This window comes from Pseudomonas sp. 37 R 15, from assembly GCF_900004865.1.
Taxonomy (GTDB): domain Bacteria; phylum Pseudomonadota; class Gammaproteobacteria; order Pseudomonadales; family Pseudomonadaceae; genus Aquipseudomonas; species Aquipseudomonas fluorescens_AM.
In genome coordinates this window covers 72,063-128,220 of sequence record NZ_CVTV01000054.1, presented here as the reverse complement: position 1 = coordinate 128,220, position 56,158 = coordinate 72,063, and the positions used below count along the sequence as shown (strand labels likewise).

Here is a 56,158-nt window from a genome sequence, read left to right as displayed (position 1 = left end):
GGGTGTTGGCCGAGGCGATTGCCACCGTGGTCGGGTTGTTCACCGCGCCGCCAACAATGATCGAATTGGCCGGCGCCTGGTTGATGTTCACCGTCACCCGCGGCTCGCGATACACCGGCGCGAGCTTGTTGCTGAGCTCGTCCGCCACTTCCGTCGGCGTGCGCCGGGCGACCTGGATCGGGCCCAGGAACGGGTAGTTGATCTTGCCGTCGCTTTGCACCGTGTACAGCGTCAGCTCGTAGATCGTACTGACGTTGAACGCCGACAGCGTTGGCATTTCCCCGGCGTCGCGCACGATGCGCAACTGATCGCCGACGCGGATGCGTTCCACCGCCGGCGGCAGTTGGGCAAGCTGGTCGAGGGCGCGCTTGCCTTCCTCGACGGTCTTGTCATCAGGCGCGACGATGCGCGCGGGTGTATTGCAGGCGGCCAAGGCCATCATGGCCAGGACGAGCACGGTTCGTTTCATCAAATAGGATTTCCTGTAGGTCATGATGCTCACCTCCAATAACCGGGGAACATGCTGATGCGCCGCTTGAGGGCCAGAGGTAGCCGGCGTTCCTGATGACCCAGCCGATAGCCGAGTAACTTGAACGCGCTGCGCACCAGTACTTCAGGTACGCGATGCCAGGCACCGGCTGCGCGCAATGCCGCGAATTCAGCCAGTACATAGCGTTTACCTTCACCGCCGGCATCGCCAAAGGCCTGGCGTATCCACGGTTCGCGACCGTAGAACACGCCGATGTCGAAGTAGCGGTGAAACTCGTCCATGAGCCGGTAATCGTGGGAGTGGTACACCTGCGCGGAGGCGGCGTAGCGCACGGTGTAGCCTTCGATCAGCATGCGTGCCGCAACGTAGGCGTCTTCGCTGCCGATGACATCGGCGGGGAAGCCGCCTACGGCGTGCAGGGCGCTGCGCCGATAGACGGAAAACGAATCGGAGCTGAAACAGGTCTTGATCCCCAGTTCCGGCGCATCGGTCAGGCGCTTGCTGCGGCTTTGGGCCGGGTAATTGAAGTGTCGCGACTGCGCCCCCAGCACCCCGGCATCCGGGTGCGGCAACTGGCGCCCGTAGGCCACGCCGTTGAGCGGGTCCTGCTGCAATTCAACGAGCAGGTTGGCAAAGGTTTCCGGGGTGGCCGGAATGGCGTCCTGGGTCATCACGATCAGGGCGTCACCGTTCACCTGTTCACTGGCCCAGCGCCGCGTGCCGCCGTGGTTGAAGTCGCGGGCGTCGATCACCTCGACCCGCGCGCCGTAGTCGCGAAAGCGCGCTACGGTGTCATCGCTGGAGGCGCTGTCGACTACCAGCATCTCGTCCGGCTGCAGGGTCTGCATCTTCAGCGCGGGCAGCAGCCGCGCCAGGTGGCTGGAGGCGTTACGTGTCGGGATGATCAACGAGGTGCGCATGTCACTTCTTCACTTCGGCAGGCGCACGCCCGTAGATGTCATCGAAGCGCACGATATCGTCTTCGCCCAGGTATTCGCCGCTCTGCACTTCGATCATCACCAGATCGATGATGCCCGGGTTGGTCAGGCGGTGTTTGTGTCCGGCCGGTATATAAGTGGATTCGTTGGCGTTGATCAGGAATTCACGTTCGCCATTGGTGATCTGCGCAGCGCCGCTGACCACCACCCAGTGCTCGCTGCGGTGGTGGTGCATTTGCAGCGACAGCGACGCCTGGGGTTTGACCACGATGCGCTTGATCTTGAAGCGGCTGCTTTCCTCCAGCACGGTGTAGGTGCCCCACGGCCGGGTCACGGTGCGGTGCAGGCTGAAGGCCGGATGATTCTGGCGCTTGAGTTCGGCCACGATGTAGCGCACGTCCTGGCTGCGGTTGGCGTCGGCGATCAGCAGGGCGTCGGGGGTGTCGACGATGATCAGGTCACGCACGCCGACCGCACCGAGTACGCGCTTGGGCGAATCGATGTAGCAGTTGTGCACGTCATGCAGGATCGCTTCGCCATTGACCTGGTTGCCCTGGGCATCGCTGGGGGTGAGCTGGCGCAGGGCTTCCCAGGAACCGATATCGCTCCAGCCGATGTCGCACGGCACCACGGCCACTTGCTGGGACTTTTCCATCAGCGCCACGTCAATGGAGATGTCCGGCGCGCTGGCGAAGGCGTCGCTGTCCAGTTCGCGCTGGCGCGAGGTTTTGTTTTGCAGGTGCTGGCTGTGTTCGAGGGCGGCACGCGCAGCAATCAGAACGTCGGGGGCATGGGTGTTCAGTTCATCCACCAGAGTGCTGGCCTTGAAGCAGAACATGCCGGCGTTCCACAGGTGTTTGCCGCCGTCGAGGTAGGCTTGGGCGGTGGCCAGGTCGGGCTTTTCGACAAAGCGCTTGACCCGGTTGCCCAGGCTCAGCGCTTCGCCTTTTTCGATATAGCCGAAGCCGGTTTCCGGGTGGTCAGGCTGGATGCCGAAGGTCACCAGGTAGCCGGCTTCGGCCAGTTCGCGGGCCTGGGTCACTGCCTCGGCGAAGGCGCTTTCATCGAGCACCAAGTGGTCGGCGGGCATCACCAGCAGTTGCGCGTCACCGCCGAAATGTTCCTGCACATGCAGCGCCGCCACGGCGATGGCCGCTGCGGTGTTGCGTCCGAACGGTTCGAGCAGCAGGTCCAGGGGCAGGTGGGCCTTGTTGACGCCGCGGTAGTCGTCCAGGGTGCGAAACAGCAGGTCGCGGTTGGTCACCGTCAGCACGCTTTCCACACCGGGCAGGCGTGCGGCGCGCTGGAAGGTTTTCTGCAGCAGGCTCTGGCCGTCGCGCATGCGCATGAACGGCTTGGGCATGTTCTGCCGGGACACCGGCCACAAGCGTGTGCCCGAACCACCGGAAATAATGCAGGGAATCAATCCGTTGAGGGTATTCATCAATAGACTTCCTTGGTGGAAAGGACGGCCGGGACCGTCATGAAAACGATGTACAAGTCAAACCACACCGACCATTTGGAGATGTATTCCAGGTCGTACTCGACGCGTTTCTGGATTTTGAACAGGGTATCGGTTTCGCCCCGGTAGCCGTTGATTTGCGCCCAACCGGTGATGCCTGGCTTGACCCGATGCCGCGAGCTGTATTCGCTCACCGCCAGTTCAAAAGGAATGCCTGCAGCCTTGGTTGCGGTGGCGTGGGGGCGTGGGCCGACCATGGACATGTTGCCCAGCAGTACGTTGAACAACTGGGGCAGCTCGTCGATGCTGGTTTTGCGGATGATGCGGCCGACGCGTGTGACACGCGGGTCTTGGCGGGTGGTCTGGCGTTCGGCGGTGAAGTCGCTTTGGTCAGTGAACATCGAACGGAACTTGAACACGCGGATTTCATTGTCGTTGTAGCCGTAGCGGTTCTGGCGAAACAGCACCGGGCCCTTGGAATCGAGCTTGATCGCGATGGCCGTCAACAGCATCACCGGAGACAGCACCACCAGGGCAATGCTGGCCAGCAACAGGTCTTCGCAGCGCTTGATAAAGGGCGCCCAGCCGCGCAGCGGTAGCTGCGAGGTGTTGAACATCAAGATACCGCCCACGTCGGTAATGCGGCTGTGGCCGTAGCGCAGGGCGGCCATGTCCGGCACCAGCATCACGTTCACCGACATCTGTCGCAGGCGATTGACCAGCCCAAGGATACGCTGCTCGGCAGACCACGGCAGGCAGATCATCACTTGGTTGACCTGCTCGGCGCGGATCAGTTTTTCCAGGTCGCGGGTGTTGCCCAGCAGCGGCAGGTTGCTCAGCTCCTTGGGGATGCGTTCGGTGCGGTCGTCGATAAAACCAATCAGGCCGGAGCGGATATCGCCATTGCGTTGCAGGTGGTCGGCGATATGCACGGCGGTGTCGGTGAAGCCCAGAAGCACCGTGCGTTGCAGGTATTTGCCCCGGCGCATCAGGCTGCGGTACAGGCGCAGCATCATCATGCGTTCCAGGCAGAACAGCCCAAGGCTTGCGAAGTACCAGGCCACAAGATTGCGCGGGTTCAATTGCGGGAACACCTGCAGGATCTGGTACATGAACAGCAGGATGCAGAACGCCGACGACCAGGCCACGATTTTGGCGCGCAAGCGCAGGCGGTTGCTGAACAGCTCTTCGGAATAGATGCCCAGGGCCTGGAACAAAATAATCGTCAGGAACGCGAAGAACAGCAACAGACCCAGAAAGCGCGAGCGCATTTCAAGTTCCATCGGGTCGATGAAAAACGCCAGCACCAGCGGCGGCAAAATGGCAGTCAGGCCATGGATCAACTTGACAAAAATGACAAAAAATTCAACGAAACCTGCACGAGTCAAAAACAAACTGACAACTGATGACTTCTCTCGCATACGAACATCCCTCATTGCATACCAGGTTCGCTTTGCGACTGTTCAACTGAGCAGGCGGAGCGCTACAACTGGTTAAAACGCAACCATCATCCAAGTGGAACCATCCAAATGAAGGTAGTTTTGCGGGAAAAAGGTAAAAAAAAGATTCCTTATGCGAATTGGCCAATAAATTGACGTCGTGCTGGATTTAGCATTGCTGGGAGGTAGAACAGGCTTTTGCATGTCATATGCTTGACGTTCCTTGTACTGGCACTTGGCACGGGGGGGGGTGATTTTGAGTGTAGGAACAAATGTGAGAATTTTCCTGCCAGCTGTGAAAAGGTTTTTTCGCGTGGCAGGAAAAGGGGACGCGCAGGGGCGATTAAGTGAAGCAATCGCCCCTGGGAAGGGGGGTTAGAACGTGCCTTTCAAACTGACGGTGAAATTGCGCGGTTCGCCATAAAAATTACCCCAGGACGCCGTGCCTACGGTTTGATAATAATTTTTGTCGAAGAGGTTTTTGCCGTTCAGCGCGACGGTCCACGTGTCATCCACACGGTACGCCAGGCGCGCATCCCACAGGGCATAACCGGCTTGCTCCAGCTTGATGCCTTGCAGCCGGTAATTGCTGCTCTGTGCATTGACGCCAGCTCCCACGCTCCATTTGGACAACGCGCCATCAAGCTGGTAGTCGCCCCACATGCGCAGCATGTGCCGGGGCACGTAGGTATTGGACGCGCCACCTTCAAGGCTGCTGTCGATATTCTTCAACGATTTGGTCTGGGTGTAGGTGTAGCCGCCGGACACCTGCAGACGCTCGAGCAATTGGCCGCTGACTTCGGCTTCGATGCCCTGGGCGCGTACTTTGCCGGTGTCGGTATAGCAATAGCCATCGGCGGAGGTCGGGCAAAAACTCAGGAAGTCGGTCTCGGCGCCGTTTTTCTCGATCGCGCGGAACAGCGCCAGCGAGCTGTTGAGGCGCCCGTCGAACCATTCGCCCTTGATGCCCAGCTCGTAGTTGTTGCCGATTTTCGGTTTGAGCGCTGCGCCATCGGCCGTTGCATAGGCACTCTGCGGCTGGAAGATATCGGCGTAGCTGGCGTATACCGACAGGTGCTCATTGAGGTCATAGATCAGCGCGGCAAATGGAGTGACTTCGCCGCTTTCTTTGGTGTGTGCGTCTTGCACGCTCCATTCGCCCCAGCCCAGGTTGTTTGACTGGCGGCGGTTGTCGTACCAGCTTACTCGGCTGCCGACGATAAACATCAACGGCTCGGCCAGACGCAGGCGCAGCGTGGCGTAGGTGCCGTATTGCGTGGCGGTTTCCTTGACCGTGCCGCCGCGGTACATGTTCGGCCAGAAGGTGTCATTGGCCGGTTCCGGGAAATGGTGGTCGGGTTGATAAATGCTTTGGCGCCTGGGCAAGTTCTGGATCGCGTAGATGTCGTCCTGGGTGCCACGGCTGCCGTTGGCGCCGAGGATCAATTCGTGCTCCAGGCCGAACGCTTCGAACTTGCCGTCCACGTAGGCATCGAGGCCGAAGTCCTTGTGGTCGTAATCCATCAAGGCTGCATAGGAATTGGCGGTAGGCAGCGGGTTGCCGTAAGCGATGGTGCCTTCGCTGGCGGCATACTTGGTGTCTTGCAGGTTGCGGCTGTGCACGGCGGCGACTTTGAGTGTCCAGTCGTCGTTGAAGTGATGGGTAAGGTCGGCGAAGAACGTGGCACGCCGGCTTTGCCAGTCGTTCCAGGATTGGCCCAGGCACGTGGAGCGGCTGAGCTTGGCACTCTTGCCGTCGCTGTAGCGCGGCAAGCCACCCCAGCACGGGCTGGCATCGACGTCTTCATAACTGGCGCCCAGGCCCAGAGTGGTGTCGGGGTTGAGATCGATGTCCAGCGCGCCGTAGAACGCGCGATCCTTGCGCTTGGAAATATCCATATAGGAGCCGCGATCCTGCTGGCTGAACGCCGCGCGGCCACGCACGGTGCCGCTGTCATTGAGCGGGCCACCGGTGTCGACATCGGCGCGGTAGTTGTCCCAGGTGCCGGCGGACAGCGACAGGCTGGACGTGGGCCTGGCCTGCGGTCGCTTGCGCACGAAATTCACCGCGCCGCTGGCGGTGCCGGCGCCCTTGAGCATGCCGGCCGCGCCTTTGAGCACTTCCACACGGTCATAAATCGCCATATTGGCGCTGAAACTGTCGGCTTGTACGTAGTCCTTACCCATGTCCAGCGGCACGCCGTCGTACTGGTACTGGCCAAGCATCTTGAAACCACGGGAATAGAAATACTTGCCGCCCATGGGCGATTCATAAGTGGTGATTCCCGGCGTGCGCTCCATCACGTCGTCGATGGTGGTGACGTTCTGGTCGTCCATCAATTGGCGGGTCATCACGCTTACCGACTGCGGCGTTTCGCGCAGGCTGTGTTCGCCTTTGCCAATGGTGACCGCGCCAGTGGTGTAGGCGCCGGTGCCGTCGGTCATCGCCCCCAGGCGTTCACCACTGATCATCGTGGCGCCCAGGTTCAGCGCGCCGGTATCGGCTGTTTGCGGTAGCAGCAGCCAGGTGCTGTTGCCCTGGCGTTGGGCTTGCAGGCCCTGACCCCGCAGCAATTGGCCCAAGGCGTGTTCGGGTTCAAAGCTGCCGTTGAGCCCGCTGCTGTTCTTGCCGGCGACGCTGCTGGCGTCGTAGGACAGGCTGATCCCGGCCTGTCGGGCGAACTGGTCGAGTGCCGAGGCAAGCGGGCCGGGGGCGATCCGCCAATCGCGAACCTGGGTGTCGGCGGCACTCTCGGCCAGCGCCGTCAGGGGCAGGCTGGCCCCGCCCAGGCAGGCGCCGAGCAGGGCGGCCCGTACCGCGTGCTTGAGGGATGAACGTTTGGAGGGGAACGCTTGCATGACCGCGGGTGCTCCTGAAGAAGTGGATAAATCCGGCCTGTTGATCGGCCTTTCCTTACAGGTCGAGCGGCAATGAGAATTCACCTCATTTATTTTTCCGGTTAAGCCCGCGAGGACAGGGTCACCCAATAGCGACTGTGGTAGGTCAGGTTGACCGGCAACGATTGGGCCAGCAATTGGAGCACCTGATCGGTGTCGTCCAGTTGATACGTGCCCGACACCCGCAGCGCGGCCACGGCTTCGCTGCAACGCACCAGGCCGTGGCGGTAGCGGCCCAGTTCGGCCAGGAAGTCATCCAGGCGCATGTTGTGGGCGCTGATGACACCTTCGCTCCAGGCCCAGGGATCGAGACCGTTGACCGGGGCAGGGCGCACGCCGCTGCGGTCGAACAGCACCTGTTCGCCGGGCTTGATCACGTGGCGTGCGTGAGCGGCGTGGCGGTCGGCAAACACCGCCACCGCACCCTGTTGCACCACCAGCAGCGTGCCGTGGGATTCTTCACGCACCAGAAAGCGCGTGCCGAGTGCGCGCAGGTCACCGTCGCGGGTGTGTACCCAGAACGGGCGATTATCGGCGCCGGTATTGATCAACACCTCACCCTGGCGCAGGCTCACCAGGCGCCGCTCGGCATTCAGCGCGACGTCGATAGCACTGGCGCTGTTGAGCTGCAGCTTGCTGCCCTCGTTCAACGCCACCCAGCGCCGCTCACCGGTGGCGGTGCGGTAGTCGGCCATCAGCGCGGGCAGGGGCGTGTAGTCGCGGCCCAGCCAGGTCAAACCGGCGGCACCGGCCAACAGCCCGAGCAGCTTCAAGCCATCACGACGGCTGATGCGCTGGCGCGCGCCATCCAGTGCATGGCGACCGATATGCGCGGGCAATTGGCTGAAATCGTCATTCATCGTCGCCACTCGCTGCCACGCCAGTTGATGCGCGGCGCTGGTGTGCAGCCACTGTTCAAAGGCGGCGGTGGCGGCGTCGTCAGCGCTGTTGAAGCGCAGTTTGATCATCCACTGGATCGCCTGGTCCACCAGGCGCGCATCAACAGTCGGCATAACGCAAGCGATAACAGGCATGCAGCGCCTTGGACAGGTCGCGCTCCACCGTGGCCCTGGACACGCCCAGGCGCACGGCGATCTGCGGGCAGGTCAGGCCGTCCAGTTGCGCCAGCAGGAACGCCTCACGCACCCGCGGTTTGAGTTGATCGAGCAAACGGTCGATGCGCTCCAGGCTGTCGAGGATCAGCAAGCGGGTTTCCTCGCAAGGCACTTCGACCTGTGGGAAATGCGCAAGGCTTTCCAGGTAGGCGCGCTCCAGTTCGCGACGCCGGTATTGGTCGATCATCAGACTGCGCGCAATGCTGCTCAAGTAAGCGCGTGGTTGCTGCAAGGTCTGTTGCCGGCGCGCGTTGAGCAGGCGCACGAAGGTTTCCTGGGCCAGGTCGGCGGCGTGCTCGCGGCAGCCGGTACGCCGGCTCAACCAGCCGCGCAACCAGGCATGGTGGGTTTGGTACAGCTGGCCGATGGCGGCATGGTCCAGAGGGTGATCGCTCGACATGGGCATCCCGGCGCAGCCGTCTTAATTGATAATGTTTCGCATTCTAGTCGTTGAGTGTGGGAATGGGCAATGAGTGCAGTGAGCGTGGCTTGCACCCATCACCGATCGGACGTCGAGCGCAGTTCAAAGGGTGGGAGGGGGCTTGCCTCCGATAGCGGCCTCTGGGCCAACCAGGATGCTGGATTGTACCGAGTACATATCCGTTTCTGCGGTTACGGCTGCTATTGGTTCCGCTTTTACAGCGGGTCACTTTTGGAAAAGAGCCCGGAATGCCGGCCCAGCCAAAAGTAACCAAAAAGGCTCTTGCCCCACCACTCGGCACCTCGCTTAGGCTCGGTGTGCCCGAACGCAGGCTTGAATCCGTGGGCCGCCGCCACGCGCCATCCATGGCGCGGGGCGGCTAACCCGGCGTCCTGCCGGGTTGCCCACGGATTCAAGCCTGCGTTCGGCCAGCGTGGTTTAACGGGGCGCCTAAGATCAAGATCAAGAGCCAGATCAAGATCAAGATCAAGAGCGACTCGCTGCGCATCGTGGTTAGCGTTGGGCGCTACAGAGTTGTGTAGATACTTATGCTTATCGGGGGCGAGCCCCTCCCACATTTAGATCTGCATGCATCAGTGGGAATTCAGGCTCAACCCAGGCGCGCCGCCGCCCGCGCAACAATCTCCCCACGCACCCTGCGCGATTCTGCGGTGCGCTTGTGGGCTTCCTCCAGCACATGACTGGGCGCCGTATCCGGGCGGCCCGAGTCGAACGGTGGGGCCGGCGCATATTCGATTTGCAATTGCACCAGTTGCGCCGCCGCTTCGCTGTACAACTCCGCCGCCAGAGTCAGTGCAAAGTCGATACCCGCCGTGATCCCACCGCCGGTGAACAGGTTGCCGTCACGCACCACGCGCGCTTGCACCGGGATGGCGCCCAGTGGCGCGAGCAGGTCGTGGTAGGCCCAATGGGTGGTGGCTTTGCGACCGCGCAGCAGACCCGCCGCGCCCAGTACCAGCGAGCCGGTGCACACCGAGGTCATGTAGCGCACGGTTTGCGCCTGGGCCTTGAGGAAGTCCAGGGTGCCGGGGTCCTCCATCAATGCCCCAACGCCCGAGCCGCCGGGTACGCACAGTACGTCGAGTTTCGGGCAGTCGGCGTAGGTCATGGTCGGCGTAAACACCAGGCCGGTGCTGGAGGTGACGGGTGCCAGGTCCTGCCACACCAGGTGCAGCTTCACGTCCGGCAGCGAACCGAGCACGTCATAGGGGCCGGTCAGGTCCAGTTGCTGGATACCGGGAAATAGCAGAAAGCCGATGTGCAAGGTCATGATGCAGCTCCGTCAGGGGTGGACGGTTCCATTCTAGAGGCCTAGGCTTTGGCGAATACGCCATTGAGCCCACAGATCTCGCCAAATATGCCCAGAGTCATTCATGTTCTCGCGTTCGATAATGCCCAGGTACTCGATGTCACCGGGCCTCTGCAGGTATTCGCTTCGGCCAATGACTTGGCCCGCCAGCGCGGTTTGCCTCTGCCCTATGCGGTGAATGTGATCGCTGACCAGGCGAAACCGGTGGTGACTTCTGCGGGCCTTGGGCTGCTGGCCGATCCGCTGCCCGCCGTCGATCAGCCGTGCGACACGCTGGTGATTGCCGGCGGCTGGGGCGTATACGGCGCCGCCGAAGACCCGGCGCTGGTGCACTGGGTGCGGGAAAAGTCGCGGCACACCCGGCGCATGGCCTCGGTCTGTACCGGCGCTTTCCTGCTGGCCGCCAGTGGCCTGCTCGACGGTTGCCGCGTGGCCACTCACTGGACGCGTTGTGAAGAACTGGCGCGCAAGTTTCCTGCGCTGACGGTGGAGTCCAATCCGATTTTTATCCGGCAAGGCGCGCTGTGGACCTCAGCCGGCGTGACCGCCGGTATCGATCTGTGCCTGGCCCTGGTGGAGGAGGATCTGGGGCGTGCCGTAGCCCTGGAAGTGGCGCGGCATCTGGTGGTATTTCTCAAGCGCCCCGGCGGGCAGTCGCAATTCAGCGTTACTTTATCCCTGCAAAAGAGCGACAGCCGCTTTGCCGAGCTGCACGCCTGGATCGCCGAGAACCTGAGCCTGGACCTGAGTATTTCCACGCTGGCCGCCCAGGCCGGCATGAGCGAGCGCAGCTTCGTGCGCCACTACCGCGCCGAAACCGGCCAGACCCCGGCGCGGGCCGTGGAGCTGATACGTGTCGAAAGTGCGCGCCGGCAATTGGCCGACAGCACCACCTCGATCAAACGCATCGCCGTGCACTGCGGGTTTGGCTGTGAAGAGACCCTGCGGCGCAGTTTCCTGCGGGCCCTGTCGGTGACGCCCCAGGCTTACCGCGAGCGATTTTCACCGCTGTAGCAATTCCAACAGCGCCGCCAGGGTGGCCTGCGGCGCTTCCTGGGGAATATTGTGGCCCACGCCGGGTAACACTTGCCGTCGATAAAATCCGCTGAAATGCTCGATGTCGTCGTCTTCTGCAGGCGGCGGCCCCACGCCGTCATCAGCACCGCACAGCGAAATGCTCGGCACCGAAATCGGGGGTTGCAGCGCCAATGCCTGCTCGATGGACGCCAGCGCCGGGTCGCCCGGTGCGTACAGGAAGCGATGGCGGTAGGAATGGATCACCACTTCGACAAAATCGGGGTTATCGAACGATGGCGCGGTTTGTGCGTACAGGCTCGGCCCGCGCGTCCAGGACGGTGACCACAACGACCACAACAGCTCGCACAGTTCCCGCCGGTTGGCGGTCAGGCCATCCACGCCGCGCTGGGTGTGAAAGTAATACTGGTACCACAGGCGGTGTTCTGTCTCAGGTGCTCGCGGCTTGAGTGACCGGGCGATGTTCTGGATGTTGTAGCCATCGCCAGTCACCAACCCGCGCACCCGTTCCGGCCACAGCGCCGCGACGATACAGGCGGCGCGCCCGCCCCAGTCATAACCGGCCAGGGTGGCGCAGGGGATGGACAGCGCGTCCATGAAGTCCAGCAAGTCCTTGCCCAGCGCTGCCTGTTGACCGGAGCGCATGACCTGCTCATTGATAAAACGCGTGGGGCCGTACCCGCGCAGGTAGGGCACCAGCACGCGATAACCTTGCTCGGCCAGGCCCGGCGCGATGTCGTCGTAGCCGCGAGGGTCGTAGGGAAAACCGTGCAGCAGGATCACCGGCTCACCGTCGAGCGGGCCGTGGGTTTCATAGGCGATATCGAGCATGGACGTGCGCACGTAGAGCAGTGGGGCGAGGGTGGTCATGACCGGCTCCTGAGCAGGGGGGATATCATGGTTGCCATACCGTTTTCGCACCACTGAGTTTACGGTCCAGAAACGTCGCCGCACTGATCAGCGCCAAATGGCTCAATGCCTGGGGCGTATTGCCCAGGTGCCGTGCCTGGCTGTCGAACTCTTCGGCGTACAGCCCCAGCGGGTTGGCGTAGCGCAGCAGTTGCTCGAACTCAAGGTGAGCCTTTTCCACCTGGCCGGCGCGGGCCAGGCATTCGACGTACCAGAACGAACACGCGGCAAACGCGCCTTCAGTGCCTTGTAACCCATCGATCTGGCTGTCGTCGTTGCGATAACGGTAGACCATGCCATCGCGGACCAGGCTTTTCTGGATCGCCTCCAGTGTCGACAACCAGCGTGGATCGGTGGCGGCAACGAAGCGCACCAGCGGCATCAACAGCATCGAACCGTCGAGGGCGGTACTGCCGATGTGCTGCACGAAATGCCCACGTTCTTCGTTCCAGAAGTTGCTCCAGATATCGGCATAGATCGCTTGGCGGGTCTGGTCCCAACGCGCGAACGGCGCCGGTAACGAGCGCTTGGACGCCAGGCGGATCGCCCGGTCCACGGCCACCCAGCACATCAGGCGCGAGTGCAGGAAGTGATGCTGCTCGCCACGCATTTCCCAGATGCCGACGTCTTGCTGATTCCAGATTTCGCAGACTTGATCGACCACTTCCACGGTGTGCTTCCAGCCTTCGTGGGAGATGGCTTCGCCGTATTTATTGACCAGGTAAACCGCATCCATCAGCTCGCCGTAGATATCCAACTGGACCTGGTCAAACGCTTCATTGCCCACGCGCACCGGCTGGGCGCCGCCATGGCCGCTGAGGTGATCCAGGGTGGTTTCCGACAACTCCTGGCGGCCATCGATGCCGTACAGGATGTTGATTTTGGTCGGCTGGCCGCAACAGTCGCTGACCCGACCCTTGAGCCAGCGCATGTAGGCGTTGGCTTCCTCGACGAAACCCAGACGCATGAACGCGTAGACGGTAAACGAAGCGTCGCGGATCCAGGTGTAGCGGTAGTCCCAATTGCGCTCGCCGCCGGGTGTCTCGGGCAGGCCGAAGGTGGCGGCGGCGATGATTGCGCCGTGTTTGCGTGAGGTCAGCAACTTCAGCGCGAGGGCCGAGCGGTTGACCATTTCACGCCAGCGTCCGCGGTAGTTCGATTGACCGATCCAACTGCGCCAGAACTTCAAGGTGCGTTCCAGGTAGAGGTCGGGGCAGGCGTTCGTCACGCGGGGATCGTCCTGGCCGCCGAGGACGAATTCAGCGCTCTCGTTCTGGGCCAGGGTGAAGCTGGCCGTCGCGACATGTTCGTCGAGGGTCAACGGGTGGCTGCCCGCCAGCCGTAGTCCGGGCTGACCGTCCGCGCGGAACAACACGCCTCGATCGACGGCCTCGGCGTGGGTCTTGGCGCGGGCGTAGTCATGGCGCACGGCGCAGCGTAGATGGAGCGTCGCCGTGCCGCTGACCACTCGCACGCGGCGGATCAATAAAGGTAGATCATCGACCTCTTCGCTGACGGCCAGCAAATCAGTGATTTCCACCACCGCCGCATCGCTGAGCCAACGGGTTTGCAGCACATTGGTGTCGGGCAGGTAGATCTGCTCGCGGCGCGCATTGGGCAAGTCCGGGGTGAGCTGGAAAGTGCCGGCCTCGGGGCTGTCGAGCAACGCGCAAAAGATCGATGGACTGTCGAATTCCGGCCAGCAGAAAAAATCGATACTGCCCCGGTCATTCACCAACGCTGCGCTGCGCATGTCGCCGATGATGCCGTGGGCATCGATGGCACTTTGTGGTTCGTTCTTCAAATCAACCATTGCCACGAAACTCCGGATAAAGGCTCATGCCGCCATCGATGAACAGGGTGCTGCCGACCACGTAATCGGACGCGTCGCTGGCCAGCCACACCACCGCATTCGCCACGTCTTGCACATCGCCGACGCGGCCGTAGGGAATCAACTTGAGCAGCTCCTGTTCTGCGGCGCCTTCAGTGGCCGCACGGTTGATCGCCGTGCGAATCGCCCCCGGCGCAATCCCGTTGATCCGAATGCGCTGCTCGCTGACCTCCTGGGCGAGGGTGCGCATCAGCATCTCCACACCGCCTTTGGACGCTGCGTAATTCACGTGCCCGGCCCAGGGAATCAACTGGTGCACCGAGCTCATATGGATGATCTTGCCGGCGGCGCGGGACACGCCCTCACGCACACCCTGGCGGTTGAAAATTCGCACCGCAGCGCGTGCGCAGAGAAATTGACCGGTGAGGTTGACGCCAATCACCGTGTTCCAGTCCTCGAGGCTCATGTCGACCAGGTTGGCGTCTTTCTGCAGGCCGGAGTTGGCGACGAGAATATCCAGATGGCCGAAGGCATCGAGGGTCTGGGCGAACAGACGTTCGACGTCGGCTTCTTTGGACACGTCCCCAGCGACGGCAATGGCTCGGCCACCGTTGGCATTGATCTGCGCCGCGAGCGTTTCGGCCGGTGCCGCCTGGGAATTGTAGTTAAGCACCACGGCTGCTCCGGCCTCGGCCAGCGCTTTGGCGGCACCCGCGCCGATGCCGGAGCTGGCACCGGTGACCAAGGCCACTTGTTGCTGCAAGGAAATCTGCATCACCCACCCGCTGTTTAATGAGAGTCTTTTGTGCTGACTGATGCGGGGCAATGGAAGTTCATCATGCTGCTGCGTGGGACGAAGGGGAGTAACCGATGGAACTGTGATTTCCCACGTACACCAAGGCCCCCTCTGAAGGCGATGTGCCGTTCAAGGGCCGCGACCTGCCGCTCATCCTGCCCAGGGTGAGCGGCGATTTGCGTTGTGCTGTGAATGGGGAAAATTTCGCGGTGTGCCTTTCATCTGTCACGACCTCCTTCCTACCCGCATTCAGAAGTTTTCAACACGTCGAGGAACCCAATGCCATCGCTCTGCCACACAGCAAATGCCTGCTGGTGCATACCTGCGCCACGGTTCATTCATCGCTGGCACAACTGCAGCAGCAAGGCACCGCCCTAAATCAGAACTGGAGCACCACATGTCGGTATCCGCATCCAATCAAGCGTTGCCCTCAGCCATTGACAACCTCTCGCAGCCGCCTGCAGCCGCCCAACCCAGCCCTGCGGCCAAGGGTGCGGGCGCGGCAGGCCCAAGTTTCGAGCAGTCGGCGAGTCAGCCCGGCCCGGTTTTCGATAGCGCAACGCAGTCTTCGAAATCCGGCTTCAATCCAGGCCCACCTCCACGTCCCAACCCCACGCTGCCGGATCCTTATTACGGCAAGCAAAGCAACGAGCTATTGGCTCAGGGGCTGTTGAATAGCTACAACGCGTTCAAACCCTGGTATGCACCGAACGTCACGCCTGGACATGTCGATAAGCTGGCCGGTCGGCCCCTGACCGGTAACCCGGAGCGGGATGCGAATATCAGGCTGGCCAGGGAGTTGCTCAAGCGCCCAGGCCTGATGCAGGCTCTGGATCGAAATAACGGAACGGGGTCTTTGGACCAGTCCTTGTCCAAAGACGACATCAATAAATTCATTCTTTCGTCCAACCCTCTAAAGCTTCAGGACGACAGGCAACTTGCCCAGAATGTCCTGAATAACTTCAGTGCGTTGAAAGGGCCGTGGTGGAGCGCTGACAGAAACGCCATCGATATCAACAAGTTCGCACAGTTCGCTGCGCGCCCGCTTTATGGTCATGCGCCAACCGACAGCATCACCCAACTGTCGAGGGAAATCATGAATCGTTCGGAGCTCAAGGGCTCGATGGACAACGTTTTCGGGTTCCTGCGCGATGGCAAGATCACTCGAGACGACCTGTATCGGCTCCTGCGCTAAGACCTGGCTTCACTGCGTTGTATCGGCTGGTGGATTCCCCAGCCGCGAAATCGCCCGTCGGCGATGCGGGAACCATTTGCAAGTATTTACCACGAACAGAGCATCCATCGGTCTTACCCTTGGATGCCTTCGTCTACTGGAACAGGTAATGGCCTATGAATTCCACATCATTTGAACCTCGCCAGTCTCACTCCCAGTACGCTGTTGCAAGCTTGCCTGCTCCGGCAACTCCGGTGCAAAGCCCAGGCAAATCTCAGGCAAAGGGGCTCAACCTCACGTCATCGCCCAAGTTCAGTTTCAAGGCGCCTACGACCGAAGACTTTGACAGGGGCTCGCGAACCTCGGAGGACGGGCCGGCGCCTCGGTCTGCGTTGTCATTGCTCGAAACACTCTGGAGCAAATTATCACGTCGACCGTGATCCCTAGACGGACCACGTTGGGGAAAAGTCCGGCCAGTCTGGCTGGTTACAAACGCTCAAGTTTTACCTCGCCCATGCGCAGGACTTCTCGGAACCAATATTTTTTGAGTTGCCACACATCCGTTGCGTGTCTCGTGCTGACAGTCGACGCGGGTTGAAGACTGGGCACTCCAGGTTCAGTTGATGGAATCTAACTAGGGTGGGAATGAACATGACTTACGGGATTACTCCAGGCGCTGGAATACCTCTCATACCAAATCAGGAGCCTGCGCCGGCCAGTGGTGGTTACACGCGACTCAGCGTCGTCGACAAGGCGATCGGCACTCAGCAGCCGCTGGCAACGAACTCGAGTTTTGTCTCGAACAACCTGATGGTCAACGGCGCCAGCCGGCATTTCGACGGTCAAGGCATGTACGGCGGAATGTCGAATGTAGGAAATCCCTATATCAGTTCGGATGACCATCTGCTGGCGACAGACCTGGTCAGCAACTTTTCCATGCTGGATAAGTTCAAGACAGATGGCCATCTGACCCAGGGCGGACTGCAAAAAATTGCCGGTGAGGATGTGCATAAAAGCAGCGTCTCGGAACGCACCATCATGTTGGCCAGGGAGATACTCAATCGCCCCAGGGTCAACGAAGCGATTCTTGTGGATGGCGGTAAAATCACACCGGAAAGTCTGGCAAAAGCAGCCGAATTGCTCACCGGTAATACCAACCCCAATACCCAGAGCGCGGATCCGTTCCATAGCATGTCCAACGCCCAGGTCGTTACGACATTCAGGGGCATGTTTGACCAACTTCGGGATAAGTCGGAAGATTTTTCCTGGCCATGGGATAAACACAGGTTTGTAAAAACAGACACGCTTGTCGAGATGAGCAAGGATCCTGACGAGCTGGATAGTAAAGGTAATGTTGTGCGAGACCCCGCCAACGGTTTCCCGAAAAAGCAATACAGCGAACAGCTGGTGTACCTCGCCAAAAATATCGTTGAAAGACCCGGCTTGCTGGACTCGCTGGACAATTACAAGGCTAACGGCTTCGCCCTGACGGGAAGTCGTAACAGTGATGGGTGGCTGAAGAACTACAGCATCGATCGATGGTTGGAAAACGATAAGATAGAAAAGGGCAACTGAAGGCGCCGCAGAGGCATGAGCGGGTTGCATGAATCAAGCCGCTCATACAGGCGAATTTATACGCGCAGTATCCTTCCGCTGATCGCCACCGCCACCAGCAAACCACCGATCAGCAGGAAGGCGGTTGCCATGCTGCTGCCATGGGCAATGAACCCGATCACTGCCGGCCCTGCCAGGATGCCTGCGTAGCCCAGCGTGGTAATGGCGGGTACGGCAATGTGTTCCGGCATCACGCTCTGCTTGCCGACAGCGGTATAGAGCACCGGGACGATATTGGAGCACCCGGCGCCCACCAACGCGTACCCGAGCAGCGCCATTTCCCAGGCAGGGGAGAGCGTCGCCAGGAACACACCGGCCGCTGCCAGCGTGCCACCGCCCACGATCACTCGGGTAGCGCCCAGGCGCCGCACAATAATGTCACCGGTCAGGCGCCCGGCGGTCATGGTCAGGGCGAATGCCGCGTAGCCCAGGCCTGCATACGCTGCGTCCAGCCCGCGCTCGGCACTCAGGAACACCGCGCTCCAGTCCAGTACCGCGCCTTCAGCCAGGAAGACGATGAAACACAGGCAGCCGATAAACAGCACCACGCCATGGGGAATGGCAAACGCCGGCCCCGAGCTTTCACTGCCGTAGGGCAGTAAATGGGGCGCGGCCTTGAGCAGCGCCACTACCATGATGACGATCACTACCAGGGTTGCCTGCAGCGGCGACAAGCCCAGCCCCAGCAGGCCGGAGACCCCCGCCGCACCCACGATGCCGCCCAGGCTGAACAAGCCGTGGAAGCCCGACATCATGGTTTTCCCGCTGGCTCGTTCAACAATCACCGCTTGCAGGTTGACGGTCGAATCCACGGTACCCAGCCCTGCGCCAAACAGGAACAACCCCGCCATCAACAGCGGAATCGAACTCACGGTGGCCAGCATCGGCAGCGCCAGGCAGATCATGATCGTGCCGGCGGTCAACACGCGCCGGCAGCCAAAGCGCGACGCCAACACCCCTGCCACGGGCATGGCGAGAATCGATCCGACCCCCAGGCACAACAACAACAGACCAAGCGTGCCTTCGTTGAGTTGCGCGCGTGCCTTGGCGTACGGCACCAGCGGCGCCCAGGCCGCGATACCGAAGCCGGCGATGAAAAAAGCGATGCGGGTGGACATTTGCTCCAGCCGCCCGGGAACCACGGGGGCGGAAGTGGGGATGGCAGTCATGAATAATCCTTGGCGTTGCGTTCAACGAACGATGTCCGGCGCGACATCCTTGCATATCAGGCCTCGTCGGGCGAGCCGGGTTCCGTCGGGATCAGCGGGCGAGGCTTGGTAAAAGACGCTTCCATTCTCGCCGTACGAATCTTCTGTTTTATTTTCAAAGAGCCGTTTTTTTCCTGAAATCGCTAAGCTTCAGAGCGTTCAGGCGCTTTTTCTCGGTCAGCGTTCCAGCAATCAACGGGGAGAGCTTTTAATCAGCGGGTTATTGATGGCGGGTAACAACGGATGGTTGACGCGTTTGTTTCGTCACGTTTCAAATTAATGATTTCAGGCTGTACTGCCAATTTGCAGGTACTCGCTTTCGAAGGCAGTGAGTGTCTTGATCAGCCGTATTTCATACAGGTGCAAGTCGTCAGTGAAAACCCTGACCTGGAGCTGGAGGCGTTGCTGCATCAGCCGGCCTATCTGGATCTGGGCGCAACGGATCAAGGCCTGCACGGGGTGGTCTACGCCATCGGCCGTGATGCCGCGGGGGCCCGGCTCACCCATTACCACCTCACGCTCGCGCCCCGCTTGGCCTGCCTCGCCCATCGCCTTGACCAGCGGGTTTTCCAGCAGCGTAGCGTGCCGCAGATTATAGCCAGCGTGCTTGCGCAACACGGCATCCTCGCAGATGCCTACGCCTTCGAGCTCGGCCCGGTGATTTATCCGCCGCGGCTGTTTTGCGTGCAGTATGGGGAAACTGATCTGCACTTCATTCAGCGACTGTGCGAGGAAGAGGGTATCCATTACCACTTCCGTCATAGTGCCAACGGTCATTTACTGGTGTTTGGTGATGATCAGACGGTGTTTCAGCGCCTGCCGATGCAGCGATACTGCTCGACGCTTGATCCGTTGGCCGCAGCCAACGGCGTCAAGCGCTTCGATATACGCCTGGAAACCCGCAGTCGGCGAACAGTGCGCCGGGATCACGACTTCGAACACCCGTCGCTGCGGCTTCACGACGTCTCTGGCGGTGCACCGGGCACAGACCTTGAGGACTACCGTTACCCGGCAGGTTTCACCCGGCGTGCACGCGGGGCGCAATTGACGCGTCGCAGTCTGGAGCGGCATCAGTCCGACCGCCATCGCGCGTTGGGCAGCAGTGACCAGCCCCTGTTGCGCAGTGGTCACTTTCTTGCGTTGCAAGATCATCCGGATCCGACCTGCAATGACTTGTGGTTGCTCACCTGGGTGCGCCATGAAGGCTATCAGCCACAGGTCCTGGAGGAAGCGGCAGGCGATACGGACGCCTTCGTGAGGTATCGCAACCGTTTCACCGCGACCCCTTGGCGTGCCGTGCATCGGCCCCCCCTCAAACATCCCAAGGCCTCCATCAATGGCAGCCAGACGGCAACTGTTACGGGGCCCGCGGGCGAGGAGGTGCACTGCGACGCGTACGGTCGCGTGAAGGTGCGGTTTCATTGGGATCGGCTGGACAGGTCGGATGATAAAAGCAGCTGCTGGGTGAGGGTCGCAACCGGTTGGGCCGGTTCCGGGTTTGGCGCCATGATGATTCCACGGGTGGGCATGGAGGTGCTGGTGACCTTCCTGGAGGGTGACCCGGACCAGCCGGTGATCAATGGTTGCCTGCCCAACGCATCGCACATGCCGGCCTTTTCCCTGCCGCAGTACAAGACCCGCAGCGTGTTGCGCAGTTGCAGCGTTCCAGGTGGCGCGGGCAGCAACGAGCTGCACCTGGAAGACCGCTGTGGCGAGGAACTGATCTACCTGCGCGCCCAGCGCGATCTGGAGCAGCACGTGGGCCATGACAGCCGTTTGCACGTGCTCGGTGAGCGCAGTGAAGTCATCCGAGGCTTGAGCACGGTTCGTCTTGAGAGCGGTGAGCAGCGCCACATCACGGGCGAGCGCAGGGTTGTGCTCAAGGCAAGCGACCACCTCGCCGTGCAAGGCGACAGCCACACCCAGGTGGCCCAGGTCATGGTGATCGAAGCCGGCCAACAGATTCACCTGAAGGCGGGAGCCAGCCTTGTCATCGATGCGGGCGCTCAGTTGAGTTTCAAGGCGGGCGGCGAGTATTTGCAGATTCAGGCCGGCGGGATTTTCAGCAGCCGGCCGATCACTGTCGGCGGTTCGCCATGCGCTGCAAGGTCGGCCAGCCCTTCGTCTGTTGCGGGCATTCCTGAGGTTTCGGTCGTACAGGGCCTCATCACAGACTTGGCCGGCCAGTTGGATGCGGATTTTTGCCCCCTATGCGAGCGTTGTCGCGAAGGTCAATGCGATAGCACCGGGAGGGCCGCGTGATGCAGGACGTGCCTTATCAATGGATGGCGCATCAGCAACAAGCGGGGCGTCGTCTGTGCCTGATACTCGAAGCCAGCAACGAGCGTTGCCAGTCGCTCATGGCGGCTCGCGACCTCTCGCAATATTGCCCGCTCTATGCTGAAACCGCGGCAGCGGAGCTGGCAAGCAAGGGCCCGGTGATCCTGCTATTGGAACAGACAGGCGAGCCTGTGTTGGCCAATCTTCTGCAAAACCCTGAGGCAAATCGAGGGTGGCTGGGCAGTTTGCCCAACGATGACTTGGCCAGTGTGACCCGACATTGGCGTGAGCGCCTGCTGGTCGGGTCAGAAGGTGAAAAGGCTCTGTACCGTTTTCACGACAACCGCACCCTGGCCCGTGCCCTGGCGTATCTGCCGGCAGAACAATGGCCGGTCTACCTGGGCCCGCTGACCAGCGTGTGCTGCTGGCATGAGGGACGTTGGTGCAGCCACGACAACCCCGCACCGGGTGAGTACCCGGTGCCCGATCCCGCGCCCTGGTTACAGGTGCCCAATCCCCAGGCGTCGGCCATTCTCCAGGCCAATATCCTGCGCTACCTGCTGGCCGAACACAGTGAAGACCTGGCGGCCCTGGTGGAGTTTCACGACCCCAGGATCTGGTTGGCCGGTGTGCTCGAGCAGGCCCGTCTCTGGCAATGGCGTTCGTCTGAGCAACTTGAATTCCTGGTGGTGCGCCGGCTGGAGGAGGCGACCCGGAGCAGTGTCATTCGCTGGCAGCCGCTGAAGGGGGAGGCACCCGGGCAGCATTTTGAGCGGGTGCGGGAACAGTGGTGCACAGAAGGGCTCGGGAATGCGTAGGTGGATGGGAAAAGTGTTGCTAGGCATTGGGATGGTGTGGCTAACGGGGTGTGCGGGGAGGGCGGCGGATAGCTTTACGTTGGAGGTGGATTTGCCGGCGGGGTTTGAACTTAAAACGGCGGCTAATTACCGACCTGCCGTGGGTGAGACCTGTACGTTGCCGCAACGACGAGGCAAGCGGCCCGAGCGGAAATTATTTTTTACTGACTACACGCCGTCGGCGAGCCGCGTGAGTTATGAGCTGCTGTTGAGTGAAACGGTGGAGGGATGTCCGTTGGTATTGGCCAATGTCGAGTTCGACTTCACGGCGAAGTGGGGGACGCGCAATGCAGATATCGGAGGGGATTCTGCCCGCATTTTCATTAGAGATCGTCTGGATACACCCGGCATGCCGGAGGCAGGGGTTCAGCAGATCGTGGGGAGGTGTCAGTGGTGGTTTCGCACGCTAGGTCCTGTGCATGGAATCAGGAAGATTCTGCAGTGCCGTTCGGTGGATGCTGCGGGGCAGCAGCAAAACGCGAAACCAGGCGGTGTTGCGCAACGCGACCAGTTACCGGGGAAAACACTCAGGATGGTGTTGACTGTGGCGGATGAGGAGCGGCCTGCCTTTGATAATAACTGGATAGCTGTACCCGGCGGATGGAAGCGTTGCAGAGGAAAGAGTGTTGGAGATATGTACGCTCACTGTAACGGCGATAAAACTAACTTCAAACCTATAAAAATGCCGGATGGTCGCATCTGTGATGTGTATCCGTCATGTAATTAACAAGGAGGCTACTCATGAAACAGGACGCAAGGACGCGAGCTTTTTTCAGTGACAGTAAACCGGCCTGTGCCCTACGAGGACACTGGTTGAGTTTTTGTCTGGTTGATGAAAATGGTGTGGGAACAATGTATGACGGCCTGCGGTACACCGTTCATGACAGTGTCGGACAACGATACGAAGGTAGGCTGGACGGTCAAGGATTCGCCAGATTACAGAATATTCACTGCGGCCCCGTTGTACTCGTACTAGACGAACTCTATTCGGGTGTTGAACAGTGTTATCAACAGTTAATGGTGCGGCGTACTTATGCGCTGCCTATCACTGATCTCCAGTTCCGCGCTGAACAAACGCGGTTCGCCAATGCCAATGGCCAACGAACCGAGAGTAATCCGATACAGCAGAAAGCTGACCGGTTCTATCAAGTAGAAGTCCGAGACCTGGTCCGCCATGTCGCCCACTTGCCGCCGGTAGAATCACGGGCGCACCGTCCCAAACGCCACGTTTTGAAAGTGTTGGCCGAACTGGGATTTGGGCCGCCCGAATCAACCTTGGCGGGCATCGTGCTACACCCTAACCTCCACACTGCTCTCGAAGTTCGGCCACTGCGAGCGCTACGCCCCATGCTGTCGACGCAAGACAGCTTTTGTGCCCTGAACCTGTATCAACTGGCATTGTTCGCTGCGATGAGCTACTGCGATTTTGGTCAGGTGCCGTCAAAAAATCCTTTGGATGAAGTCCGATTCCCGCAGCACCCCAGTGTTGGAAACCTGTTCGCCGAGCAGCTGTCGGGCTACCACGAGGTCTGGCAGATTGATCCGGAGCAAGTTCAGCGTTTTTATCCGCTTTATGAAGAAGTCGCTTATTCAAAACGCTTCGAAATCTTGCCCTTCGATCCTGAGTTGTACCCGCAAAATCGTCCAGAACTGAAAGAAGAGCAGGAACACCCTGCGCGCTTGCACTTTTTCGATGACGAAAAAGATGGTACCGACACCCAGGCTTTTATCACTCACCACGATGAGGTGGTTCTGATATCTGTGAGAGGCACATTCAGCAAGACCGACGCATTGCGCGATGCGAATGCCCACCAAGTGGCTTTCGCTGACGGCGTCGGCAAGGCGCATGAGGGCTTTTATCAGGCCTACCGAGCGATGCGCGATTTCATAGTGCAATACCTCGACCAATTCTATGTAGGTCAACGCGTTGTCATCTGCGGCCACAGCCTGGGCGGCGCGATTGCCTTGCTGCTGGCTGAAGGGCTGCGCCGAATCCCGGACGCCCATTACAACCCACTCCTCTACACCTACGGCGCGCCCCGCGCCGCCGATTCCGAATTCACCGCAGGCGCCCGCGCCCTGGTTCACCACCGAATCGTCAACCATAACGACCCTGTCCCCAGTGTCCCGGCGCCGTGGATGAACACCACTGCCAAACTGTGGGTGCCGGGGGCTGTCACCTTGTTCAGTGCGCCCACCGCCGGCGGTTTGCTGTTCGTCGCAGGCCTGGTGCGCGTAGGTGGGAATGCCTACCAGCACCAGGGCGAACAACAGCACTTCATGCCCATCACGCTCCCGGATGGCACGCATTCTTCAGTGCTGTGGAAACCTGGCTGTGAATCGATCCAGGAACTGGGCTGCAATCGGGCGTTGCGGTTGCACGGCGACATGCCCGACCGCGACAACCTGTTGAGGCAGCTCTTCCAAACCAACCAGCACTTTATGACCGCCAGTTATATTCCTGCGGCCTGGGCGACATTGCGACGCTGGCAGCAAACCCTGGATAGCCAGGGTCCCCTGGTCACTGCGAGGGAGTTCGAGTTGCTTGATCGGGCGCTCGAAGACATGCGCGAGCAACTGAGGGCCAAGCGCCGCGAACTTGCCCGTATGCGCCCGGCCAACGACCGTGGCCATGAGCATAACGACGCCTTGAACGCAGAGATCGACCGCTTGCATACCAGTCGCGAGCGCTTGGCCAGCCTGCGCTGGCGCCGTCTCGATGGGCGCGATGTGTACGGCAGCCACGCCCAGGGCGCGCACCTGCAACAGGGCCTCAAGCGCTGGTTCACTCACCGCGAAAACCGAGTCTTGGCCCAGGTTGCCAGTATCCCTTCACCTGTCCACAGCGACCTGGGCAAAGTGCAAGTGCTGGACATCGACTCGATCGTCTAGCGCCGTGTTACATAAATTCCACCTGGGCCGGCTGACGCTTCATCAGCACCTTGCCGTTGCGGATCGAATACAACGGCAGGCCCTGGCTGCGAATCACCTCATAGTCGCTGTCTGCCGACAGCACCAACAGGTTGGCCGGTCGGCCGGGTGCCAGGCCGTAGCGGTCGCCGAGCGCCATGGCCTTGGCGCTGTTGTCGGTGACCAGGTCCAGGGCGCTCTGCAGGTTGCGGTAGCCGAGCATATGGCAGATGTGCAAACCGGCTTCCAATACCCGCAGGATGTTGCCGTTGCCCAAGGGATACCAGGGGTCGACGATGGAGTCCTGGCCGAAACACACGTTCATGCCGGCTTCGAGCAGTTCGTTGACGCGGGTGACCCCTCGGCGTTTCGGGAAACTGTCAAAGCGGCCTTGCAGGTGGATACTTTCGGTGGGGCAGGAAACGAAGCTGATGCCGGAGTGACCCAGCAGGCGAAACAGTTTGGCGCAGTAGGCGTTGTCGTAGGAGCCCATGGCGGTGGTGTGGCTGGCAGTGACGCGGGCGCCCATGTCGCGGCTGCGCGCTTCTTCGGCCAGCACTTCGAGAAAGCGTGAGTGCGGGTCATCGGTTTCGTCGCAATGTACGTCCACCAGGCAGCCGGTGCGTTCGGCCAGGTCCATGAGGAACTTCACCGAACTCACCCCTTGATCGCGGGTGTACTCGAAGTGGGGGATGCCGCCAATGACATCGGCGCCCAGGCGAATGGCTTCTTCCATCAGTTCACGGCCATTGCGGAACGACTCGATGCCTTCCTGGGGAAAGGCCACGATTTGCAGATCGATCAGGTGCGCGCTTTCTTCACGCACTTGCAGCATGGCTTTGAGCGCGGTGAGGTCCGGGTCGGTCACGTCGACGTGGGTGCGCACATGCTGGATACCATGGGCGGCGAGGGCCTGGATGGTTTTCTTCGCGCGAGTCCTGGTGTCTTCCTCCGTGATGGTGGCTTTGCGTTCGCCCCAGCATTCAATGCCTTCGAACAAGGTGCCGCTCATGTTCCAGCGGGGTTCGCCGGCGGTGAGGGTGGCATCCAGGTGAATGTGCGGTTCGACGAAGGGCGGGATCACCAGGTTGCCAGCGGCATCCAGGTCGCCGGCCATTGACATCGGTACGCCTGTTTGCGCAGTGATGCTGGCGATCCGGCCATATTCCAGGTGCAGATCATGCAGGCCTTCACGGTCGCGCAGGCGGGCATTGATGATGTGCATGGTCAAGTTCCTCTTGGCTAAATTCAATCAGGCGACCGTCAGATTACCATTGGCGGTGCTCAGGCTCATGCCTGGGCGTCAGCCAGCGGTGCGCGCACGCGCAGTACGGCGCTGAGCAGTATGTAGGTGAGCGACGCGGCCGCGATCCCCACGAGCGGTGCAACCCAAGGCGAGTTGAACGCCAGCAGCGTACCCACCGCGTACGCCGTCAGCCCGGGCCAGTTGAACGCGGGCAGGCGGGCATCTGCCAGGCGTGGGTACTGGCCGCGATAGCGATAGAAGAAGTCCGCCATGATCACCCCGCCAATCGGCGGGATCACCGTGCCCAACAGAATCAGGTACGGCACGAGCATGTCGTACATGCCCAGCAAGGCGAGCAGGGTGCCGATCACCGCACCGGCCAGGGTCACGGTTTTGCGCCGCCGGGTGCGCAGCAGATTGCAACCGGCGACGGCGAAGTTGTAGATGGTGTTGTCCTGGGTGCTCCAGATGTTGAGCAGCAACATGGCCATCGCCGCCATGGCGAAACCCTGCAACAGCAACACTTCCACCACATCCGGTTGCTGATAGACGATCGCGCCGTAGGCGCCGATCAGCACCATCAGGCCGTTGCCGATAAAAAAACCGATCAGGCTGGCCAGCACCGCGACCCTGGCCGAGCGGGAGAACCGCGTCCAGTTGGTGGCCTGGGTTGCGCCGCTGACAAAGGTGCCGAACACCAGGGTGATCGCCGTGGACAGGTCCAGCTCGGCGGTCGGCACCACCGCCAGCAGGCCGTCCAGCCCGCCGACCTTCACGGTGGCGACCCACATCGACAGCAACAGCAAAAGGCCCATGGCGGGCACCGCGATATAAGACAGGATTTCCAGCCCGCGATACCCCACGTACGCGGTCGCACAGAACACCAGGCCAAACACCACCATCAAGGCCAGTACGCTGCCCTGACTTAATGCGAAATACTTGCCCAGCACCACGGCGGCCGTCGCGGTACCCCAGGCGTACCAGCCAATCTGGGTGAAACCGAGGATCAGGTCACTGAGCTTGCTGCCGATTTCACCAAAGCAGAACCGCCCCATCAATACCGAGTTCAGGCCGCTCTTGAAGGCGATGTACCCCAGCCCTGCGGCGTATATACCCAGCAGCAGGTTACCCAGGGCCACGACGCCGAGCATGCCGGTAAAACTGAAGGCCACCCCCAGCTTGCCGCCGGCAAACATCGTTGCCGTAAAAAACGTGAACCCCAGCAGCACCATGGCCGTGGACGCCAGGCCCTTGCGCGCATGCAGAGGCACTTCACTGAGCGGGTAATCGTTGCCGGATTCTTGCTGAGTCATGTGCCTTGCTCCCTGAATGATGACGCAGGCCTGTTGCACCGAGCGTGCCAAGCCTTCGGCAACGGTGTATCGACAGCCAAGCGCAGGGAGATGGTCGGCGCGATGGTTCCAGGTGGCCTATCAAGCGCGAAAGCAGTGCAGCCGTGGAACAAATTGGATCAGTGGCGCCAGGCGTAAAAAAACCACCCGCAGGTGGTTCTTCAACGCTGGATCGCTTACTCGCCGCGATAAATGCACCCGCTGGTGCACGTCTCATGGATGCGAATCGCGCTGAGTTCCGGCAGCAAGGGTTTCAATTCAATCCAGATCCACTTGGCCAGCACTTCGCTGGTGGGGTTTTCCAGGCCGGGGATGTCATTGAGGTAATTGTGGTCGAGACGCTCGTAGAGCGGCTTGAAAATCGCCTTGATTTCCGAGAAGTCGCGAATCCAGCCGGTATGGGGATCCAGGTCGCCGCTCAAGTGGATCGCCACCTTGAACGAATGCCCGTGCAGGCGCCCGCATTTATGGCCGTCCGGGACGTGGGGCAGGCGGTGGGCGGATTCGAACGTAAACTCTTTGAAGATTTCCACGGTATTTTCAGCTCGGTCAGGTATCTGGCAGGCGGCGAGTTTAACAGCTTGACCTGTCGCCGCGCATACCGCTGGGTCAAAGTGCTTGCAAACGCTCGCCCAGGCCACCGTTGTCCGCCAACTGCAGGAACTCATCCCCCAACCGCCGACTCTCGCTCATTGCCGTCTGCCAGTACCTGTTGCGACTCGGGTCATCGCCCATGAAGCGCTTGAAGTCGCTGCGGTCCGGCAATTTGCCGTGGGGCAGGCGGGCCAGGTAGTCCTTTGACGGCGCCAGCAGCAGGACATCCTGCAATCCTTGTGGGTTGCTGCGTCGCCACGGCAGTCCCTTGTCAAACCAGCCCGGAATGACGCGATCGGTAAAGTGCGGGTACAGCACGATATCGTCGCCGCGGTAGGGCAGGTCGAGGTGGTAGTCCAACAGGCCGCCGTCGCGGTAGGTTCCGACGCCTGCGCCGGGCAGGTCGCGCACACCTTGCATCACCATGGGAATCGAGCCGGACGCCAGCAGCGCCTGGCGCAGGTTGCCCATTTGCAGTTCTAGGAAGCGCGACGGGAAATCCTTCAGCGCATGCACCGGCGGCGCTTGGCGGGGATCGTGGACGATCAGCCGTTCGAAATGCCGCGACAGCCGTGCGCGGCCGCGCAGGTTATCGGCAATCACCGATGACAGGCCCAGCCCCAGCCGGCCGCGATGGTCATCGGCGAGCAGGCCATGGCTTTTAACCACCATGATGTTCAGGCGATAGTCGGGGTTGTTCAGTACGTGTGCATCGCGGCCGGCCAGCAGGTCATCGAGCATGCGCTGACAGCTCTGGCTGACTTCGGCCATGGTCACGCCTTTGGCGAAACGCTGTTCGTTATATAGGCGGCCCAGGTCGAGCAAGCCTTGCACCGGGTCGGGCAGGCAAGCGCTGGCAAACCGCCAGGAACCGATGGAAGCACCGATCAGCGCCCGCTCCCGAGGCGCGCGCGCCAGCCAGTCGCCGAATAGCGCCAGGTCCAGGCCTTGTATGCCCAGGGCCTTGGGGCCGCCGGCCGCGCCCGGAAGGATGCCAACGTCAGCAGGGGCAAGGCCTTGTTCACGAATGCGTGCAAAGGCGCGTTTGCCGGCCTTGAGCGTCAGGGCGGGGAACTTGATGTGGATTGCAGTCATACCGGTCTCTGTCAAAGCGATCGTAGGCGCGAGCTCGCCAAACATGTCAACGATGCCGCGTGAACCTTTATAAACGCTGCGCCAGCGAGAGCAAGCGCGCGCCTCCAGCAAATTGCCATGGTGGCAATTCAGTTTCAGTTAAGTTGCCGCGCGTACCGTAATCCGTTGTAGGAAAAACATCCTGAAACGGAGACTTATCATGAAGCGCCTCACAGCGCTGGTCGCCGCCGGTATCATTGCGTCCTCGGTCACGCCGGCCTGGGCAATGGACCCCGACAAACCACTGAAATTGCCTGGCACTGTTACAATTGTTGCCTTCGATCAGCTTGAAGCCGCCGCCCTGGCTTTGCATCCGGGTTCGACCTTGCTGGGCACCGACCTGGACGAGGAGTACGGCAAGTACATCTACCAGGTCGAACTGGAAGATGCCCACGGCCTTGAATGGGATGTTGAATTGGACGCGCTCACCGGGCACGTTCTCAAGAATCATCAGGACACGTAATGACGCTATATCGACGCGCCGGTAGTCTGGTGCTGCTGGCGCTCCTGGCCTTTTGCTCAAGCCTGGCCGCTCGCGACCTCAATCAGGATGAAGCCTTGGCGCTGCGACAGCAGGGCGTGATCCTGCCGCTGGAGCTCCTGTTGCATAAGGCGATGTCACGCTACCCTGGGGGCCGGCTGCTGGAGGCGGAGCTGGAGCTCAAGCATGGCCAATACGCCTATGAAGTGGAACTGGTGACCACCGAAGGCGTCGTGCGCGAAATCAAGCTCGACGCCACTGACGGTACATTGATCAAAGATAAGGAAGACTGATGCGCCTGCTTCTGGTGGAAGACAACGTCCCGCTGGCCGATGAGCTGCTCGCCGGCCTGCAGCGCCAAGGCTATGCCGTCGATTGGCTGGCCGATGGACGCGACGCGGCGTACCAGGGCCGCAGCGAACCCTATGACCTGATCATCCTCGACCTTGGCCTGCCGGGCTTGCCGGGGCTTGACGTGCTGGCGCAATGGCGCGCGGCTGGCCTGGCCACGCCGGTGCTGGTGCTGACGGCGCGCGATTCCTGGGCAGAACGCATCGAGGGGCTCAAGGCCGGCGCCGATGATTACCTGAGCAAGCCTTTTCACCCCGAAGAGCTGCACCTGCGCATCCAGGCGCTGTTACGCCGGGCCCACGGGCATGCCAACCAACCGACCCTGCAAGCCGCCGGCCTGCACCTGGACGAAGGCCGCCAGTGCGTGCTGCGCGACGGTGACGAGATCCAGCTCACGGCCGCCGAGTTCCGCCTGTTGCGCTATTTCATGCTGCACCCCGAACAGATCCTGTCCAAAAGCCATCTGGCCGAGCATCTCTATGACGGCGAGACCGAGCGCGATTCCAACGTGCTGGAAGTGCACGTCAACCATCTGCGCCGCAAGCTGGGGCGCAGTGTGATCGAAACCCGGCGCGGCCAGGGTTACCGGTTTGGCGCCAGCCCTGCATGAAGTCGATCCAACGGCGCTTGAGCCTGGGGTTGATCAGCGTGATGGTGATCGTCGGCGTAGTGCTGGCGCAAACCAGCCTGTGGCTGTTCGAGGCCGGTTTGCAGCGCTACCTGGAGGCGGGGCTGCGCAACGACAGCGAAAACCTGCTGGTGGCGCTGGTGCGTGGGCCCAACGGCGTACAGCTGGATGAGCAGCGCCTGTCACCGGCCTATCAACGGCCATTCTCGGGGCACTACTTCCGCATTGATTTTGCCGACACACACTGGCGCTCCCGCTCATTGTGGGACCAGGAACTGCCGACGCTTCCCGAGGCCGGGCTCAAGGGCAACCTGCAACTGGGGCCTGAAGGCCAGAAACTGTTGGTATTGCGCTCGGACTACAAACGCTTCGGCCAACCGATCTCCATCAGCGTGGCGCAGGACTACACGCCGGTACGGGAAAGCTTTCGCCTGATGCGCCATATCGGCCTGGTACTGGGGCTGGCGGCTTTGCTGGTGGTGTTGGTGTTGCAGCGCATCACCGTGCGCCGCGCCTTGCGTCCGCTGGAAACCGCGCGCAATCAGATTGCGCAATTGCAGCAGGGCCAGCGTTCGCAATTGGACACCCAGGTGCCGCTGGAGCTGGAGCCGCTGGTGGCGCAGATCAACCATTTGCTGGCGCACACCGAAGACAGCCTCAAACGCTCGCGCAACGCCCTGGGCAACCTGGGGCATGCGCTGAAAACCCCATTGGCGGTGATGCTGAGTGCCGCGTCGAGCGAGGCGCTCAGGGATCAGCCGCAGTTGAGCAAGTTATTGCGCGATCAGCTTGAACAGGTGCAGCAGCGCCTCAACCGCGAGCTTAATCGCGCGCGCCTGGCCGGTGAAACCTTGCCGGGTGCGTTGTTCGACTGTGAAAAGGAACTGCCGGGGCTGTTGGCCACCCTGCGCATGATCCACGGCGAACACCTGGACCTCAGCTGCCATGTCGCCCCCGGCCTGCAACTGCCCTGGGACCGGGAAGATCTGCTGGAGTTGCTCGGCAACCTGCTGGACAACGCCTGCAAATGGGCGGACGCCGAAGTTCGACTGAGCGTGAGTGAGACGCCGCACGGCTACCGGCTGACGGTCGAAGACGATGGCCCGGGAATTCCAGAGATCCAGCGTGAACAGGTGTTCAGCCGTGGCGCACGCCTGGATGAACAGATCGACGGCCACGGCCTGGGGCTGGGCATCGTGCGCGATATTGTCGAAGTGTGGGGCGGGGTACTGCAGTTGCAGGAAAGTGAGCTGGGCGGGCTCAAGGCGCTGATCGAATTGCCCAGGCGGTAATGCCAATCTAAAAATGTGCGAGGGGCGGTGCGACGATTCGACTTGCCCCCCGTTGCTACTCGTCAGCCTATGATCACATTACTAATGCTCCACAATCCAAATGTGGGAGGGGGCTTGCCCCCGATGGCGGCCTCCGGGCTGGCCAGGATGTTGGATCAGACCGAGTACATATCCGTTTCTGCGGTAATGGCTGCTATGGGTTCCGCCCTTACGGCGGCTCACTTTTGAACAGCGCAAAAGTAAGCAAAACGCTCTTGCCCCACCACTCGGCACCTCGCTTAGGCTCGGTGTGCCCGAACGCAGGCTTGAATCCGTGGGCCGCCGCCACGCGCCATCCATGGCGCGGGGCGGCTAACCCGGCGTCCTGCCGGGTTGCCCAAGGATTCAAGCCTGCGTTCGGCCAGCGTGGTTTAACGGGGCGCCTAAGATCAAGATCAAGAGCGGCTCGCTCCTACAGACGGCAATGCCCCCTCCCACATTGAACCTGCGCCAGGACCAGAGTCGTTACACCCGGAACTGATCCATCAGCCCCTGCTGCTGATTCGCCAGACTGTTCAACGCCCGGCTCACCCGCGCCGATTCATTGGCCTGTTCCGACAGCGACTCGGTCACGTCGCGAATCGTCGCCACGTTGTTGTTGATCTCCTCGGCCACCGCGCTTTGCTCTTCGGCGGCGCTGGCGATTTGCAGGTTCATGTCGCTGATCACGGTGACGGCGTCACCGATCTGGCGCAGCGCGGTGACCGCCTGGCCGACCTGCTCGACACTGCCTTGAGCCTGACGATAACTGTTGCCCATGGCACCGACGACTTCCTGAGTGCCGCTTTGCAATTGCTCGATCACCACGCGGGTTTCTTCCACCGACTCCTGGGTGCGCCGTGCCAGGTTGCGCACTTCGTCGGCCACCACGGCAAAACCCCGGCCGGCCTCACCGGCACGGGCGGCCTCGATGGCCGCATTGAGTGCCAGCAGGTTGGTCTGCTCGGCGATGCCACGAATCACTTCCAACACCGAGCCGATTTTTTCGCTGTTGCCCGCCAGGCCCTCAACCTGGGCCATGGCAGTGCTCATGTCAGCCGCCAGCAAGCCGATGTTGCTGGTGGTCTGATCGATCACGGTCAGGCCGTCGCGGGTGGACTGGTCGGCATCGCGAGCCGCTTGCGCAGCCTGGGCTGCGCTGCGGGCGACGTCCTGGGCGGTGGCGCTCATTTCGTGGGAGGCCGTGGCCACCTGGTCAACCTGGCGATACTGCTGCTCCATGCCGGCGCTGGTTTCGCTGGCAATCGCGGCGGATTGGTCGGCTGTGCCGCGGGCGTCCTGCACCGAGCGTTTGACCTCGGCGATGATCGGCTGCAGCTTGTCGAGGAAACGGTTGAACCAGCCGGCCAGTTGGCCCAGTTCGTCCTGTTTGTCGTAGGCCAGGCGGCGGGTCAGGTCGCCTTCGCCGCTGGCGATATCCTCGAGCATATGCGCCACGCCGAGGATCGGCCGGGTCACGCTGCGTGCCATCAGCCACACCAGGATCAAACCGATCACGGCGGCCAGCAGGCCCAGGCCGAGTTCGAGCAGGGTGCCCCGGGTATTGTCGGCGTCCAACTGGACTTTGAGCGCCTCGGCCGGCGCCACCAGGACTTTTTGCGGTACGTCCAGCAGCACGCCCCAGGGTTTGCCGCCCGGGATCGGTGCAAAGGGCGCCAGCACTTTAAGCTGGTGATCGGTGCGCAGGCTGCGGATCTCGGTGCCGCTCGCCAGGGCACTGATCAACTGTGCGCCGCTGGCGGGGTCGACCTGGTCCAGGCGTTGGCTGAGCTTGCTGGCGTCCGCGCTGTAGCCGGCGAGCAAGCCGGTCGGGCTCAGAATGCTGACCAGGGTCTGGCCGTCGTAGAGCTTCTGGCTGGCCTGTTGGCTCACGGCCTGCAAGCTGTCGAGATTGATGTCCACGGATAACGAGGCAATGACTTTGCCGTTGACCATCAGCGGGAAGACAATGCTGGTCATCAGCACGTTCTGCCCGTCGATCACATAAAAGTAAGGTTCGATCACGCAAGGCTTGAGGGTGGTGCGCGGGCAGGTGAACCAGGCGTTGGCTTTTTCGCCGCTGGGGCTGACGGACGTGTCGGTCATGTCGCTTTCGGGCAGCGCCATGGAGGTGATTTTGCCGGGCGTCGGTTGCGACCAGTACAGGGCGAAGCGGCCTTTGTCGTTACTGCCCAGTTCCGCCTGGTTGGCGAAAAGTTCATCCTTGCCATCCAGCGCATTGGCTTCGAACACCAGGGACAAACCCAGCAGGTCGGGGTTGGCCTGCAGTGCGGCGCGAACTTGACGGGTCAGGTCTTCGCGGGTGTCGAAAGCATCCAGAAAGCGTTTTTCCGCCTGCTCGCGCAAAAACAGCACCTGACGCGAAAACCCATGGCCGTATTGGTAGGCATCCATGAACTGCTGACGAATGCCCAGCGCCTGCACTTCACCTTGAGCCTCGATACGCGCCTGGGCGGCTTCATCGAGCATCTGCATGCTCGAAGCCTTGACCTGCTCGGAACTCTGCGCCATGCGATACAGCGAAAGACCCACCAGCAGGGTCACGATTCCCAGCAGGCAAAGGCCCGCGAGCAGGGTGATTTTCCATTGAATGGAGAGCTGCCTGAGCGACATCGGGACATCCTTACCTGAATACACATAGAAAAACCGTTATCGGCTGCGCGCGGTTTTTCTTTATTCAAACAGTCAATTTAAACCTGCCCAGGGTCACAGCTTTTTGACATGGCCGGCCGGCTGCTGCAAAGTGCGCGCCCTCTAATAAGACCTCTTTGAGCCCGTACGCCGGCAGCGCCTTCAATGGCCGCTGCGGCGCGGGCATGCCTGTCTTTTATGTTTCTGTCTTGAGGTAACCATGATTAACGCTGTTATCGCCGCAGTCGGCACCATGCTGGTGCTCAGCCTGTCCCGTGTGCATGTGGTCATCGCCATTATTGTGGGCGCCCTGGTGGGCGGCTTGACCGGGGGGTTGGGGATCGACGCCACGCTCAAGGCGTTTAACAGCGGCTTGGGTGGCGGTGCGACGGTGGCTTTGTCCTACGCCTTGCTCGGCGCTTTCGCGGTGGCGATTGCCAAGTCCGGCCTGGCCCATGCCCTGGCGGACAAAGCGCTGTTGCTGGTCGATCGCCAGGAAGCCAGCGGCGGCAACCACGTCAAATGGTTGCTGATCGGCCTGCTCTGGGCGGTGGCGATCGCTTCACAGAACATCCTGCCGATTCACATCGCGTTCATCCCGCTGCTGGTGCCGCCGTTGCTATATGTGCTGACCAAGCTGCAACTGGATCGCCGCCTGATCGCTTGCGTCATGACGTTCGGCTTGATCACGCCGTACATGTTCCTGCCGGTGGGCTTCGGTAATATCTTTCTCAACCAGATCCTGCTGGCCAACGTGGCCAAGAGCGGCGTGGACATCAGCCAGGTCAACGTGACCCATGCCATGAGCCTGCCCGCGCTGGGCATGGTGGTCGGGCTGCTGGTGGCGGTGTTTATCAGCTATCGCAAAAAACGCGTGTACGACCTGGAGAAAATCGAGCGTGTCGAGCAGGTGGCGGTGCAGTACAACCCGTTGACCCTGCTGGTGGCCGGCCTGGCGATTGCCTCGGCGTTCATCATTCAACTGTGGCTGGACTCGATGATCATCGGTGCGTTGGCCGGGTTCCTGATTTTCTCGGTGTCGGGCATCGTGCGCTGGCGCGACACCGATGACCTGTTCACCGAAGGCATGAAGATGATGGCGATGATCGGCTTCATCATGATCGCCTCGTCGGGCTTTGCCGAAGTGCTCAAGGCCACCGGTGATGTGCGCTCCCTGGTGGAAACCTCGGCGGCGTTCATCGGCCATAGCCGTGGAGTAGGGGCGCTGTTGATGCTGCTGGTGGGGCTGTTGGTGACCATGGGCATCGGTTCGTCGTTTTCCACGGTGCCGATCCTGGCCGCGATTTTCGTGCCGTTGTGTGTGCAACTGGGCTTCAGTCCGGTGGCGATCGTGTGCATCGTCGGCACCGCCGGCGCGTTGGGCGACGCCGGTTCACCGGCCTCCGATTCCACCCTCGGTCCGACCTCCGGCCTGAATATCGACGGCCAGCACCATCATATCTGGGACACCGTGGTGCCGACTTTCCTGCACTACAACCTACCGCTGCTGGCGTTTGGCTGGCTGGCGGCGATGACGCTCTGACATCAGCTCCCTCACCTCACTGTAGGAGCGAGCTTGCTCGCGAAAAACGCCCAGATAACGCGTTCATCCAGACTGCACGCGTTATCGTTGACGACCTTCGCGAGCAAGCTCGCTCCTACAGAAATCACGCATTTGGCCGCTAACCTCTCAAGTCGCCCCTAATAAGAGAGAAAAGCCATGCGTCTGAGCCTCAAGGCCAAAGTCCTGTCCCTTGCCGTCGTGCCGGTGCTGCTGTTCGCCCTGGTCATCAGCCTGACCACTGTGTGGATGCTGCAGGGCCAGGCGCGCAACGAAGTGGATGAAACCCGCCAGCGCCTGCTCAACGACGCCAAGGCCACCCTGAAAGGGTATGTCGAGGTGGTCATGACCACCATCAAGCCGCTCTACGACGCCGCTGCCCCCGGTGATACGGTGGCGCGGGCGCAGGTGGTCAAGTTGCTGTCCAGCACCAGCTACGGCAAGGACGGCTACTTCTTCGGCTACGATTCCGAGACCATCCGCCTGTTCAAGGGCAACAGTCCGGACGGCGTGGGCAAGAGCTTCAAGGACAACCGCGACCCCAACGGCGTCTACGTCAACCGCGACCTGGTCAACGTCGGCAAGGACGGCACCCACTACCTGCAATACAGCTCGACCCAGCCCGGCCAGACCGAGCTGGTGCCCAAGCTCGGCTACACCGAATACCTGCCCAAGTGGGACATGGTCATCGGTACCTCGGTCAACCTCGATGGCATCGAAGCCCAGGTCGCGGTGGTCGAGGCCAAGGTCCACGAGCGCATGGAGGGCGTGCTGTTGAGCATCCTCGGTGTGGCGGCCGTGGTGTTGTTGGTGATCGCCGCCGTCGGCCTGTTGGTGGCCAACACGATCCTGCGCCCACTGAGCCTGATGAAAGCCAACCTGGACGATATCGCCGCCGGCGAAGGTGATCTGACGCGCCGCCTGGCCATTACCAGCCAGGACGAACTCGGCGACCTGGCTGGCGCGTTCAACCGGTTTGTCGACAAGGTCCACGGGCTGGTCCGCCAGATCACCGAAATGACCGCGCAACTCACCGGCCTGGTGAGCCAGGTGTCCGAGCAAGCCCAGCGTTCGGAAACCGCCATGGAACGCCAGCGTCACGAAACCGACCAGGTCGCCACCGCGATCAATCAGATGTCGTCCGCCGCCCATGAAGTGGCGCGCAGTGCCCAGGGCGCTGCCGTTGCCGCGCAGCAGACCGATGCCGAGGGCCAGGCCGCCAAGCGCGTAGTGGACGGCAGCATCGCGCAGATCCATGCGCTGGTGAACGATATCCGCAGCAGCGGGGTGTCCCTCGACAGTCTGCAGCAGGACGTGTCTTCGATTGTCAGCGTGCTTGGCGTGATCCGCTCGATTGCCGAACAAACCAACCTGCTGGCGTTGAACGCAGCGATTGAAGCTGCGCGCGCCGGTGAGGCCGGGCGGGGCTTTGCCGTGGTTGCCGATGAAGTGCGCGCCCTGGCCAGCCGCACCCAGACCAGCACCCAGGAAATCCAGGGCATGATCGACCGCCTGCAAAAAGGCACCGAGGCTGCCGTGGACGCCATGCGCCGCTCCAGCGACGCCGGTGACGGCACTTCGTCCCAGGCCAACCAGGCCGGGGCATCGCTGGACACCATGGCCCAGTTGATCGGCACCATCAACTCCATGAACGCGCAGATCGCCAGCGCCGCCGAAGAGCAAACCGCCGTGGCCGAGGAAATCAACCGCAGCGTGCACCAGATTGCCGCGGCGGTAGACAGCGTGGCCGATGAAACCCAACTCGGCGCCCAGACGTCCCGCAGCCTGGCGGATCTGGGGCAGCGCCTGGGGCAGTTGGTGGGTCAGTTCAGGATTTGATCGTTCACAGATCGCGCATCAACAGGCCAAAATCCAGGCCCGCCTCGGCCGGCAAGGGCACGTAGACCGTGTGCCCGTCACCCGGCGCTACCTCAATGGCGTCGCCCTTTGCGTTATGCAACGAGGCCAGGTCAAAGTGGAAGTTGCCGGCCGGCGTCATCAATTCCAGATGATTGCCCACGGCGAAGCGGTTCTTCACCTTGACCTCGGCCAGCTCGCCCCGGCGTTCGCCGGTCAGTTCACCGACAAACTGCTGGCGCTCGGAGACGGAGCTGCCGTGCTGGTAGTTCTGGTATTCATCGTGCACATGGCGGCGCAGAAAGCCTTCGGTGTAACCGCGTTGGGCCAGGGATTCGAGGTCGGTCATCAAGCGGCGGTCAAAGGCGCGACCGGCCACCGCATCATCGATTGCCCGGCGATACACCTGGGTGGTGCGCGCGCAATAGAAGTGCGATTTGGTGCGGCCTTCGATCTTCAGCGAATGCACGCCCATCTGGGTCAGGCGCTCCACATGCTGCACGGCGCGCAAGTCCTTGGCGTTCATGATGTAGGTGCCGTGTTCGTCTTCGAACGCGGGCATCTGTTCATCGGGGCGATGGGCTTCCTGCAACAGGAATACCTGGTCGGTCGGCGTACCGAGGCCCAGCGTCGGTTCAACGGCCTGGACGATCTCACCCGTGGCATTTTCCACCGCCGCGCTGGCCTGGTACTTCCAGCGGCACGCATTGGTGCAGCTACCCTGGTTGGCGTCGCGCCTGTTCATATAGCCCGACAGCAGGCACCGCCCGGAATAGGCCATGCACAGGGCGCCATGCACAAACACCTCCAGCTCCATGGCCGGCACCTGCTGGCCAATCTCGCCGATTTCTTCCAGGGACAGCTCCCGCGACAGGATCACCCGGCAGATGCCCTGTTGCTGCCAGAACTCCACGCTGGCCCAGTTGACGGTGTTGGCTTGCACCGACAAGTGAATCGGCATCTGCGGAAAATGCCGGCGCACCAGCATGATCAGCCCCGGGTCGGACATGATCAGCGCATCCGGGCCCATGGCGACCACGGGCGTCAGGTCCTTGAGGAAGGTCTTCAACTTGGCGTTGTGCGGCGCAATGTTCACCACCACGTAGAAGCGCTTGCCCTGTGATTGGGCCTCCTGGATCCCGAGGGCCAGGTTGGCGTGGTCGAATTCATTGTTGCGCACGCGCAGGCTGTAGCGCGGCTGGCCGGCGTACACCGCATCGGCGCCATAGGCGAAGGCGTAACGCATGTTCTTCAATGTGCCGGCGGGAGCGAGCAGTTCGGGGGCGATTATCGGGGGCATGGTGCGTACGTCGCAAAAAAAGCGCGAGGGTAGTGCAGGGCAGGGCGCGATGCATTGATCCACGTCTGGTTAAGCCGATCTATGCTTGTTCGATAAACCAGGGCACTCCCAGGTTGCGCTGCGGACTAAGCAACAGGGCCGACACCGGCCCCGTGCTTTTTTGACATGGATCGGACATGAATCAAACCAATCTGCAATTCAAGACCTTGCTGTTACTCCTGGCCCTGGTCACTGTCGCCTTTATCTGGATATTGCTGCCGTTCTACGGCGCGGTGTTCTGGGCGGTAATCCTCGGCATCATCTTCGCGCCCATGCAGCGCCGCCTGCAACAGCGCTTTGGCTGGAACCGCAACCTGACCTCCCTGACCACCTTGTTGGTGTGCCTGGTGATCGCGATTTTGCCGGTGATCATTACCAGCGCCTTGCTGGTGCAAGAGGGCGCCACGCTCTATAAGAACGTCGAAAGCGGCAAGTTGGATGTGGCCGGTTATATCGAGCAGTTCAAGCATTTCCTGCCGCCGTATTTCCAGCACCTGCTGGACCGTTTTGGCATGGGCAACCTGGAAGGCCTGCGCGAGAAGGTGGTCAAGGGCGCGATGCAGGGCAGCCAGTTCTTCGCTTCCCAGGCGTTCAGCTTCGGCCAGGGCACGTTCGATTTCCTGGTGAGCTTCTTCATCATGCTGTACCTGCTGTTTTTCCTGCTGCGCGACGGCCCGGAGCTGGTCCGCAAGGTGCGCACGGCGGTGCCGTTGGCCGAGCCGCAAAAGCGTCGCCTGCAACTCAAGTTCAACCGGGTGGTGCGGGCCACGGTCAAGGGCAACGTGCTGGTAGCCGTGACCCAAGGTGCGCTGGGGGGCTTGATCTTCTGGTTCCTGGATATTCCCAGCGCGTTGCTCTGGGCGGTATTGATGGCGTTTCTGTCGCTGCTGCCTGCGGTGGGCGCCGGGATTGTCTGGGGGCCGGTGGCCGCTTACTTCCTGTTGAGCGGTTCGATCTGGCAGGGCGTTGTGCTGGCATTGTTCGGCGTGTTCGTGATCGGCCTGGTGGACAACGTACTGCGCCCGATTCTGGTGGGCAAGGACACCAAGATGCCGGATTACCTGATCCTGATCTCGACCCTGGGCGGGCTGTCGGTGTTTGGCCTGAATGGTTTCGTGATCGGGCCGCTGGTCGCGGCGCTGTTCATGTCCTGCTGGGCGTTGTTTGTCGAAACCAAGCCGCGCGTCAAGCTGCCGCTGCCCTAGGCTTCAAGCCTGTAGCCGGCTGCCAGCTGGCGTTGCATCTGGGCATCGGATAACGAGGTGAGCGGGCCGCTGATGGGCTCGCCATCGCTGACCACGTACCAGCAGGCGAGCAGGCCCAGCTTGCGAAGAGGGGCGGGAACGGCGCTGCCGATGACGGACATGATCTGAACAGTGGGCATAAGTACCTCCAAACGTTATGGAGGTCACCTTACGGTGCGCCGGCGCCGAGGAAAAATCACCTGGCTCGATAGTCGACATCAATGCCAGACGTCAATCCACCACCTGATCGAGCATGTGCACCACTTCCTGTTCGCTGAGCAAGCCTTTGCGCACCAGGCTTTCAGCCAGCAATGCCAGGAACTTTGCGCTGCGGTGGCCTTCCAGGTGCTTGAGTTCTGTCAGGGCGCTGTAGACCTTGCTGGACGTACAGAGGCCAGCGGTGCGGTGCGGATTTTGCGTGGGCATGGTCAATCGTCCTTAATTGTTATTGAGTGGACAGAATCGATACTGAAACGGCTTGGTGACACAAACATGACAGCGTTCGTAGGGGGCGATCAAGAGGCGATCCCAACCTGATGATGTGGGATCGGCGCTCAAGCATTGTCCTCACAACGACCTTGGCAGGATAAATACAGACTTTGCGGCAAAAAAAGGCCCCGCGTGTGGGCGAGGCCTGTTGCATGTGCACCGATGGACGGTTACCAGCCGTGGCGATAGTAGCCGTGGGGCGGGCCATAGTAGCCATAGCCCCGTGGCGGGCCGTAATAGACGGGTGCCGGACGGTAATAAACCTGTTGCTGCACATACACTGGCGGCGGCGGTGCGTAGTAGACCGGCGGCGGAGCGGCATACACCGGCTGCGGCTGCACGTACACCGGTTGTTGCTGTACGTAGACCTCACGAGGCTGGCTGGCAACCACGGAGCCGACGACGGCTGCACCGACAAGCGCACCCAACACGGCCGGGCCGCCCCACCCACCACCGTGAGCGGAAGCTTGGCCTGCCATAGCGAGTGCGCCAATAAGCAAAGCAATCCTGGGGACTTTACGCATCATGATCTTTCCTCGGTTAGCCCCTGCGCTTGTGGTCTGCAATCAATAGACTCAAGGATTGTCGCGGGGATACTTTTAAGACAACGTATTTCTGAAAAACAGCACAGCCAATAGGTAAAGGTTGTGTAAGGTCTGTACCGATTTGCTTACTTCAAGGAGCTACCCATGCAGATGCACCCCAATAAGGACACCCGGCTGTGCATGTCACTATCGGCGCGTCCTGGAAATTTCGGCCTGCGTTTCCACAACCATCTGTATGAGCAGTTGGGCCTGAATTTCTACTATAAGGCCTTCAGCAGCCAGGACTTGCCTGGCGCGATCGGCGGCATACGAGCGCTGGGTATTCGCGGCTGTGGCGTGTCCATGCCGTTCAAGGAAGCTGCCATCGCTTTAGTGGACGAACTAGACGATTCGGTTCAAGCCATCGATTCGCTGAACACCATCGTCAACACCGACGGCCGTCTCAAGGCCTACAACACCGATTACATCGCCGTTGAGCAACTGCTGAAAAAGCATCAGGTACCCCAAGGTTCGAGCTTCGCCCTGCGTGGCAGTGGCGGCATGGCCAAGGCCGTGGCCAGTGCCTTGCGTGATGGCGGTTACGCCAATGGTGTGATCGTGGCGCGCAACGAAGCGGCGGGCAGGGCTCTGGCGCAGAACCTGGGGTATGCATGGCAGGCTGAACTGGGCGAGTTACGTCCGCAGATGCTGGTTAATGTGACGCCGATTGGCATGACCGGCGGGGCGGAAGCGAATCAGCTGGCATTTGCGGCCGATGCGGTGGATAACGCCGAGACGGTGTTCGATGTCGTCGCGATCCCCGCTGAAACGCCCTTGATCGTGCGTGCGCGTGCCAAGAACAAGCGGGTGATTACCGGGCTTGAAGTGATTGCGATCCAGGCGCTGGAGCAGTTTGTGCTGTATACCGGCGTGCGTCCTACGCAGGAGCAGTTCGAGGCGGCGGTGGCCTTCGCCCGGAGCTGACGCCCTGTAGGAGCGAGCTTGCTCGCGAAAAACTCACTGGCACCGCGTTCATTCAGAAAACACGCGTTATCGTTGACGTTTTTCGCGAGCAAGCTCGCTCCTACAGACGGTGGTGTACGCTTAATTGACTGGCATTCGCGCAGGGTTGAATCTCGTCAGGCCTGTTCCAACTGTGTCAGGCGTTCTTCCAGCGCCGCAATCCGCGCTTCCAGCTCTTCAATGCGCTCCAAGGAGACCGCCCCGCCGCCACGCTCCACCGGATTTGCGCGCGCCGCAATAATCGCTTCGATATCCGCCGGGTCGCCCAGCGCATGGGTATACCGATCCTCGCGCTGCCCCGCCTGGCGTGGCACCAACACCGCCAAACCGCGGCCAATCAGACGTTCCAGTTGATGCACCACTTGCTCGGCGTCTTCAAAGTCATGCATGCGCCCGCTGCGCGTCAGCAACTCGTTGACCGTCTGCGGCCCGCGCAGGAACAGCAGCCCGATCAGGATCACCTGCGCCGGTACCAGTTCAAGCGCTTTGTCGACGCGGTGTTCCCAGCGGTCGGCGCGGCTGCCCATGACCAGCCGGGTAAAACCCTGGCCTTCGAGCACGCGCAAGCTTTGGCCAACCTGGCCCTGGCTGAGGTTGGTCACCGGTTCGCGGCTGGTCTTCTGGTTACAGGCCAGCACCAGGGCGTTAAGGGTCAGGGGGTAGGTCTCCGGGTTGGTTGCCTGTTTCTCGATCAGGCAGCCCAGGACGCGGATTTCCGTGCTGTTCAGGCGCGGCTCAGGGGTGTCGGTGTCGTGCTCGGCGGTCATCGCGCGTTCCCTATGCAGTGAATCCCCTAGCCTAAGCCGGAAAAAATAAAAGACAAGCGGCAGGCATGGCTATAATCGCCGCTGGTTCCAACCCTGCCATTACCGTGAGACTGACATGACTATTTCCCTGTATGCCGCTTCCATCCCAGTCTTCAAGCAAATGCTCAACGCCCTGAGCGATGTGCTGAACAAAGCCGAAGCCCACGCCAGCGCCAAAAACATCGAGCCGAACGCCTTGCTGCAGGCGCGTCTGTTCCCGGACATGTTCCAACTGGTGCGTCAGGTACAGATCGCCGTGGACTTCGCCAAAGGTGTCAGCGCACGCCTGGCCGAGATTGAAGTGCCCAAGTACGAAGACAGCGAAGTCACCTTCGCCGACCTGCAAGCGTTGATCGCCAAAGTGCTGGCCTTCGTCGACACCATCAAGCCTGAGCAAATCGACGGCAAGGAAGGCATCGAGATCGTCACTCGCCCGGGCACCCCGAAAGAGAAGCGCTTCAGCGGCCAGTCCTATCTGCTGACCTACGGCCTGCCGCAGTTCTTCTTCCACGTCACCACCGCTTACGCGTTGTTGCGTCACAACGGCGTCGAAGTGGGCAAGCGTGATTACATGGGCGCTTTCTAAGCACCCACAAAAAAGCCCGGGAGCGTTCTTCAACGAACGGTCCCGGGCTTTTTTATTGCCGGTGTCTAAGCCGGCTGTGCATCCTTGTCCAAACACGCCGCTGCGGTGAACAACACATCGGTGGACGAGTTGAGCGCGGTTTCCGCCGAGTCCTGCAACACGCCGATGATGAAGCCGACAGCCACCACCTGCATGGCAATTTCACTCGGAATGCCGAACAGGCTGCACGCCAGCGGAATCAGCAGCAGCGAGCCGCCGGCCACCCCCGATGCTCCACAGGCACAGATGGCCGCGACCACACTGAGCAGCACGGCGGTGGGCAGGTCTACGGCGATGCCCAGGGTATGCACGGCCGCCAGGGTCAGTACAGTGATCGTGATTGCCGCACCGGCCATGTTGATCGTGGCGCCGAGTGGGATCGACACCGAATACGTGTCTTCATGCAGGCCCAGGCGTTTGCTCAACGCCAGGTTCACCGGAATATTGGCCGCCGAGCTGCGAGTGAAGAACGCGGTGATACCGCTTTCGCGCAGGCACAGCAACACCAGCGGGTAAGGGTTACGGCGCAGTTTCCAGAAAACGATGGCCGGGTTGATCACCAGCGCCACGAACAGCATGCAGCCGATCAGTACCACCAGCAGATGGGCATAGCCGAGCAGGGCGCCGAAGCCGGAGGTGGCCAGGGTCGAGGCGACCAGGCCGAAGATCCCCAGCGGGGCGAAGCGGATCACTACGCGTACGATCAGCGTTACGCCGTTGGACAGGTCGTCGAGCACCGTGCGGGTGGTGTCGCCTGCATGGCGAATGGCAATGCCCATGCCAATGGCCCAGGCCAGGATGCCAATGAAGTTGGCATTCATCAGTGCGCTGACCGGGTTATCCACCACGCTGAGCAGCAGGCTTTGCAGCACCTCGCCGATACCGCCGGGGGCGCTTACGGTGGCGTCATGGGTAGCCAGGACCAGGGAAGATGGGAACATCATGCTGGCAACCACTGCGACCACGGCAGCGGCAAAGGTACCCAGTAAATACAGGAACAGGATCGGTCGGATATGGGTTTCCTGACCGTGTTTATGATTGGCAATAGACGCCATCACCAGTACGAACACTAGTATCGGCGCGACGGCCTTCAGGGCCGTGACGAATACTTTACCGATAAAGCCGGTGGCCTTGGCGGCCTCTGGCAGCAACAGGGCCAGCACAATGCCAGCGATCAGGCCGATGATGATTTGGGTGACCAGGCTGACGCGCATTAAACGTTGCAGCAGGGAAGGGGCAGCAGTCATAAACGATTGTCTCTAGTTTTTTTAGTGGGCACAGCATTGCAGGGAGAAAGTACTGTAGGAAGCAGGCGCGAAGTCTAGCATGCTGTAGGACGAGTCCCGTTTGCTGCGTCATTCCGTCACCGGCACCGTCAGATTTGCCAACTCGCTCCCACCGTGTGTTCAGGGCAGGGCGGTAAACAGTTCGCGTCGGGCGCCTTCGGTAATCGCCACGATGCCGGGGTGCTTGACCTTGCGCTCCACCGAGATGGCGTAGAAGGATTCGGTCACCGCGTCGGTCTGGCCGATCAGTGCCACGCCGTACTGGCGCACCACTTCATCGGCGATCACGCTGGGGGCGATAAAGATGCCGCTGCCGGACTGGCCGAATGCCTGCATCAAGGCGCTGTCGTCGAACTCGCCGATGATCCTGGGTTGGATCTGCTGATCGGCAAACCAGCGCTGCAAGCGGCTGCGCACCACTGTCTCCGCGCCGGGGATCAACAACGGTGCGCCGTGCAAACATTCAGGGAACGCGCCGCCATGGCGCTCGGCCAACGCATGGGTGGCAAAAAAACTGATGCCACATTCCCCCAGCTTCTGGCTGTAGCCCTTGATGTCCAGGTGAGTAGGCATCGGGCTGTCGGAAATCACCAGGTCCAGGCGCTGGATCGCCAGGTCGGCCAATAACCGTTCGAGTTTGTCTTCACGGCACGTGATGCGCAGCGGTTCGCTCAGCTCCATGGTGGGAGCGATCAGGCGGTACACGATGGACTTGGGCACCACATCCGCCACCCCGACGCGAAACACAATCTGCTGCTCATTGGGTTGCGCGCGCAGCATCGCCTCCAACTCATTCCCGGTCTGGAACATCTGCTCGGCGTAGGGCAGGGCCTGGCGCCCGGCTTCGGTCAGCTCCAACTGGCGCCCCACCCGCTGAAACAGGTCGATGCCAAAGGTCTGTTCCAACAGGCTGATCTGCCCGCTGATGGTTTGGGGCGTGAGGTTCAGTTGTTCGCAGGCGCGCACGATGCTGCCCGTCTTCGCCACCACCCAGAAATAATGTAACTGTCGATAATTGAGCATCGCCGTCTACACTTCGTAAAAAACGAAGTATACGTTAGAAAAATACGAATTTTCCTGAACTGTTCACCTGCATAGAATGCCTCGCTATCGCGGGGCCACTATTTGGCCCCAAGGGTTCTAACGAGGAATACATCATGAAACTCAATTCCCTGGGCGCGGCGTCGCTGCTTGCGCTTTCATTGGTGGTGATCAGCGGTTGTGATCAGGTCGAGAAAAGCGCGCAGCAGGTGTTGGGCAAGGCCACCGAATCGGCCAAGCAAGCCATCGATGACACCCAGAAGGCCGCCGAACAGGCATTGAGTGAAGCGACCCAAGGCCTGATCAGTCCGCAGAAAAAGGATGATCAGGCAGAAAAAGACGCTGAATCGAACACCCAAGAAACCTAATTTCCCAGCACAACGTCAGGACTGACCTATGGATTATCTTTTACAACTGGCCGCCAGCCCCACCGCGTGGATCGCGCTGGCCACCTTGATCGTCATGGAAATCGTGCTGGGCATCGATAACCTGATCTTCATCTCGATCCTCACCAACAAACTGCCTGAGCAGCATCGGGCCAAGGCGCGGCGCATTGGCATCAGCATGGCGCTGATATTGCGCCTGGGCCTGCTGAGCACCATCGCCTTTATCGTGCAACTGACGGCGCCGGTGTTCGAAGTGTTCGGCCAGGCCTTTTCGTGGAAGGACATGATCCTGATCGCCGGTGGTCTGTTCCTGGTGTGGAAGGCAACCACCGAGATCCACCACAGCATGGACCCGGCGCCCGAAGAGAAAACCAGCGTTGGCAATACGGTTGCCATAGGCTTTGCTGCCGCCATCGGGCAGATCCTGCTGCTCGACCTGGTGTTCTCCATCGACAGCATCATCACGGCAGTGGGCATGACCGAACACTTGCCGATCATGATCATTGCCGTGGTGACCTCGGTGATCGTGATGCTGGTGGCGGCCGAACCCTTGGCCAAGTTCATCAACGACAACCCGACCGTGGTGATGCTGGCCCTGGGTTTCCTGATCATGATCGGCATGACGCTGATCGCCGAAGGCTTCGGCGCCCATGTGCCAAAAGGCTACGTGTATGCAGCGATGGCGTTCTCGGCGGCGATCGAATGCCTGAACATTGCCCGACGTAACCGGCACGCGCGTTTGCTCGCTGCCCGGCAGTAACGCTTGATCTGAAAAGCCGGCCGTGTTCATTGGAGCGCGGTTGGCTTTTGGCTATCTGGTAGAATTCTCCCACACGATAGTCAGAGGTTTTCCATGAGCGAGCAGATTCGACTTACGCAGTACAGCCATGGTGCAGGTTGCGGTTGCAAGATCTCGCCTCAGGTGCTGGAGGTGATTCTGGCCGGCAGTGGCGCACAAAACCTCGATCCCAACCTCTGGGTGGGCAACGCTTCACGCGATGATGCGGCGGTGTACGCCATCGACGACGAACGCGGCGTGGTATCCACCACGGACTTTTTCATGCCGATTGTCGACGATCCCTTCGACTTCGGCCGCATCGCTGCCACCAACGCCATCAGCGACATCTACGCCATGGGCGGCGACCCGTTGATGGCCATCGCCATTCTTGGCTGGCCGGTGAACGTGCTGGCTCCGGAAGTTGCCCGCGAAGTCATTCGTGGCGGTCGCGCGGTATGCGATGCCGCCGGCATCCCCCTGGCGGGTGGGCACTCCATCGACGCGCCGGAACCGATCTTCGGCCTGGCCGTGACCGGCATCGTGCAAAAGCGCCATATGAAACGCAACGACACCGCCACCGCAGGGTGCAAGCTGTACCTGACCAAACCCTTGGGCATCGGCATCCTCACTACCGCCGAAAAGAAGGGCAAGTTGCGCGAGGCCGACATCGGCCTGGCCCGCGACTGGATGTGTACCCTCAACAAACCCGGTAGCCGCTTCGGCAAGCTGGCCGGGGTGACTGCCATGACCGATGTCACCGGTTTCGGCTTGCTCGGACATCTGGTGGAAATGGCCGACGGCAGCGGCCTCACCGCCCGCATCGAATATGCAAAAGTCCCACGCCTGCCAGGCGTCGAGTACTACCTGGACCAGGGCTGCGTACCCGGTGGCACCTTGCGCAACTTCGACAGCTACGCCAGCAAGGTCGGGCGTGTGCAGGAATTGCACAAGCGCGTGCTGTGCGATCCGCAAACCAGCGGTGGCTTGCTGATCGCCGTCACGCCCGAAGGCGACGCCGAGTTCCACGCGGTGGCCGCTGAACTGGGCCTGGCCCTCGAGTCCATTGGCGAACTGCTTGAGCGACAGACACACGCGGTAGAGGTGATTTGATGGCAACGGATATCACCGATTACCGCGACATCTTCCTCAACGACCGGCCGATGATGGATACCCGCGCGCCGGTCGAGTTCACCAAGGGCGCGTTCCCCGGCGTGGTCAACCTGCCGTTGATGACCGACGAAGAGCGCCAGCGGGTCGGCACCTGCTACAAGCAGCAAGGCCAGCACGCCGCAATTATTCTGGGCCATGAGCTGGTGTCGGGGACGGTCAAGGCCGAGCGTATCGAGCAATGGGCACAGTTCGCCCAGGCCAATCCACAGGGCTACCTGTACTGCTTTCGCGGCGGGTTGCGCTCGCAGATTGTGCAGCAATGGCTGAAGACCGAAGCGGGTATCGAGTACCCGCGTGTCGGTGGTGGCTACAAGGCCATGCGTACTTTCCTACTGGATACGCTGGACCAGGCGACTGCCCAATGTGATTTTGTTCTGCTCGGCGGCATGACCGGCACCGGCAAGACCGAAGTGCTCGGTCAGTTACGCAACGCCCTGGACCTGGAAGGCCATGCCAACCATCGCGGCTCCAGCTTCGGCAAGCGCGCCACGGCGCAGCCTTCCAATATCGACTTCGAAAACCGCCTCGCGGTGGACGTGCTCAAAAAACGCGCGGCGGGCATCGAACAGTTCGTGGTCGAGGACGAGAGCCGCATGATCGGCAGCTGCGCGCTGCCGCTGCCGTTACACAAAGGTATGCAGACGTTCCCGATGGTGTGGCTTGAAGACAGCGTTGAAGGTCGCGTCGAGCGCATCCTGCGCGATTATGTGGTCGACCTGTGCGCCGAGTTCATTGAGGTATTGGGTGAAAATGGCCAGGCATTGTTTGCCGAACGTCTGACTCAAAGCCTTGCCAATATCCATAAGCGCCTGGGCGGCGAACGCTTTCAGCGGCTGCAGGCGATTTTGCAGGACGCCCTGGCGGAACAGGTACGCAGCGGGGCAGTGGACCTGCACCGCGTGTGGATCGAAGGCTTGTTGCGCGAGTATTACGACCCGATGTATGCGTTTCAGCGCGAGAACAAAGGGGCGCGGATCGAGTTTGCCGGGGAGCAGGGTGCGGTGGTGGAATACTTGCGTGAGCGTGGTGCTCGGCGCGGTTGATTGGCAGATTCGAAGGCCCCTTCGCGGGCAAGCCCGCGAAAGGGTCATCAGCCCACTCAACGTCTAAAGAATCACCGCCCCGATCAACCCGCACACCACTCCCATCAACATGGTCAGCCCGGCCACCGTCACCAGCACCCGCGCATCGAAATCCTTGCGCAGCATCAGCAGCGACGGCAGGCTTACGCTCGGCAGGGTCATCAGCAAGGCGACGGCCGGGCCGGTGCCCATGCCCAGGGTCATCATGGTTTGTACGATGGGAATCTCGGCCGCCGTAGGAATCACGAATAACGTGCCGACTATCGCCAGCGGAACCAGCCACACAAGGCTGTCGGCCATCGCCCCGTCCACATGGGGGAACAGCCAGACCCGTGCCGCGCCGAGGATCAGCACCGCGAGGATATACACCGGGATGGTGCTCCAGAACAGCTGCCACAACGTCCGTAACCAGCGCGTCAGGAAGGGTTCGGACTCAGCAGTGCTGACCTCGGCCACGGCCTCCAGCGCTGCTTCCGGCACCTGGTCCGGGCGTGCAATACGTTGCGCTATCAATGACACACCCACCACCAGCACAATCCCCGCCACCAGGCGCAACGCGGTAAAGCCCCAACCCAGCACAAAGCCCATGAACACCAGCGTGGCCGGGTTCAGCACCGGGTTGGCAATCCAGAACGCCAGGGCCGCGCCCACCGACACCTGCTGACGGCGCATGCCTGCCGCCACTGGCGCCGCGCAGCAACTGCACATCATCCCCGGCAAGGCGAACAGCCCGCCGCGCAGGGTCGATCCCAGGCCGGCGCGGCCGAACAGGCGCAGCAGCCAGTCGCGCGGGATCAGCACTTGCAGCAGGGAACCCAGGATGACCGCCAGCACGGCGGCTTTCCAGATCGCCAGAAAATACACCTGGGCATAGGCCAGCGCCGCCGCGAGGGGCGAGCTTTGCTGGTCATTGAGAATCGAGGCGCCGATGCTGTGGTTGTCAGCCGCGACAAAGGCCTTGAGGTAGTAGGGTGACCATTTCACGTAGTAGAGGCCGATGCAGGCCACCAGGAGAAACAGCGCAGGTTTGCACCAGAACGACCAGCCCCGGTTGGGCTGGGCAGAAGAGAGGTTGGACATGGAGATGTTCCGCCGATGAGTCAATAGCGCAGCATCATACGCGTCTGACGCTCAACCTTCAGGTATCTGCGCTGACCTGGGTCGGGTTGGGGCAGGTTTGCTCACCATTATCGAGCCCCTGCTTGTAGTTGCGACTGAGCAGCGAGGCCTTGCCGTTGTGCCAGGTGAGGGTCAGCACGTACAGCGAGTCATAGTCGCTGCCGGACCAGTCGTCGGTGATGGTGTGCTTTTCGCCAGCCGCTTCACTGGCGACTTTGTTGATCAACTCCGGCAGGTAACCGTGGGACCAGGCGGTGTAGATCGTGGCGTTGTGGTACTTGTCTTCGACCAGTTCGTCGGCCAGGGCACTGGTGTCGTTTGCCGAGAACTTGATGTTGACCGGCAGGCCCAGCTTGATTGCGCTGGGGCTGATGGTCATCAGCGGGCGAATGTAGCTGTAGGAGTTGTCCAGCTCACCTTCCTCGACATTGCGCGTCGGGTTGGCGGCAAACACGAAATCGGCCTTGCCGAATTTTTCCGGCAATACACTGGCCAGGTTCATCGCACGGTTCAGGCCCTGACAATTGAGTTGGCCCAGGCCTCCGGCAGGTTTTTCGCCGTGGCGCAGAAATACCAGGGTTTGCACGCCGTCCACCGGTTGCGCGCGGCTTTCACGGGCATCCAGTGCCGTGACAATACCGGCGGTGACCAGCAGCAGCGGTAACATGATGTATGAATAACGTTTGATGTGTTGCACAAGGCGCAGAGGCTTGATCTTCATTTAGGTTCGAGTCTTCTTGCGTCGGTTTAAGGCTGACAGGCCCGGCCCATTGGCGCGGTGCGCGTCTGAGGTTGTTCCATGTCGGTATAGCCAGGTGCCTCCATTCACCGGATAAGCGCAGTTAAGAGTGCATTCGGGCATTTTGGTTCGCCCACGGGGATTTTAGCCAGGCAATATTGCTCGATGATGACGCATGCACGACGCCGAGCAGATGACTATCATGGGGGTTTTCCGCTCAGGAATTTCCTCGATGAACGCACTCGCCGCTTTCCCGATCAACAGCAAATGGCCCGCGCAGCACCCGGAGCGCCTGCAGCTGTATTCGTTGCCTACGCCCAATGGCGTCAAGGTCTCGATCATGCTCGAAGAGCTCGGGCTGCCTTATGAGGCGCACAAGGTCAGCTTTGATACCCAGGACCAGTTGTCCGCCGAGTTCATGTCGCTCAATCCCAATAACAAGATCCCCGCAATCATTGACCCCAATGGCCCCAGCGGGCAGCCGCTGGCGTTGTTCGAGTCCGGCGCGATCCTGATTTACCTGGCGGAGAAGAGCAGCCAGCTGCTCGCTGAAGATCCGGCCACCCGCTACGAAACCCTTCAGTGGCTGATGTTCCAGATGGGCGGGATCGGCCCGATGTTCGGCCAGTTGGGGTTCTTCAACAAGTTCGCCGGCAAGGCCTATGAAGACAAGCGCCCGCGCGACCGTTATGCCGCCGAATCGCGGCGCTTGCTCCACGTGCTGGAAAAACGCCTGTTGGGCCGCACCTGGATCATGGGTGACGATTACAGCATCGCTGACATCGCCACCTTCCCCTGGATTCGCAACCTGATCGGCTTCTACGAATCCGGCGACCTGGTGGGCATTGCCGATTTTCCTAACGTACTGCGCGCGTTGGACGGCTTTGTCGCACGCCCAGCGGTGATCCGTGGCCTGAATATTCCGAGCTGAGCATGCCGACTTTCGATTTCAAACAACTGGATGTCTTCAGCCGTGTGCCGCTCAAAGGCAACCCACTTGCCGTGGTGCTCGGGGCCGACAGCCTGACGGACCAACAGATGGCCGACTTCGCCAAGTGGACGAACCTCAGCGAAACCACGTTTTTGCTGACGCCCCGTGACCCGCGAGCCGATTACCGGGTAAGAATTTTCACAACTATGCAGGAACTGCCGTTTGCCGGGCATCCGACCTTGGGCAGTTGCCACGCGTGGTTGCAGGCAGGCGGTATTGCGCGTGGGCAAGAGATCATTCAGGAGTGCGAAATCGGTTTGGTGCGCATTCGACGCGAAGGCGACGAACTGGCGTTCATCGCGCCACCGCTGTTGCGTTCTGGCGTTGTCGAGGCGCCGCTGCTGGAGCGTGTGCGTGTTGGGCTGGGCCTGGCGCCCGGCGCTATTGTGCGCAGCCAGTGGGTGGATAACGGCGCGGGTTGGCTGGCGGTGATGCTGGCTGATCGCCAGGCTGTACTGGCGCTGCAGCCTGACTACTCGCAGTTGCTCGGCTTGGCGGTCGGCGTCATCGCGCCCGGCACTGGGGAAGACGCACAGTTTGAGGTGCGCGCCTTCATCGCCGGCGACGGTGCTCAGGAAGACCCGGCCACCGGCAGCTTGAACGCCGGGCTTGCCCAATGGTTGCTCAGCGAGGGCCTGGCGCCGGAGCGCTACGTGGTCAGCCAGGGCACCGCCATCGGACGAGCGGGGCGCATTCGCATCGAGCGCCAGGGCAGTGAAATCTGGGTTGGCGGCGCCGTAGCCGTCTGCATCGAAGGGCATTTACAGCTCTAGATCAATGCAATTGTTACGCGGCGCGCAATACACTGTTGGCCCCTCGGCATTTGTGCCGCCGGGGCTTGGGGCATAAGCTTTGGCCCCAAAGATTTCAGCCACTTTTTCAGGAAAGCCATGACCAGCCAGTTCCCCCAAGCCCGCCCCCGTCGCCTGCGCCGCTCTCCGGAGCTGCGTGGCCTGTTCCAGGAAAGCGAATTCACGCTCAACGACCTGGTGCTGCCGATTTTCGTCGAAGAAGAAATCGACGACTTCGTGCCGATCACCAGCATGCCGGGCGTGTTGCGCATCCCTGAGAAAAAGCTGGCCGGCGAGATCGAGCGCTATGCCCGTGCCGGCATCAAGTCGGTGATGACCTTTGGCGTTTCCCATCATCTGGACGCCAGCGGCAGCGACACCTGGAAAGAGCGCGGCCTGGTCTCGCGCATGTCATCGATCATCAAGGACGCCGTGCCGGAAATGATTGTGATGTCCGACACCTGCTTCTGCGAGTACACCGATCACGGCCATTGCGGCGTGATGCATGGCGCCCACGTCGACAATGACGCGACCCTGGTCAACCTCGGCAAACAAGCCGTGGCCGCCGCCCGCGCCGGTGCGGACGTCATCGCGCCTTCGGCGGCAATGGATGGCCAGGTCCAGGCCATCCGCCGCGCCCTGGACGATGCCGGTTTCACCCACATCCCGATCATGGCCTACTCCACCAAATTCGCCTCGGCCCTCTACGGCCCGTTCCGCGAAGCCGGCGGCAGCGCCCTCAAGGGCGACCGCAAAAGCTACCAGATGAACCCGATGAACCGCCGCGAGGCCGTACGCGAATCGCTGCTCGACGAGCAGGAAGGCGCCGATGCGCTGATGGTCAAACCGGCCGGCGCCTACCTCGACATTATCCGCGACATCCGCGAGGCATCGCGCCTGCCGGTGGCGGCGTATCAAGTGAGCGGCGAGTACGCGATGATCAAGTTTGGCGCACAGGCCGGAGCGATTGACGAGGATCGCGTAGTGCGCGAGACCCTGGGCTCGATCAAGCGGGCGGGGGCGGATTTGATATTTACGTATTTTGCGATGGATTTGGCGTTGGCGGGGATTTAAGGGCGCTGAATTAATCTGCCTGTGGCGAGCGAGCGTTCTCGTCACAGGTAGAGGCGTGCAGAAAGGCAATCAATTGAATGTGTTATCAGGCGATCAATGAAGTGGCTTCTTTTTGACGTCCTGTATTAATCGAACCTTGTGCGAGAACCAGTACTTCTTTTAGTGCGTCAATTGATTGCGCAGTCAGTGTTAACGCTGGCAGGTCCCACTCGTAGTCCCTGACAACCCTGATTTGAAAGTGGCCATTTGCGTCGAACGAAGGATACCAACCCACATCTATGAGGAAACCGTCTGGATATTCCACCTGCAGCATGTCCTCTTTCAGATGGTGAGCTTGATGCTCAATCGCGCAATCCTGCAACATAGATAGCTCATCGTAAGTGATTTTGCCTTTTAGGAAGTCTAACGAGATCATTTGGTTAGTCTCCGAAATTCTTGCTCTGAGATAGGATGGCCATGGATTGTTCCTGCACTCAATTCAATGCGTATCCAACGACTGGGTACGCCATCGCTGGCGCCGATGCTTTCAGGGTACTCCATCACTTTCCACGGTTTGCCATTGGTGGTCGTTCTGCCATTTTTATAGGCTTCTCGTTCTAAGTTTTCAATGTCTATGCCCGGCTTGTACTTGGCCGGCCCGGATTTTGTGGTTGCCAAAATGTCTTTCCAAGGCATTTTCTTTGAAGGGCTGTGCTTATAACCATGGGCTGTCCATTCGACATCTTTAAGTGAGGGCAGCGTTGGTTGGTTTTCTTCGGCTTTCGCATTGAGTACCGGATCTTCGACACCTTTAACGGGCACGCATTCACCAGGACACTTACTAAGCCCCAGCGGATCAACCCACCCTGTAGGATTCGGTGCGTACTGGTATGCATTGGCTCCACCCGCCAGCTTTACCGGGTCCGGCGTCAGGTAACGACCGATATTCGGGTGGTAGTAGCGATGCCGGTTGTAGTGCAGGCCACTTTCCTGGTCGTAGTACTGGCCTTGGAAACGTAGCGGGTTGTCGATTTTGCCGACATCGAGGCGGCTGATTTCGCCGTAGGCGCGGTGGTGCGCGGACCAGACGATTTCACCGTCGGGCGTGGTGAGTTCCTGCGGTGTGCCGAGGTGGTCGAGTTGGTAGTAGTAGGGGTTGGTTTCTTCTGGCCCGAAGCCTTCCAACAGTGCCAGTGGGCGGAAGCTGTCCGGTTCGTAGAGGTAGCTGCGATGGTGATCGGCGTGGTGTTCGGCGATCAGCTTGTCGCCTTGCCAGAAGAACTCTGTGGTTTTCTCTTCGAGGGTTTTGCTGATGCGGCGACCAAACGGGTCATAGCGATAGCTGGCGGTCTGGCCGTTGGGTTGGGTTACTTCGATCAGCCGGTGCTGGCAGTCATAGCGGTACTCGGTGACGAGTGAATGGCCCTTGCCTCGTCGCTCACGGATCAGGTTGCCGAAGGCGTCGTAGTCGTAATGGTGATCGCCTTGAATCACCAGCCGATTACCCGCCACGATGTCCGGGCCCGGCCTGTCTTGCATAAGCAAGTTACCGGCGGGGTTGTGGGCGAAACGCTCCTGCACATCCTGCGAGTGATCGGCGCGGGTCAGGCGCTGGAGCGGATCGTAGCGGTAACGGTGTTCGCCTTTGCGGGTGTCGAGCAGGCGGGTGAGGTTGCCGGCTTTGTCGTAGTCGTATTGGCGTTGGTAGAGGTGGTTTTGCTGTTGGGTGACGGCGTGGGCGTGCAGGCGGTTTTGGTCGTCGTAGTGGTAGTGGCTGAGCAGTTGGCCTTGTTGGCGTT

General features: G+C 60.9%; 52 protein-coding genes and 2 pseudogenes (1 of these 54 running past the window's edge). 24 read left to right on the top strand and 30 right to left on the bottom strand.

Features of this window, described 5'->3' with window-relative positions; all coding sequences use genetic code 11:
* The 8 genes from BFQ04_RS20430 to inhA form a co-directional block, all read right to left on the bottom strand.
* Positions 1-469, bottom strand: partial view of a polysaccharide biosynthesis/export family protein gene (locus tag BFQ04_RS20430; RefSeq protein ID WP_065952310.1) — the 5' portion only. It extends 308 nt beyond the left edge of the window; the window shows 469 of its 777 coding nt (coding positions 1-469); the start codon lies at positions 467-469; its stop codon lies beyond the left edge, outside the window.
* A 29-nt stretch (positions 470-498) separates the two neighbouring features.
* Entirely contained in the window at positions 499-1,410 is a 912-nt protein-coding gene (locus BFQ04_RS20425) for a glycosyltransferase family 2 protein (RefSeq protein WP_065952309.1), read from the bottom strand.
* 1 nt (position 1,411) lies between these two features.
* Entirely contained in the window at positions 1,412-2,872 is a 1,461-nt protein-coding gene (locus BFQ04_RS20420) for a mannose-1-phosphate guanylyltransferase/mannose-6-phosphate isomerase (RefSeq protein WP_065952308.1), read from the bottom strand.
* Positions 2,872-4,311, bottom strand: a complete 1,440-nt coding sequence (locus BFQ04_RS20415) for an undecaprenyl-phosphate glucose phosphotransferase (RefSeq protein WP_065952307.1) — start codon at positions 4,309-4,311, stop codon at positions 2,872-2,874. The genes BFQ04_RS20420 and BFQ04_RS20415 overlap by 1 nt, the downstream gene beginning before the upstream one ends.
* Positions 4,312-4,704: 393 nt before the next feature.
* Positions 4,705-7,188, bottom strand: coding sequence for a TonB-dependent siderophore receptor (locus BFQ04_RS20410; RefSeq protein WP_065952306.1), 2,484 nt, complete (start codon positions 7,186-7,188; stop codon positions 4,705-4,707).
* A gap of 101 nt (positions 7,189-7,289) precedes the next feature.
* Entirely contained in the window at positions 7,290-8,240 is a 951-nt protein-coding gene (locus tag BFQ04_RS20405; protein WP_065952305.1) for a FecR domain-containing protein, read from the bottom strand.
* Positions 8,227-8,742, bottom strand: coding sequence for a sigma-70 family RNA polymerase sigma factor (locus BFQ04_RS20400; RefSeq protein WP_065952304.1), 516 nt, complete (start codon positions 8,740-8,742; stop codon positions 8,227-8,229). The genes BFQ04_RS20405 and BFQ04_RS20400 overlap by 14 nt, the downstream gene beginning before the upstream one ends.
* 631 nt (positions 8,743-9,373) lie before the next feature.
* Complete coding sequence (gene inhA, locus BFQ04_RS20390) at positions 9,374-10,054, bottom strand: isonitrile hydratase (RefSeq protein ID WP_065952302.1); 681 nt, start codon at positions 10,052-10,054, stop codon at positions 9,374-9,376.
* A gap of 87 nt (positions 10,055-10,141) precedes the next feature.
* Here inhA and BFQ04_RS20385 point away from each other — a divergent pair, with 87 nt between their 5' ends.
* A complete protein-coding gene (locus BFQ04_RS20385) occupies positions 10,142-11,107 on the top strand; it encodes a GlxA family transcriptional regulator (protein ID WP_065952301.1) in 966 nt (321 codons plus the stop codon).
* Here BFQ04_RS20385 and BFQ04_RS20380 read toward each other — a convergent pair.
* From BFQ04_RS20380 to BFQ04_RS20370, 3 genes are read right to left on the bottom strand one after another with little or no spacing between them, the layout of a single operon-like run.
* Positions 11,096-11,998, bottom strand: coding sequence for an alpha/beta fold hydrolase (locus BFQ04_RS20380; RefSeq protein ID WP_065952300.1), 903 nt, complete (start codon positions 11,996-11,998; stop codon positions 11,096-11,098). The two genes, BFQ04_RS20385 and BFQ04_RS20380, sit on opposite strands and share 12 nt — an antisense overlap.
* 25 nt (positions 11,999-12,023) lie before the next feature.
* Complete coding sequence (locus BFQ04_RS20375; RefSeq protein WP_065952299.1) at positions 12,024-13,850, bottom strand: glycoside hydrolase family 15 protein; 1,827 nt, start codon at positions 13,848-13,850, stop codon at positions 12,024-12,026.
* Positions 13,843-14,643 (bottom strand): glucose 1-dehydrogenase, encoded by an 801-nt coding sequence (locus BFQ04_RS20370; RefSeq protein WP_065952298.1) that lies wholly within the window; start codon positions 14,641-14,643, stop codon positions 13,843-13,845. The genes BFQ04_RS20375 and BFQ04_RS20370 overlap by 8 nt, the downstream gene beginning before the upstream one ends.
* A gap of 418 nt (positions 14,644-15,061) precedes the next feature.
* On the opposite strand from BFQ04_RS20370, the gene BFQ04_RS30105 reads away from it, so the two are divergent.
* On the top strand, positions 15,062-15,859 hold the full coding sequence (locus BFQ04_RS30105; RefSeq protein WP_256544601.1) for a hypothetical protein: 798 nt from the start codon (positions 15,062-15,064) through the stop codon (positions 15,857-15,859).
* A gap of 630 nt (positions 15,860-16,489) precedes the next feature.
* Positions 16,490-17,413: a hypothetical protein gene (locus BFQ04_RS20360; RefSeq protein ID WP_232790605.1), complete on the top strand. Its 924-nt coding sequence runs from the start codon at positions 16,490-16,492 to the stop codon at positions 17,411-17,413.
* Between the two features lie 56 nt (positions 17,414-17,469).
* Here BFQ04_RS20360 and BFQ04_RS20355 read toward each other — a convergent pair whose 3' ends face one another.
* Positions 17,470-18,621: an MFS transporter gene (locus BFQ04_RS20355; RefSeq protein WP_065952297.1), complete on the bottom strand. Its 1,152-nt coding sequence runs from the start codon at positions 18,619-18,621 to the stop codon at positions 17,470-17,472.
* A 282-nt stretch (positions 18,622-18,903) separates the two neighbouring features.
* Between BFQ04_RS20355 and tssI the strand changes: the two genes are divergently transcribed.
* The 3 genes from tssI to BFQ04_RS20340 are packed head-to-tail and all read left to right on the top strand — an operon-like array spanning position 18,904 to position 22,524.
* On the top strand, positions 18,904-20,922 hold the full coding sequence (tssI, locus tag BFQ04_RS20350) for a type VI secretion system tip protein TssI/VgrG (protein WP_065952296.1): 2,019 nt from the start codon (positions 18,904-18,906) through the stop codon (positions 20,920-20,922).
* A complete protein-coding gene (locus BFQ04_RS20345) occupies positions 20,922-21,758 on the top strand; it encodes a DUF4123 domain-containing protein (RefSeq protein ID WP_065952295.1) in 837 nt (278 codons plus the stop codon). Before tssI ends, BFQ04_RS20345 begins: the two co-directional genes overlap by 1 nt.
* On the top strand, positions 21,751-22,524 hold the full coding sequence (locus tag BFQ04_RS20340) for a hypothetical protein (RefSeq protein WP_065952294.1): 774 nt from the start codon (positions 21,751-21,753) through the stop codon (positions 22,522-22,524). Before BFQ04_RS20345 ends, BFQ04_RS20340 begins: the two co-directional genes overlap by 8 nt.
* Positions 22,525-22,811: 287 nt before the next feature.
* Here the strand turns inward: BFQ04_RS20340 and BFQ04_RS30100 are convergent, their stop codons facing one another.
* A complete protein-coding gene (locus tag BFQ04_RS30100) occupies positions 22,812-22,973 on the bottom strand; it encodes a hypothetical protein (RefSeq protein ID WP_256544600.1) in 162 nt (53 codons plus the stop codon).
* Positions 22,974-23,144: 171 nt separating this feature from the next.
* Here BFQ04_RS30100 and BFQ04_RS20335 point away from each other — a divergent pair, with 171 nt between their 5' ends.
* On the top strand, positions 23,145-24,689 hold the full coding sequence (locus BFQ04_RS20335; protein WP_256544599.1) for a lipase family protein: 1,545 nt from the start codon (positions 23,145-23,147) through the stop codon (positions 24,687-24,689).
* Between the two features lie 7 nt (positions 24,690-24,696).
* On the opposite strand, the gene codA is transcribed toward BFQ04_RS20335, so the two are convergent.
* From codA to BFQ04_RS20315, 4 genes are all read right to left on the bottom strand, one after another.
* Entirely contained in the window at positions 24,697-25,932 is a 1,236-nt protein-coding gene (gene codA, locus BFQ04_RS20330) for a cytosine deaminase (protein ID WP_065952292.1), read from the bottom strand.
* Between the two features lie 65 nt (positions 25,933-25,997).
* Positions 25,998-27,266: a cytosine permease gene (gene codB, locus BFQ04_RS20325; protein ID WP_065952291.1), complete on the bottom strand. Its 1,269-nt coding sequence runs from the start codon at positions 27,264-27,266 to the stop codon at positions 25,998-26,000.
* Positions 27,267-27,481: 215 nt separating this feature from the next.
* Entirely contained in the window at positions 27,482-27,838 is a 357-nt protein-coding gene (queD, locus tag BFQ04_RS20320; RefSeq protein WP_065952290.1) for a 6-carboxytetrahydropterin synthase QueD, read from the bottom strand.
* A gap of 76 nt (positions 27,839-27,914) precedes the next feature.
* Positions 27,915-28,994 (bottom strand): patatin-like phospholipase family protein, encoded by a 1,080-nt coding sequence (locus BFQ04_RS20315; RefSeq protein WP_065952289.1) that lies wholly within the window; start codon positions 28,992-28,994, stop codon positions 27,915-27,917.
* Positions 28,995-29,193: 199 nt separating this feature from the next.
* Here BFQ04_RS20315 and BFQ04_RS20310 point away from each other — a divergent pair, with 199 nt between their 5' ends.
* The 4 genes from BFQ04_RS20310 to BFQ04_RS20295 are packed head-to-tail and all read left to right on the top strand — an operon-like array spanning position 29,194 to position 31,785.
* Positions 29,194-29,496, top strand: a complete 303-nt coding sequence (locus BFQ04_RS20310) for a PepSY domain-containing protein (protein ID WP_057726273.1) — start codon at positions 29,194-29,196, stop codon at positions 29,494-29,496.
* Complete coding sequence (locus tag BFQ04_RS20305) at positions 29,496-29,807, top strand: PepSY domain-containing protein (protein WP_065932885.1); 312 nt, start codon at positions 29,496-29,498, stop codon at positions 29,805-29,807. The genes BFQ04_RS20310 and BFQ04_RS20305 overlap by 1 nt, the downstream gene beginning before the upstream one ends.
* Positions 29,807-30,475, top strand: a complete 669-nt coding sequence (locus BFQ04_RS20300; RefSeq protein ID WP_065952288.1) for a response regulator transcription factor — start codon at positions 29,807-29,809, stop codon at positions 30,473-30,475. Before BFQ04_RS20305 ends, BFQ04_RS20300 begins: the two co-directional genes overlap by 1 nt.
* Complete coding sequence (locus tag BFQ04_RS20295) at positions 30,472-31,785, top strand: sensor histidine kinase (RefSeq protein ID WP_065952287.1); 1,314 nt, start codon at positions 30,472-30,474, stop codon at positions 31,783-31,785. Before BFQ04_RS20300 ends, BFQ04_RS20295 begins: the two co-directional genes overlap by 4 nt.
* A gap of 504 nt (positions 31,786-32,289) precedes the next feature.
* Here BFQ04_RS20295 and BFQ04_RS30500 read toward each other — a convergent pair.
* Entirely contained in the window at positions 32,290-33,045 is a 756-nt protein-coding gene (locus BFQ04_RS30500; protein WP_371914528.1) for a methyl-accepting chemotaxis protein, read from the bottom strand.
* Between the two features lie 102 nt (positions 33,046-33,147).
* A pseudogene (locus BFQ04_RS30495) lies at positions 33,148-34,218 on the bottom strand (HAMP domain-containing protein); the annotation flags it as partial.
* Between the two features lie 460 nt (positions 34,219-34,678).
* Between BFQ04_RS30495 and BFQ04_RS20285 the strand changes: the two are divergent.
* The 3 genes and pseudogenes from BFQ04_RS20285 to BFQ04_RS30485 all read left to right on the top strand — a co-directional run bounded on the left by BFQ04_RS20285 (position 34,679) and on the right by BFQ04_RS30485 (position 37,855).
* On the top strand, positions 34,679-35,998 hold the full coding sequence (locus BFQ04_RS20285; RefSeq protein ID WP_162276158.1) for a Na+/H+ antiporter family protein: 1,320 nt from the start codon (positions 34,679-34,681) through the stop codon (positions 35,996-35,998).
* Between the two features lie 177 nt (positions 35,999-36,175).
* Positions 36,176-36,997 (top strand): annotated as a pseudogene (locus BFQ04_RS30490) (cache domain-containing protein); the annotation flags it as partial.
* Positions 36,998-37,033: 36 nt separating this feature from the next.
* Positions 37,034-37,855 carry a methyl-accepting chemotaxis protein gene (locus tag BFQ04_RS30485; RefSeq protein ID WP_371914527.1) on the top strand — a complete coding sequence of 274 codons (822 nt, stop codon included), beginning with the start codon at positions 37,034-37,036 and terminating at the stop codon, positions 37,853-37,855.
* Between the two features lie 4 nt (positions 37,856-37,859).
* Here BFQ04_RS30485 and yegQ read toward each other — a convergent pair whose 3' ends face one another.
* On the bottom strand, positions 37,860-39,173 hold the full coding sequence (gene yegQ, locus BFQ04_RS20275) for a prephenate-dependent tRNA uridine(34) hydroxylase TrhP (protein ID WP_065952284.1): 1,314 nt from the start codon (positions 39,171-39,173) through the stop codon (positions 37,860-37,862).
* 176 nt (positions 39,174-39,349) lie between these two features.
* Between yegQ and BFQ04_RS20270 the strand changes: the two genes are divergently transcribed.
* Positions 39,350-40,417: an AI-2E family transporter gene (locus BFQ04_RS20270; RefSeq protein WP_065884058.1), complete on the top strand. Its 1,068-nt coding sequence runs from the start codon at positions 39,350-39,352 to the stop codon at positions 40,415-40,417.
* Here the strand turns inward: BFQ04_RS20270 and BFQ04_RS20265 are convergent.
* The 3 genes from BFQ04_RS20265 to BFQ04_RS20255 form a co-directional block, all read right to left on the bottom strand.
* Positions 40,414-40,596: a hypothetical protein gene (locus BFQ04_RS20265; RefSeq protein WP_065952283.1), complete on the bottom strand. Its 183-nt coding sequence runs from the start codon at positions 40,594-40,596 to the stop codon at positions 40,414-40,416. The genes BFQ04_RS20270 and BFQ04_RS20265 overlap by 4 nt on opposite strands.
* A gap of 91 nt (positions 40,597-40,687) precedes the next feature.
* Positions 40,688-40,882 (bottom strand): hypothetical protein, encoded by a 195-nt coding sequence (locus BFQ04_RS20260; RefSeq protein WP_057726255.1) that lies wholly within the window; start codon positions 40,880-40,882, stop codon positions 40,688-40,690.
* A 233-nt stretch (positions 40,883-41,115) separates the two neighbouring features.
* The gene (locus tag BFQ04_RS20255) at positions 41,116-41,469 is read right to left on the bottom strand and encodes a hypothetical protein (RefSeq protein ID WP_065952329.1); all 354 of its coding nucleotides are present in this window, start codon (positions 41,467-41,469) and stop codon (positions 41,116-41,118) included.
* A 165-nt stretch (positions 41,470-41,634) separates the two neighbouring features.
* On the opposite strand from BFQ04_RS20255, the gene BFQ04_RS20250 reads away from it, so the two are divergent.
* The gene (locus tag BFQ04_RS20250) at positions 41,635-42,453 is read left to right on the top strand and encodes a shikimate 5-dehydrogenase (protein WP_065952282.1); all 819 of its coding nucleotides are present in this window, start codon (positions 41,635-41,637) and stop codon (positions 42,451-42,453) included.
* A gap of 155 nt (positions 42,454-42,608) precedes the next feature.
* Here the strand turns inward: BFQ04_RS20250 and BFQ04_RS20245 are convergent, their stop codons facing one another.
* A complete protein-coding gene (locus BFQ04_RS20245) occupies positions 42,609-43,259 on the bottom strand; it encodes a YceH family protein (protein WP_065952281.1) in 651 nt (216 codons plus the stop codon).
* Positions 43,260-43,374: 115 nt separating this feature from the next.
* On the opposite strand from BFQ04_RS20245, the gene BFQ04_RS20240 reads away from it, so the two are divergent.
* Positions 43,375-43,884, top strand: a complete 510-nt coding sequence (locus BFQ04_RS20240; protein WP_057726249.1) for a DUF1993 domain-containing protein — start codon at positions 43,375-43,377, stop codon at positions 43,882-43,884.
* Positions 43,885-43,949: 65 nt separating this feature from the next.
* Here BFQ04_RS20240 and sstT read toward each other — a convergent pair whose 3' ends face one another.
* A complete protein-coding gene (gene sstT, locus BFQ04_RS20235) occupies positions 43,950-45,170 on the bottom strand; it encodes a serine/threonine transporter SstT (RefSeq protein ID WP_065952280.1) in 1,221 nt (406 codons plus the stop codon).
* 159 nt (positions 45,171-45,329) lie between these two features.
* On the bottom strand, positions 45,330-46,232 hold the full coding sequence (nhaR, locus tag BFQ04_RS20230) for a transcriptional activator NhaR (RefSeq protein WP_065952279.1): 903 nt from the start codon (positions 46,230-46,232) through the stop codon (positions 45,330-45,332).
* Positions 46,233-46,366: 134 nt separating this feature from the next.
* Between nhaR and BFQ04_RS20225 the strand changes: the two genes are divergently transcribed.
* The 4 genes from BFQ04_RS20225 to mnmH all read left to right on the top strand — a co-directional run bounded on the left by BFQ04_RS20225 (position 46,367) and on the right by mnmH (position 49,627).
* Positions 46,367-46,618, top strand: coding sequence for a hypothetical protein (locus BFQ04_RS20225; protein WP_065952278.1), 252 nt, complete (start codon positions 46,367-46,369; stop codon positions 46,616-46,618).
* A 28-nt stretch (positions 46,619-46,646) separates the two neighbouring features.
* Positions 46,647-47,396, top strand: coding sequence for a TerC family protein (locus BFQ04_RS20220; RefSeq protein ID WP_065952277.1), 750 nt, complete (start codon positions 46,647-46,649; stop codon positions 47,394-47,396).
* A gap of 93 nt (positions 47,397-47,489) precedes the next feature.
* On the top strand, positions 47,490-48,524 hold the full coding sequence (gene selD, locus BFQ04_RS20215) for a selenide, water dikinase SelD (RefSeq protein ID WP_065952276.1): 1,035 nt from the start codon (positions 47,490-47,492) through the stop codon (positions 48,522-48,524).
* On the top strand, positions 48,524-49,627 hold the full coding sequence (gene mnmH, locus BFQ04_RS20210) for a tRNA 2-selenouridine(34) synthase MnmH (RefSeq protein ID WP_065952275.1): 1,104 nt from the start codon (positions 48,524-48,526) through the stop codon (positions 49,625-49,627). The genes selD and mnmH overlap by 1 nt, the downstream gene beginning before the upstream one ends.
* 63 nt (positions 49,628-49,690) lie before the next feature.
* On the opposite strand, the gene BFQ04_RS20205 is transcribed toward mnmH, so the two are convergent.
* Both BFQ04_RS20205 and BFQ04_RS20200 read right to left on the bottom strand, forming a co-directional pair.
* A complete protein-coding gene (locus BFQ04_RS20205) occupies positions 49,691-50,746 on the bottom strand; it encodes a permease (protein WP_065952274.1) in 1,056 nt (351 codons plus the stop codon).
* Between the two features lie 58 nt (positions 50,747-50,804).
* Positions 50,805-51,506: a histidine phosphatase family protein gene (locus BFQ04_RS20200; protein ID WP_065952273.1), complete on the bottom strand. Its 702-nt coding sequence runs from the start codon at positions 51,504-51,506 to the stop codon at positions 50,805-50,807.
* Between the two features lie 250 nt (positions 51,507-51,756).
* On the opposite strand from BFQ04_RS20200, the gene BFQ04_RS20195 reads away from it, so the two are divergent.
* The 3 genes from BFQ04_RS20195 to hemB all read left to right on the top strand — a co-directional run bounded on the left by BFQ04_RS20195 (position 51,757) and on the right by hemB (position 54,380).
* Positions 51,757-52,455, top strand: a complete 699-nt coding sequence (locus tag BFQ04_RS20195; protein ID WP_065952272.1) for a glutathione S-transferase N-terminal domain-containing protein — start codon at positions 51,757-51,759, stop codon at positions 52,453-52,455.
* A gap of 2 nt (positions 52,456-52,457) precedes the next feature.
* Entirely contained in the window at positions 52,458-53,288 is an 831-nt protein-coding gene (locus BFQ04_RS20190; RefSeq protein ID WP_065952271.1) for a PhzF family phenazine biosynthesis protein, read from the top strand.
* A gap of 117 nt (positions 53,289-53,405) precedes the next feature.
* Complete coding sequence (hemB, locus tag BFQ04_RS20185; RefSeq protein ID WP_016977356.1) at positions 53,406-54,380, top strand: porphobilinogen synthase; 975 nt, start codon at positions 53,406-53,408, stop codon at positions 54,378-54,380.
* Positions 54,381-54,465: 85 nt separating this feature from the next.
* On the opposite strand, the gene BFQ04_RS20180 is transcribed toward hemB, so the two are convergent.
* Positions 54,466-54,795: a hypothetical protein gene (locus BFQ04_RS20180; RefSeq protein ID WP_065884080.1), complete on the bottom strand. Its 330-nt coding sequence runs from the start codon at positions 54,793-54,795 to the stop codon at positions 54,466-54,468.
* A partial coding sequence (locus BFQ04_RS30095) for an RHS repeat domain-containing protein (RefSeq protein ID WP_256544598.1) occupies positions 54,792-56,158 on the bottom strand: 1,367 nt, incomplete at its 5' end. The genes BFQ04_RS30095 and BFQ04_RS20180, both read right to left, overlap by 4 nt.

What these genes read in the sequence shown, in the direction of transcription:
- BFQ04_RS20335 (WP_256544599.1), top strand. Translation starts at nt 23,145, where the DNA reads ATGCTGTCGACGCAAGACAGCTTTTGTGCCCTGAACCTGTATCAACTG.
- codB (WP_065952291.1), bottom strand. Translation starts at nt 27,266, where the DNA reads ATGACTCAGCAAGAATCCGGCAACGATTACCCGCTCAGTGAAGTGCCT.
- BFQ04_RS20345 (WP_065952295.1), top strand. Translation starts at nt 20,922, where the DNA reads ATGCAGGACGTGCCTTATCAATGGATGGCGCATCAGCAACAAGCGGGG.
- BFQ04_RS20310 (WP_057726273.1), top strand. Translation starts at nt 29,194, where the DNA reads ATGAAGCGCCTCACAGCGCTGGTCGCCGCCGGTATCATTGCGTCCTCG.
- BFQ04_RS20370 (WP_065952298.1), bottom strand. Translation starts at nt 14,643, where the DNA reads ATGCAGATTTCCTTGCAGCAACAAGTGGCCTTGGTCACCGGTGCCAGC.
- BFQ04_RS30105 (WP_256544601.1), top strand. Translation starts at nt 15,062, where the DNA reads ATGTCGGTATCCGCATCCAATCAAGCGTTGCCCTCAGCCATTGACAAC.
- BFQ04_RS30500 (WP_371914528.1), bottom strand. Translation starts at nt 33,045, where the DNA reads ATGGAGCAGCAGTATCGCCAGGTTGACCAGGTGGCCACGGCCTCCCAC.
- BFQ04_RS20265 (WP_065952283.1), bottom strand. Translation starts at nt 40,596, where the DNA reads ATGCCCACTGTTCAGATCATGTCCGTCATCGGCAGCGCCGTTCCCGCC.
- yegQ (WP_065952284.1), bottom strand. Translation starts at nt 39,173, where the DNA reads ATGCCCCCGATAATCGCCCCCGAACTGCTCGCTCCCGCCGGCACATTG.
- sstT (WP_065952280.1), bottom strand. Translation starts at nt 45,170, where the DNA reads ATGACTGCTGCCCCTTCCCTGCTGCAACGTTTAATGCGCGTCAGCCTG.
- BFQ04_RS30100 (WP_256544600.1), bottom strand. Translation starts at nt 22,973, where the DNA reads ATGGCGGACCAGGTCTCGGACTTCTACTTGATAGAACCGGTCAGCTTT.
- BFQ04_RS20260 (WP_057726255.1), bottom strand. Translation starts at nt 40,882, where the DNA reads ATGCCCACGCAAAATCCGCACCGCACCGCTGGCCTCTGTACGTCCAGC.
- inhA (WP_065952302.1), bottom strand. Translation starts at nt 10,054, where the DNA reads ATGACCTTGCACATCGGCTTTCTGCTATTTCCCGGTATCCAGCAACTG.
- codA (WP_065952292.1), bottom strand. Translation starts at nt 25,932, where the DNA reads ATGCACATCATCAATGCCCGCCTGCGCGACCGTGAAGGCCTGCATGAT.
- mnmH (WP_065952275.1), top strand. Translation starts at nt 48,524, where the DNA reads ATGGCAACGGATATCACCGATTACCGCGACATCTTCCTCAACGACCGG.
- BFQ04_RS20225 (WP_065952278.1), top strand. Translation starts at nt 46,367, where the DNA reads ATGAAACTCAATTCCCTGGGCGCGGCGTCGCTGCTTGCGCTTTCATTG.
- BFQ04_RS20250 (WP_065952282.1), top strand. Translation starts at nt 41,635, where the DNA reads ATGCAGATGCACCCCAATAAGGACACCCGGCTGTGCATGTCACTATCG.
- BFQ04_RS20385 (WP_065952301.1), top strand. Translation starts at nt 10,142, where the DNA reads ATGCCCAGAGTCATTCATGTTCTCGCGTTCGATAATGCCCAGGTACTC.
- BFQ04_RS20300 (WP_065952288.1), top strand. Translation starts at nt 29,807, where the DNA reads ATGCGCCTGCTTCTGGTGGAAGACAACGTCCCGCTGGCCGATGAGCTG.
- nhaR (WP_065952279.1), bottom strand. Translation starts at nt 46,232, where the DNA reads ATGCTCAATTATCGACAGTTACATTATTTCTGGGTGGTGGCGAAGACG.
- BFQ04_RS20180 (WP_065884080.1), bottom strand. Translation starts at nt 54,795, where the DNA reads ATGATCTCGTTAGACTTCCTAAAAGGCAAAATCACTTACGATGAGCTA.
- hemB (WP_016977356.1), top strand. Translation starts at nt 53,406, where the DNA reads ATGACCAGCCAGTTCCCCCAAGCCCGCCCCCGTCGCCTGCGCCGCTCT.
- BFQ04_RS20270 (WP_065884058.1), top strand. Translation starts at nt 39,350, where the DNA reads ATGAATCAAACCAATCTGCAATTCAAGACCTTGCTGTTACTCCTGGCC.
- BFQ04_RS20360 (WP_232790605.1), top strand. Translation starts at nt 16,490, where the DNA reads ATGACTTACGGGATTACTCCAGGCGCTGGAATACCTCTCATACCAAAT.
- BFQ04_RS20355 (WP_065952297.1), bottom strand. Translation starts at nt 18,621, where the DNA reads ATGACTGCCATCCCCACTTCCGCCCCCGTGGTTCCCGGGCGGCTGGAG.
- BFQ04_RS20240 (WP_057726249.1), top strand. Translation starts at nt 43,375, where the DNA reads ATGACTATTTCCCTGTATGCCGCTTCCATCCCAGTCTTCAAGCAAATG.
- BFQ04_RS20410 (WP_065952306.1), bottom strand. Translation starts at nt 7,188, where the DNA reads ATGCAAGCGTTCCCCTCCAAACGTTCATCCCTCAAGCACGCGGTACGG.
- BFQ04_RS20190 (WP_065952271.1), top strand. Translation starts at nt 52,458, where the DNA reads ATGCCGACTTTCGATTTCAAACAACTGGATGTCTTCAGCCGTGTGCCG.
- BFQ04_RS20195 (WP_065952272.1), top strand. Translation starts at nt 51,757, where the DNA reads ATGAACGCACTCGCCGCTTTCCCGATCAACAGCAAATGGCCCGCGCAG.
- BFQ04_RS20420 (WP_065952308.1), bottom strand. Translation starts at nt 2,872, where the DNA reads ATGAATACCCTCAACGGATTGATTCCCTGCATTATTTCCGGTGGTTCG.
- selD (WP_065952276.1), top strand. Translation starts at nt 47,490, where the DNA reads ATGAGCGAGCAGATTCGACTTACGCAGTACAGCCATGGTGCAGGTTGC.
- BFQ04_RS20205 (WP_065952274.1), bottom strand. Translation starts at nt 50,746, where the DNA reads ATGTCCAACCTCTCTTCTGCCCAGCCCAACCGGGGCTGGTCGTTCTGG.
- BFQ04_RS20245 (WP_065952281.1), bottom strand. Translation starts at nt 43,259, where the DNA reads ATGACCGCCGAGCACGACACCGACACCCCTGAGCCGCGCCTGAACAGC.
- BFQ04_RS20305 (WP_065932885.1), top strand. Translation starts at nt 29,496, where the DNA reads ATGACGCTATATCGACGCGCCGGTAGTCTGGTGCTGCTGGCGCTCCTG.
- BFQ04_RS20200 (WP_065952273.1), bottom strand. Translation starts at nt 51,506, where the DNA reads ATGAAGATCAAGCCTCTGCGCCTTGTGCAACACATCAAACGTTATTCA.
- BFQ04_RS20375 (WP_065952299.1), bottom strand. Translation starts at nt 13,850, where the DNA reads ATGGTTGATTTGAAGAACGAACCACAAAGTGCCATCGATGCCCACGGC.
- BFQ04_RS30485 (WP_371914527.1), top strand. Translation starts at nt 37,034, where the DNA reads ATGACCGCGCAACTCACCGGCCTGGTGAGCCAGGTGTCCGAGCAAGCC.
- BFQ04_RS20405 (WP_065952305.1), bottom strand. Translation starts at nt 8,240, where the DNA reads ATGCCGACTGTTGATGCGCGCCTGGTGGACCAGGCGATCCAGTGGATG.
- BFQ04_RS20255 (WP_065952329.1), bottom strand. Translation starts at nt 41,469, where the DNA reads ATGCGTAAAGTCCCCAGGATTGCTTTGCTTATTGGCGCACTCGCTATG.
- BFQ04_RS20220 (WP_065952277.1), top strand. Translation starts at nt 46,647, where the DNA reads ATGGATTATCTTTTACAACTGGCCGCCAGCCCCACCGCGTGGATCGCG.
- BFQ04_RS20425 (WP_065952309.1), bottom strand. Translation starts at nt 1,410, where the DNA reads ATGCGCACCTCGTTGATCATCCCGACACGTAACGCCTCCAGCCACCTG.
- BFQ04_RS20415 (WP_065952307.1), bottom strand. Translation starts at nt 4,311, where the DNA reads ATGCGAGAGAAGTCATCAGTTGTCAGTTTGTTTTTGACTCGTGCAGGT.
- BFQ04_RS20295 (WP_065952287.1), top strand. Translation starts at nt 30,472, where the DNA reads ATGAAGTCGATCCAACGGCGCTTGAGCCTGGGGTTGATCAGCGTGATG.
- BFQ04_RS20315 (WP_065952289.1), bottom strand. Translation starts at nt 28,994, where the DNA reads ATGACTGCAATCCACATCAAGTTCCCCGCCCTGACGCTCAAGGCCGGC.
- BFQ04_RS20340 (WP_065952294.1), top strand. Translation starts at nt 21,751, where the DNA reads ATGCGTAGGTGGATGGGAAAAGTGTTGCTAGGCATTGGGATGGTGTGG.
- BFQ04_RS20380 (WP_065952300.1), bottom strand. Translation starts at nt 11,998, where the DNA reads ATGACCACCCTCGCCCCACTGCTCTACGTGCGCACGTCCATGCTCGAT.
- BFQ04_RS20400 (WP_065952304.1), bottom strand. Translation starts at nt 8,742, where the DNA reads ATGTCGAGCGATCACCCTCTGGACCATGCCGCCATCGGCCAGCTGTAC.
- tssI (WP_065952296.1), top strand. Translation starts at nt 18,904, where the DNA reads ATGGTTGACGCGTTTGTTTCGTCACGTTTCAAATTAATGATTTCAGGC.